Source organism: Mesorhizobium sp. P2_A12, from assembly GCF_056405075.1.
This window is the reverse complement of the sequence record NZ_JBFUCU010000012.1, coordinates 394846-450438: the sequence shown is the minus strand read 5'-3', so window position 1 is coordinate 450438 and position 55593 is coordinate 394846. Positions and strand designations below refer to the sequence as shown.

55 protein-coding genes and 2 tRNA genes (1 of these 57 only partly in view) are annotated in these 55593 nt (G+C 61.9%); 36 read left to right on the top strand and 21 right to left on the bottom strand.

Annotated elements, in window-relative coordinates:
* Positions 1-77 precede the first annotated feature (77 nt).
* Positions 78-1592, top strand: a complete 1515-nt coding sequence (locus AC1DZU_RS24690) for a peptidoglycan DD-metalloendopeptidase family protein (RefSeq protein ID WP_477289180.1) — start codon at positions 78-80, stop codon at positions 1590-1592.
* 117 nt (positions 1593-1709) lie between these two features.
* Here the strand turns inward: AC1DZU_RS24690 and AC1DZU_RS24685 are convergent, their stop codons facing one another.
* Positions 1710-2585 carry an ATP-binding protein gene (locus tag AC1DZU_RS24685; protein ID WP_477289178.1) on the bottom strand — a complete coding sequence of 292 codons (876 nt, stop codon included), beginning with the start codon at positions 2583-2585 and terminating at the stop codon, positions 1710-1712.
* A gap of 282 nt (positions 2586-2867) precedes the next feature.
* On the opposite strand from AC1DZU_RS24685, the gene yajC reads away from it, so the two are divergent.
* The 7 genes from yajC to AC1DZU_RS24650 all read left to right on the top strand — a co-directional run bounded on the left by yajC (position 2868) and on the right by AC1DZU_RS24650 (position 10786).
* Positions 2868-3206 carry a preprotein translocase subunit YajC gene (gene yajC / locus AC1DZU_RS24680; protein WP_477227411.1) on the top strand — a complete coding sequence of 113 codons (339 nt, stop codon included), beginning with the start codon at positions 2868-2870 and terminating at the stop codon, positions 3204-3206.
* Between the two features lie 51 nt (positions 3207-3257).
* Positions 3258-5807 (top strand): protein translocase subunit SecDF, encoded by a 2550-nt coding sequence (secDF, locus tag AC1DZU_RS24675; RefSeq protein ID WP_477289176.1) that lies wholly within the window; start codon positions 3258-3260, stop codon positions 5805-5807.
* 28 nt (positions 5808-5835) lie between these two features.
* Positions 5836-6228: an Mth938-like domain-containing protein gene (locus AC1DZU_RS24670; protein ID WP_477289174.1), complete on the top strand. Its 393-nt coding sequence runs from the start codon at positions 5836-5838 to the stop codon at positions 6226-6228.
* A gap of 1 nt (position 6229) precedes the next feature.
* Complete coding sequence (locus AC1DZU_RS24665; RefSeq protein WP_477289172.1) at positions 6230-7072, top strand: phytoene/squalene synthase family protein; 843 nt, start codon at positions 6230-6232, stop codon at positions 7070-7072.
* Positions 7073-7155: 83 nt separating this feature from the next.
* Entirely contained in the window at positions 7156-7590 is a 435-nt protein-coding gene (locus AC1DZU_RS24660; RefSeq protein WP_477289170.1) for a hypothetical protein, read from the top strand.
* Positions 7590-8540, top strand: coding sequence for a sterol desaturase family protein (locus AC1DZU_RS24655; RefSeq protein WP_477289168.1), 951 nt, complete (start codon positions 7590-7592; stop codon positions 8538-8540). The genes AC1DZU_RS24660 and AC1DZU_RS24655 overlap by 1 nt, the downstream gene beginning before the upstream one ends.
* A gap of 86 nt (positions 8541-8626) precedes the next feature.
* A complete protein-coding gene (locus AC1DZU_RS24650; protein ID WP_477289166.1) occupies positions 8627-10786 on the top strand; it encodes an SGNH/GDSL hydrolase family protein in 2160 nt (719 codons plus the stop codon).
* A 14-nt stretch (positions 10787-10800) separates the two neighbouring features.
* Here AC1DZU_RS24650 and trmFO read toward each other — a convergent pair whose 3' ends face one another.
* The 3 genes from trmFO to AC1DZU_RS24635 form a co-directional block, all read right to left on the bottom strand.
* Positions 10801-12210, bottom strand: coding sequence for a methylenetetrahydrofolate--tRNA-(uracil(54)-C(5))-methyltransferase (FADH(2)-oxidizing) TrmFO (trmFO, locus tag AC1DZU_RS24645; RefSeq protein ID WP_477289164.1), 1410 nt, complete (start codon positions 12208-12210; stop codon positions 10801-10803).
* A gap of 394 nt (positions 12211-12604) precedes the next feature.
* Positions 12605-12745 (bottom strand): DUF1127 domain-containing protein, encoded by a 141-nt coding sequence (locus AC1DZU_RS24640; protein ID WP_082525239.1) that lies wholly within the window; start codon positions 12743-12745, stop codon positions 12605-12607.
* Positions 12746-12793: 48 nt separating this feature from the next.
* On the bottom strand, positions 12794-12934 hold the full coding sequence (locus AC1DZU_RS24635) for a DUF1127 domain-containing protein (protein WP_013531315.1): 141 nt from the start codon (positions 12932-12934) through the stop codon (positions 12794-12796).
* A gap of 239 nt (positions 12935-13173) precedes the next feature.
* Between AC1DZU_RS24635 and AC1DZU_RS24630 the strand changes: the two genes are divergently transcribed.
* Genes AC1DZU_RS24630 through AC1DZU_RS24615 form a run of 4 tightly spaced genes read left to right on the top strand, consistent with a single transcriptional unit; the run spans position 13174 to position 17497 of the window.
* Complete coding sequence (locus AC1DZU_RS24630) at positions 13174-14292, top strand: DUF2157 domain-containing protein (protein ID WP_477289162.1); 1119 nt, start codon at positions 13174-13176, stop codon at positions 14290-14292.
* Positions 14289-14873, top strand: a complete 585-nt coding sequence (locus tag AC1DZU_RS24625) for a GDYXXLXY domain-containing protein (RefSeq protein ID WP_477289160.1) — start codon at positions 14289-14291, stop codon at positions 14871-14873. Before AC1DZU_RS24630 ends, AC1DZU_RS24625 begins: the two co-directional genes overlap by 4 nt.
* Positions 14874-14894: 21 nt before the next feature.
* Positions 14895-16004, top strand: a complete 1110-nt coding sequence (locus tag AC1DZU_RS24620) for an acyltransferase family protein (protein WP_477289158.1) — start codon at positions 14895-14897, stop codon at positions 16002-16004.
* Positions 16005-16048: 44 nt separating this feature from the next.
* Positions 16049-17497, top strand: a complete 1449-nt coding sequence (locus AC1DZU_RS24615) for an aromatic amino acid lyase (RefSeq protein WP_477289156.1) — start codon at positions 16049-16051, stop codon at positions 17495-17497.
* Between the two features lie 102 nt (positions 17498-17599).
* Here the strand turns inward: AC1DZU_RS24615 and AC1DZU_RS24610 are convergent.
* Positions 17600-17682, bottom strand: a tRNA-Leu gene (locus AC1DZU_RS24610).
* Between the two features lie 374 nt (positions 17683-18056).
* Between AC1DZU_RS24610 and tig the strand changes: the two genes are divergently transcribed.
* The 5 genes from tig to AC1DZU_RS24585 all read left to right on the top strand — a co-directional run bounded on the left by tig (position 18057) and on the right by AC1DZU_RS24585 (position 23005).
* Positions 18057-19532, top strand: a complete 1476-nt coding sequence (gene tig, locus AC1DZU_RS24605) for a trigger factor (protein WP_477289154.1) — start codon at positions 18057-18059, stop codon at positions 19530-19532.
* A gap of 163 nt (positions 19533-19695) precedes the next feature.
* Positions 19696-20220, top strand: coding sequence for a hypothetical protein (locus AC1DZU_RS24600; protein WP_477289152.1), 525 nt, complete (start codon positions 19696-19698; stop codon positions 20218-20220).
* 192 nt (positions 20221-20412) lie between these two features.
* A complete protein-coding gene (locus AC1DZU_RS24595; protein WP_477289150.1) occupies positions 20413-20793 on the top strand; it encodes a c-type cytochrome in 381 nt (126 codons plus the stop codon).
* 66 nt (positions 20794-20859) lie between these two features.
* Positions 20860-21795: a heme o synthase gene (locus AC1DZU_RS24590; RefSeq protein ID WP_477289148.1), complete on the top strand. Its 936-nt coding sequence runs from the start codon at positions 20860-20862 to the stop codon at positions 21793-21795.
* Between the two features lie 397 nt (positions 21796-22192).
* Positions 22193-23005 (top strand): DUF2189 domain-containing protein, encoded by an 813-nt coding sequence (locus AC1DZU_RS24585; RefSeq protein WP_477289146.1) that lies wholly within the window; start codon positions 22193-22195, stop codon positions 23003-23005.
* Positions 23006-23060: 55 nt separating this feature from the next.
* On the opposite strand, the gene AC1DZU_RS24580 is transcribed toward AC1DZU_RS24585, so the two are convergent.
* The 7 genes from AC1DZU_RS24580 to AC1DZU_RS24550 all read right to left on the bottom strand — a co-directional run bounded on the left by AC1DZU_RS24580 (position 23061) and on the right by AC1DZU_RS24550 (position 29315).
* On the bottom strand, positions 23061-23534 hold the full coding sequence (locus AC1DZU_RS24580) for an aminoacyl-tRNA deacylase (protein ID WP_477289144.1): 474 nt from the start codon (positions 23532-23534) through the stop codon (positions 23061-23063).
* Positions 23535-23577: 43 nt separating this feature from the next.
* On the bottom strand, positions 23578-23979 hold the full coding sequence (locus tag AC1DZU_RS24575) for a cytochrome C oxidase subunit IV family protein (RefSeq protein WP_095087730.1): 402 nt from the start codon (positions 23977-23979) through the stop codon (positions 23578-23580).
* A 9-nt stretch (positions 23980-23988) separates the two neighbouring features.
* Positions 23989-24708 (bottom strand): heme-copper oxidase subunit III family protein, encoded by a 720-nt coding sequence (locus tag AC1DZU_RS24570; protein WP_111547360.1) that lies wholly within the window; start codon positions 24706-24708, stop codon positions 23989-23991.
* A 13-nt stretch (positions 24709-24721) separates the two neighbouring features.
* A complete protein-coding gene (locus AC1DZU_RS24565) occupies positions 24722-25426 on the bottom strand; it encodes a cytochrome c oxidase subunit 3 (protein WP_477289141.1) in 705 nt (234 codons plus the stop codon).
* Positions 25423-27192, bottom strand: a complete 1770-nt coding sequence (ctaD, locus tag AC1DZU_RS24560; protein WP_477289139.1) for a cytochrome c oxidase subunit I — start codon at positions 27190-27192, stop codon at positions 25423-25425. Before ctaD ends, AC1DZU_RS24565 begins: the two co-directional genes overlap by 4 nt.
* Positions 27193-27213: 21 nt before the next feature.
* Positions 27214-28098, bottom strand: coding sequence for a cytochrome c oxidase subunit II (locus AC1DZU_RS24555; protein WP_477289137.1), 885 nt, complete (start codon positions 28096-28098; stop codon positions 27214-27216).
* A gap of 314 nt (positions 28099-28412) precedes the next feature.
* Positions 28413-29315, bottom strand: coding sequence for a LysR family transcriptional regulator (locus tag AC1DZU_RS24550; protein ID WP_477289135.1), 903 nt, complete (start codon positions 29313-29315; stop codon positions 28413-28415).
* A gap of 190 nt (positions 29316-29505) precedes the next feature.
* On the opposite strand from AC1DZU_RS24550, the gene AC1DZU_RS24545 reads away from it, so the two are divergent.
* Positions 29506-30792 (top strand): serine hydrolase domain-containing protein, encoded by a 1287-nt coding sequence (locus AC1DZU_RS24545; RefSeq protein ID WP_477289133.1) that lies wholly within the window; start codon positions 29506-29508, stop codon positions 30790-30792.
* 38 nt (positions 30793-30830) lie between these two features.
* On the top strand, positions 30831-31691 hold the full coding sequence (locus AC1DZU_RS24540; protein WP_477289131.1) for an NmrA family NAD(P)-binding protein: 861 nt from the start codon (positions 30831-30833) through the stop codon (positions 31689-31691).
* Between the two features lie 71 nt (positions 31692-31762).
* Here the strand turns inward: AC1DZU_RS24540 and AC1DZU_RS24535 are convergent, their stop codons facing one another.
* The 4 genes from AC1DZU_RS24535 to AC1DZU_RS24520 form a co-directional block, all read right to left on the bottom strand.
* Positions 31763-32524 (bottom strand): hypothetical protein, encoded by a 762-nt coding sequence (locus AC1DZU_RS24535; RefSeq protein WP_477289129.1) that lies wholly within the window; start codon positions 32522-32524, stop codon positions 31763-31765.
* Between the two features lie 379 nt (positions 32525-32903).
* Entirely contained in the window at positions 32904-33674 is a 771-nt protein-coding gene (gene radC / locus AC1DZU_RS24530; protein ID WP_477289127.1) for a RadC family protein, read from the bottom strand.
* 131 nt (positions 33675-33805) lie between these two features.
* Entirely contained in the window at positions 33806-34333 is a 528-nt protein-coding gene (locus AC1DZU_RS24525; protein WP_477289125.1) for a hypothetical protein, read from the bottom strand.
* Between the two features lie 50 nt (positions 34334-34383).
* Positions 34384-35250, bottom strand: a complete 867-nt coding sequence (locus AC1DZU_RS24520; protein ID WP_477289123.1) for an MBL fold metallo-hydrolase — start codon at positions 35248-35250, stop codon at positions 34384-34386.
* A gap of 154 nt (positions 35251-35404) precedes the next feature.
* Between AC1DZU_RS24520 and AC1DZU_RS24515 the strand changes: the two genes are divergently transcribed.
* Positions 35405-36019, top strand: a complete 615-nt coding sequence (locus AC1DZU_RS24515) for a TetR/AcrR family transcriptional regulator (protein WP_477289121.1) — start codon at positions 35405-35407, stop codon at positions 36017-36019.
* Positions 36020-36064: 45 nt separating this feature from the next.
* Here AC1DZU_RS24515 and map read toward each other — a convergent pair whose 3' ends face one another.
* Positions 36065-36892, bottom strand: a complete 828-nt coding sequence (gene map / locus AC1DZU_RS24510) for a type I methionyl aminopeptidase (protein ID WP_184873795.1) — start codon at positions 36890-36892, stop codon at positions 36065-36067.
* A gap of 223 nt (positions 36893-37115) precedes the next feature.
* Here map and AC1DZU_RS24505 point away from each other — a divergent pair, with 223 nt between their 5' ends.
* The 8 genes from AC1DZU_RS24505 (at position 37116) to AC1DZU_RS24470 (ending at position 41590) form a co-directional block, all read left to right on the top strand.
* The gene (locus AC1DZU_RS24505) at positions 37116-37514 is read left to right on the top strand and encodes a hypothetical protein (RefSeq protein WP_477289120.1); all 399 of its coding nucleotides are present in this window, start codon (positions 37116-37118) and stop codon (positions 37512-37514) included.
* 112 nt (positions 37515-37626) lie between these two features.
* A complete protein-coding gene (locus tag AC1DZU_RS24500) occupies positions 37627-37866 on the top strand; it encodes a hypothetical protein (RefSeq protein ID WP_477289118.1) in 240 nt (79 codons plus the stop codon).
* A 134-nt stretch (positions 37867-38000) separates the two neighbouring features.
* Positions 38001-38297, top strand: a complete 297-nt coding sequence (locus tag AC1DZU_RS24495) for a DUF982 domain-containing protein (protein ID WP_477289116.1) — start codon at positions 38001-38003, stop codon at positions 38295-38297.
* 71 nt (positions 38298-38368) lie between these two features.
* The gene (locus tag AC1DZU_RS24490) at positions 38369-38749 is read left to right on the top strand and encodes a DUF6074 family protein (RefSeq protein ID WP_477289114.1); all 381 of its coding nucleotides are present in this window, start codon (positions 38369-38371) and stop codon (positions 38747-38749) included.
* A 224-nt stretch (positions 38750-38973) separates the two neighbouring features.
* Entirely contained in the window at positions 38974-40203 is a 1230-nt protein-coding gene (locus AC1DZU_RS24485) for a pilus assembly protein TadG-related protein (protein WP_477289112.1), read from the top strand.
* Positions 40204-40208: 5 nt separating this feature from the next.
* Positions 40209-40649 (top strand): TadE/TadG family type IV pilus assembly protein, encoded by a 441-nt coding sequence (locus AC1DZU_RS24480; RefSeq protein WP_477289110.1) that lies wholly within the window; start codon positions 40209-40211, stop codon positions 40647-40649.
* Positions 40639-41043, top strand: a complete 405-nt coding sequence (locus AC1DZU_RS24475) for a TadE/TadG family type IV pilus assembly protein (protein ID WP_477289108.1) — start codon at positions 40639-40641, stop codon at positions 41041-41043. Before AC1DZU_RS24480 ends, AC1DZU_RS24475 begins: the two co-directional genes overlap by 11 nt.
* 262 nt (positions 41044-41305) lie before the next feature.
* Complete coding sequence (locus AC1DZU_RS24470; protein ID WP_477289106.1) at positions 41306-41590, top strand: hypothetical protein; 285 nt, start codon at positions 41306-41308, stop codon at positions 41588-41590.
* A gap of 383 nt (positions 41591-41973) precedes the next feature.
* Here the strand turns inward: AC1DZU_RS24470 and AC1DZU_RS24465 are convergent, their stop codons facing one another.
* From AC1DZU_RS24465 to phaC, 4 genes are all read right to left on the bottom strand, one after another.
* Positions 41974-46008 carry a restriction endonuclease gene (locus AC1DZU_RS24465; protein WP_477289104.1) on the bottom strand — a complete coding sequence of 1345 codons (4035 nt, stop codon included), beginning with the start codon at positions 46006-46008 and terminating at the stop codon, positions 41974-41976.
* Between the two features lie 277 nt (positions 46009-46285).
* A tRNA-Glu gene (locus AC1DZU_RS24460) sits at positions 46286-46360 on the bottom strand.
* A 299-nt stretch (positions 46361-46659) separates the two neighbouring features.
* Complete coding sequence (locus tag AC1DZU_RS24455) at positions 46660-47910, bottom strand: YcbK family protein (protein WP_477289102.1); 1251 nt, start codon at positions 47908-47910, stop codon at positions 46660-46662.
* A 213-nt stretch (positions 47911-48123) separates the two neighbouring features.
* Positions 48124-49959 (bottom strand): class I poly(R)-hydroxyalkanoic acid synthase, encoded by a 1836-nt coding sequence (gene phaC, locus AC1DZU_RS24450; protein ID WP_095087830.1) that lies wholly within the window; start codon positions 49957-49959, stop codon positions 48124-48126.
* A 98-nt stretch (positions 49960-50057) separates the two neighbouring features.
* On the opposite strand from phaC, the gene AC1DZU_RS24445 reads away from it, so the two are divergent.
* From AC1DZU_RS24445 to recJ, 8 genes are all read left to right on the top strand, one after another.
* Positions 50058-50435: a hypothetical protein gene (locus tag AC1DZU_RS24445; protein WP_477289100.1), complete on the top strand. Its 378-nt coding sequence runs from the start codon at positions 50058-50060 to the stop codon at positions 50433-50435.
* Between the two features lie 59 nt (positions 50436-50494).
* Entirely contained in the window at positions 50495-51712 is a 1218-nt protein-coding gene (locus tag AC1DZU_RS24440) for an LL-diaminopimelate aminotransferase (RefSeq protein WP_477289098.1), read from the top strand.
* A 46-nt stretch (positions 51713-51758) separates the two neighbouring features.
* The gene (locus AC1DZU_RS24435; protein WP_477289096.1) at positions 51759-53072 is read left to right on the top strand and encodes a homoserine dehydrogenase; all 1314 of its coding nucleotides are present in this window, start codon (positions 51759-51761) and stop codon (positions 53070-53072) included.
* 137 nt (positions 53073-53209) lie between these two features.
* On the top strand, positions 53210-53566 hold the full coding sequence (locus AC1DZU_RS24430; protein ID WP_477289094.1) for a hypothetical protein: 357 nt from the start codon (positions 53210-53212) through the stop codon (positions 53564-53566).
* A gap of 70 nt (positions 53567-53636) precedes the next feature.
* Entirely contained in the window at positions 53637-53804 is a 168-nt protein-coding gene (locus AC1DZU_RS24425) for a Thivi_2564 family membrane protein (protein ID WP_095087838.1), read from the top strand.
* A 203-nt stretch (positions 53805-54007) separates the two neighbouring features.
* Positions 54008-54991, top strand: coding sequence for a class II fructose-bisphosphatase (gene glpX / locus AC1DZU_RS24420; RefSeq protein ID WP_477289091.1), 984 nt, complete (start codon positions 54008-54010; stop codon positions 54989-54991).
* Positions 54992-55087: 96 nt separating this feature from the next.
* Positions 55088-55312, top strand: coding sequence for a DUF6434 domain-containing protein (locus AC1DZU_RS24415; RefSeq protein WP_477289089.1), 225 nt, complete (start codon positions 55088-55090; stop codon positions 55310-55312).
* A 153-nt stretch (positions 55313-55465) separates the two neighbouring features.
* Positions 55466-55593: the 5' end (the start) of a single-stranded-DNA-specific exonuclease RecJ gene (recJ, locus tag AC1DZU_RS24410; protein WP_477289087.1), read on the top strand. Its footprint extends 1657 nt past the window's final position; 128 of the gene's 1785 nt are visible here — the first part of the coding sequence; it begins with the start codon at positions 55466-55468; its stop codon lies off the right edge, out of view.

Below are 55593 nucleotides of genomic sequence, written 5' to 3'. Positions count from 1 at the left end.
TATGGGGTTAACCGACGAGTAACATTAACGCGCTTTAATCATGCCTAGTTTGTACCGGGTATGTGCGGGTCAGTGCGATGCAACTCAGTGTTTTGAAGACAAGCGGACGCAACCTGATGCGTGGTTGCGCCGTACTCATGGTCGCAGGCGCTGCGGCAGGGTGCAGCTCCCAGGCTTCACGCTTCAACAGCGTCGATGACGTCTTTACCTCGTCGACCAACAACCAGCGCGCCATCATCAACAAGCAGGACGCCGTGCAGCCCTATCCGGGCGATGTCGCGGCCGCTCCGGTCGACGGCAGCCATACGCAATCGGTCAGCCGCTCCAGTCTCGAACCGGTCTCGACGCGGCCGCTGCCTCCGCCCGTTGCCCAGGCGCAGCCGGCTCCGGCATTGGCGCCTGCCGCAAAGCCGGTCCGCACCGCATTGGCCCCGGCGCCGCATGTCGACCGGACCACGACCGGCACGGTCGCTCCGGCGGCATCGCCGTTCAAGGTCGCGCAGCCCGACGCGCCGCGCGTCGCCGCGGCCGGAACGCCGCATGCAACCGAGATCGTCGTCAGGGATGGCGAAACGATTTCCGCCCTGGCGCAGCACTACAAGGTGCCGGCCGACGTGATCATGAAGGTCAACGGGTTGAGCCCGACCAAGGGGCTGAAGACCGGCCAGAAGCTTGTCATCCCAGCCTATGCCTACTCCAGCAAATCGGAACCGAAAGTCGCCGACGCCAAGCCTGCAAAAAACGGCAAGCACGACCTGCCGGCCACCGCGCCTGACAAGGTCGCCGTTCTGCCGCAGCAGCCGAAGCTTAAGGAGGGCAAGTCCGCCGCCCAGGTCGATGCTTCGGCCGCCACAAGCCAGCCCAAGGAGCCCAAGCAGCAGGTGGCGGCCAAGGCGACAGGCGCTGCCGGCACCTACACGGTCCAGTCAGGCGACACGCTTTCTTCGATCGCCAGGAAGACCGGTGTCGGCACCGTTGCGCTGAAGCAGGCCAACGGCATGAAGGACGGCTTGCTCAAGATCGGCCAGACCTTGAAGGTGCCGGCCGGCGGAACCGCGACCGTCGCCAGCGCCAAGCCGGCGAAGATCGATCCGGTGACCACGGCGACCACGCAGCCCGCGGCAAAGACGACGCCGTCGGAAACGCTGGCGTCCTACACGCCGCCGAAGAAAGATTCGAAGGTCATTCAGCAGGCCGAGGACGACGAGGCGGTTGCACCGGATGCAACCGGTATCGGCAAGATGCGCTGGCCTGTGCGCGGCCGCGTGATATCCGGTTTCGGGTCCGGCAAGGACGGTGTCGACATCGCCGTGCCGACGGGAACGCCGGTCAAGGCGGCCGAGAACGGCGTCGTCATCTATGCCGGCGACGGCCTCAAGGAATTCGGCAACACGGTGCTGGTGCGCCACGAGAACGGCCTGGTCACTGTCTACGGCCATGCCAGCTCGATCGAGGTGCAGCGCGGCCAGAAGGTCAAGCGCGGCCAGGAAATCGCACTGTCGGGCATGAGCGGCACGACGGACTCGCCGAAGCTGCACTTCGAAGTGCGCAAGAACTCCGCCCCGGTCGACCCCTCTGGCTATCTCGAATAGTCGGGCTGTCTCGAATAGAACAAGAAAGCGATTTTGCGGGCCGTCTGACCTCCAGTCCGGCCCGCCGGCTCAGCCCGCCCCGCAAGGAGCGGGCTTTTTCAGTTGCTTCCGCGCATGTCAATCCTTGAGCGGCTTGCCGAGCCGCCCCGCCAGATCCTGGGTGAACTGCCAGGCGACGCGGCCCGAGCGGCTGCCGCGCGTCGTTGCCCATTCCAGTGCTTCGGCGCGCAACGTCTCGGGATCGACGGAAAGATCATGATGGCGGACATAGCCGTCGATCATGTCGAGATACTCGTCCTGCGAACATTTGTGGAAGCCGAGCCACAGGCCGAACCGGTCGGAGAGCGAGACCTTTTCCTCGACCGCTTCGGACGGGTTGATGGCGGTCGAGCGCTCATTGTCGATCATGTCGCGCGGCAAGAGATGACGCCGGTTCGAGGTGGCGTAGAAGATGACATTGGCCGGGCGGCCCTCGACGCCGCCTTCGAGCGCTGCCTTAAGCGACTTGTAGGAGGTGTCGTCGTGGTCGAAGGAGAGGTCGTCGCAAAACAGGATGAAGCGGAAGGGGGCTGACTTCAGCAGCCCCATCAGCTTCGGCAGCGTGTCGATGTCCTCGCGGTGGATTTCGATCAGCTTCAGCGGCAGGTCGGACTTGGCCCTGGCGTTGATCTCCGCATGCACCGCCTTGACCAGCGACGATTTGCCCATGCCGCGCGCGCCCCACAACAACACGTTGTTGGCCGCGTAGCCGGCAGCGAAGCGTTCGGTGTTGTCGACAAGGATATCGCGGACGCGGTCGACGCCACGGATCAGGCCGATGTCGACGCGGTTGACCTTGCGCACCGGCTCCAGATAGCCGGGATCGGCCTGCCAGACGAAGCAGTCGGCCTCGCCGATGTCCGTTTCAGGCACCGGCGGCGGGGCGAGGCGGCTAACCGCCTCGATCAGGCTGTCGAGCTTCTTGTTGAGGGCGTCAATGCTGCTGTCGGTCATGTCGGTCTTTTGTTTTTCGCGTTTTGAAGTGGGGAGCTTGCCGATTCCGTCGGGTTCGAAACCGGTTGCAACCTTTTGTTCGAGCGTGATCTTTTCCGAAAACCGGCTCGTGCTGTTCGCGATCATGCTCTAACACGGCTCAACAGGCCGGAAAAGCAGCCGATTTGGCCGGCCACGCAGTTGCATTGGCAACTTTACCGACTATATTCCGGCCAAATTTCAAGGGGCCGCCAAACTCCACAAGGACGGTGGCGGCTGTTTTCAAAATTCAGGAGTACCTCGATGTTCGTGACACCGGCATACGCCCAAGGCGTTGGGGCTTCTCCCGACATGTTCATCAGCATTTTGCCGTTTGTCCTGATTTTCGTGATCATGTATTTTCTGATCATCCGGCCGCAGCGCACGCAGCTGAAGAAGCGCGGCGAGATGCTGGCCGCGGTTCGTCGCGGCGACACGGTCGTCACTGGCGGCGGCTTCGTCGGCAAGGTGACCAAGGTGATCGACGAAAATGAACTCGAGATCGACCTTGGCGGTGGCACCAAGGTGACCGCGCTGCGTTCGACGATCGCCGATGTGCGCGTCAAGGGCGAGCCCGTGGCGAACCAGAACGCCAAGAAATAACCGAATTTCAGGCGGAGCGATCCGCGGACACGCTCTGACGGACGACGCCATATGCTTTATTTTTCGCGCTTCAAGATGATCCTGATCTGGGTGGCCGTGGCCATCACAGTGATCCTCGCCGCGCCCAATCTGTTCTCCGCCAGCACGCTGGCCCAGCTCCCCAGTTGGGTGCCGAAGCGCCAGATGACGCTCGGCCTCGATCTGCAGGGCGGCTCGCACATCCTGCTGGAGATGAATCAGAACGACCTGATCAAGGACCGGCTGGAGACGACGCGCGACGAAATCCGCACGTTGCTCCGCGACGCCAAGATCGGCTATACCGGGCTTGCCGGCACGGGGCGGACCTTGCAGGTCCGCATCACCGATCCCGCCCAGCTCGATGCCGCCAAGAAGGCGCTGAAGTCGCTGACCGATCCGGTCGCCGCCGGCCTGTTCACCGGCGGCTCCATCCAGGAAATGACGCTCGACGATTCCGAGCCCGGCCTGCTCAAGTTCAACGTCACCGATGCCGGCATCAAATACCGCACGTCGACCGCCTTGACGCAGTCGATCGAGGTGGTCGAGCGCCGCGTCAACGAACTCGGCACGACGGAACCCATCGTGCAGCGGCAGGGCGACGACCGCATCCTTGTCCAGGTGCCGGGCCTTCAGGACCCGCAAAGGCTGAAGGAAATCCTCGGCCAGACCGCCAAGCTGACGTTCCAGATGGTCGACCAGTCGATGCCGGTGCAGGACGCGCTCAATGGCCGCCCGCCTGCCGGCTCTTCGGTGCTGTATTCGCAGGACGATCCGCCGGTTCCCTATCTGATCGAAAACCGTGTCATCGTTTCGGGCGAAAATCTCGTCGATGCGCAGGCGACGTACAATTCGCAGAACAATGAGCCGGTGGTTTCGTTCCGTTTCGATTCGAAAGGTGCGGCGCGCTTCGGCCAGGCCACGGCACAGAATGTCGGCAAGCTGTTTGCCATCATCCTCGACAACCAGGTGATATCGGCGCCGCAGATCCGCGAGCCGATCCTTGGCGGCACCGGCCAGATTTCGGGCAATTTCACTGCCCAGAGCGCCAACGACCTCGCCGTGCTGCTGCGCGCCGGCGCCTTGCCGGCGACCCTGACGGTGATCGAAGAGCGCACCGTCGGTCCGGGCCTCGGCCAGGATTCCATCCATGCCGGCAAGGTCGCCGGCATCATCGGCTCGATCCTCGTCGTGGCCTTCATGTTCGTCGCCTACGGCTTCCTCGGCTTCCTCGCCAACATCGCACTGGCGGTGCACGTGGCGATGATCGTCGGGCTGTTGTCGCTGCTCGGCGCAACGCTGACCTTACCGGGTATCGCCGGTATCGTGCTGACCATCGGCATGGCGGTCGATTCCAACGTGCTGATCTACGAACGTATCCGCGAGGAGCGACGAAACGGCCGCTCCGTGATCCAGGCGATAGACACTGGGTTCTCGAAGGCGCTGGCGACCATCGTCGATTCCAACGTCACCTCGCTGATCGCCACGGTGGTGCTGTTCTATCTCGGCACGGGACCGGTCAAGGGCTTTGCCATCACCTACGCCATCGGCATCCTGACCACCGTCTTCACCGCCTTCACCTTCACCCGCCTGCTGGTCTCGATCTGGCTGCGCCGGGCGCGCCCGAAGGAGTTGCCGAGGGCGCCGGTGACCTTCATTCCGCCCGGCACCAAGATCCCCTTCATGGGCATCCGCCGCTGGACCTTTGCGCTGTCGAGCTTGCTGTCGGTCCTGTCGGTCGTGCTGTTCATGACCGTCGACATCAACTACGGCATCGATTTCAAAGGCGGTTCGCTGATCGAGGTGAAGGCCAAGAGCGGCAATGCCGACATCGCCGACATTAGAGGCAGGCTCTCGGAACTCAACATCGGCGAAGTGCAGGTGCAGCAGTTCGGCGACCCGAACGACGTGCTGATCCGTGTCGGTACGCAGGATGGCGGCGAGAATGCCGAGCAGACGGTCATCGACAAGGTTCGCGGCGAGTTGCAGGACAATTATGATTTCCGCCGCGTTGAAGTGGTTGGGCCGACAGTGTCCGGGGAATTGGCCAAGCAAGGCACCATTGCCATGCTGGTCGCGCTGCTTGGCATCCTGATCTACGTCTGGTTCCGTTTCGAATGGCAGTTCGCGGTCGGCGCCATCATCGCGACGGTGCACGATGTCGTCATGACCATCGGCTTTTTCGTCATCACCGGGCTCGAGTTCAACCAGTCCTCGCTGGCGGCGATCCTGACCATCATCGGCTATTCGCTGAACGACACGATCGTGGTCTATGACCGCGTTCGCGAGGATCTGCGAAAATACAAGCGCATGCCGCTGCCGCAACTCCTGAACAACGCCATCAACGAGACGCTGTCGAGAACGACGCTGACCTCGGTGACGACGATCCTGGCATTGCTGGCGCTGGTGCTGTTCGGCGGCGAGGTGATCCGGTCGTTCACCATGGCCATGCTGTTCGGCGTCGTGTTCGGCACCTATTCGTCGATCTTCATCGCGGCACCGCTGCTGATCCTGTTCAAGCTGCGGCCGCAGGCTGAAAGCGACGAGCAGAAGCCGGTCGGCGGCAGCAAGGCGGTCGCGACCTGACGCGCGGCCCCGAAGGGGTGACAGAACGGTGACCGGCAAAGGCATCGTCATCCGCGAGGCGCATTTCCCCGGCCGCGCGCCGATCGAGGCCTATGGCAATGGCGGGTTCCGCTTTGCCGACATGTCGCATCGCGGCTCGCTGCTCTGCCTGCCATCCGGCATCCATGGCTGGGAGCCGGCGGATCCCCTGGCACTGACGGTGGCGGATTTCGACAGGCTGCTGGCCGAAGCCGACAAGGTCGAGATCCTGCTGGTCGGCATGGGCAGGGAACTCAGGCCTTTGCCGGCAGCACTGCGGGCCGCGCTGAAGGCGGCAGGCATTGCGTCCGATCCGATGTCGACGGGTGCCGCGGTGCGGACCTACAATGTCCTGCTGGCGGAAGACCGCGCCGTGGCCGCCGCGCTGATCGCCGTCGATTGACATGTCTCAGAATGCCAAAATCGTCATGGACGCGGTGCGCGCCGCCGACCACGACCGCTATCTCACAGCTCTCTACGCGCCGGCCGACAAGCGCGATGCGCTGTTTTCGCTCTACGCGTTCAATGCCGAGATCGCCGGCATTCGCGATCGCATCCACGACGCGCTGCCGGGCGAGGTGCGGCTGCAATGGTGGCGCGATGTCATTGCCGCCGGCGGCGAGGCCGGCGCCGGCCATCCTGTCGCCGAAGCGTTGAATGCCACGACGGCAAGGTACAGTCTGCCGAAACTGGCGTTCGACAACATGCTCGAAGCGCGCATTTTCGACCTCTACGACGATCCGATGCCGTCGCGCACCGACCTGGAAGGCTATTGCGGCGAGACCGCAGCCGCGCTCATCCAGCTTGCGGCGATGGTGCTCGATCCCGTCGCGGCACCACGGTTTGCCGAGCTGGCGGGCCGGGCAGGCTGCGCGCAGGCGATGACCGGCCTGCTGCTTCTGCTGCCGCTGCACCACAAACGCGGACAGTGTTTTATCCCGGCCGATATCCTGGCCGCGGCTGGATCTTCGCCAGAAGAGTTTGTTGCCGGCGATGGTGGCGCTGGCGCCAAACGTGCAGTGGCAGCGATGATGGCGCTGGCGCGCGACCATCTTTCCGCTTTCGAACAGGGCGCATCGGCCCTGCCGGTCTCGTTGCGTCCGGCATTTCTGCCGCTGGCCCTGTCGCGTGCCTATCTTGCGAAAATGGAGAATGGCTCGCCGCTCCACGGCGTGGCGCGTCTGTCGGCCTTGCGCCGGCATTGGCTGCTGCTGCGTCGCGCGAGCAAGGGCTGGCCGGCACTTTGACGTAAACGTCAATCATGGTAAGGAGTCTCCCGGCCAAAAACTGTTGCCATAGACGACAGACTGGTCGGAGGAGATACCCATCCATGAGCTTGCCTTTGCTGGTCGCGATCGTCGCTCTTGGCATTGCGCTGTCGGTCGCCGCCGTACATTTCACCGGCGGCAGCAAGACGGCCACACTCGCTGGCACGGACCAGGCGCTGAGCCGTTTCGCCGAGGATTTTCCGGACGCGGTGGCCACGACAGTTCGCTTGACGACGGATGCCAGGACGGCGTTCCTCGATCTCGGGCGAGGGCGCATCGGCATCGTTCACAGCATTGGCGACTGTTTTTTGAGCCGCATCGTCGCGTCGCGGGACGTCACGGTTTTGACTGCCGCCGACGCAAATACGGTCTCGTTTCGGCTTGCCGATTTCACCTGGAAGGGCGGCCGCTTCCACTTTGCCAGCGCAACAGATGCGCAAGGCTTGCTGAAAGCGCTTGAGCCGCGACGTTCGAATTCCGCTGGGGAGGCGGCGTGATGGACGGCTACAGCTTTCCGCAGGTCACCCAGCTGGCCATTCCGTTCTTCGTTGCCGCGATCCTGATCGAGCTCTGGCTGGTGCGCAGCGGCCGCGCCAAGGGTTCGTTCGAGACGCGCGACACGCTGACCAGCCTGATGATGGGCACCGGCAATGTCGTCGCCGGGCTGCTGCTTGGCGTGGTGTCCTATTGGGCGATGCTGTGGCTGTGGCAGTTCCGCGTCTTCAACCTCGGCCTGTCGGTCTGGGTGTTCCTGGCCGCCTTCCTGCTCGATGACCTGCGCTACTATGTCTACCACCGCATCGCGCACAGGGTGCGCTGGGTGTGGGCCGAGCACGTCAACCACCACTCAAGCCAGCACTACAATCTGTCGACGGCGCTGAGACAAAGCTGGACCAGCCTGTTCACCTTCATGTTTGTGCTGCAAGCGCCACTGGTGCTGCTTGGCTTCCGTCCGGCGGTGATTGCCTTCACCTTCGGCTTCAACCTGGTCTGGCAGTTCTGGATCCACACCGAGACGATCGGCAGGATGTGGGGCTGGTTTGAATTCGTCTTCAACACGCCGTCGCACCACCGTGTCCACCACGCCACCAATCCGCGTTATCTCGACGCCAACTATGCCGGCACATTGATCATCTGGGATCGCCTGTTCGGCAGCTTCGTCGAAGAACTGGAGGAGGACCGGCCGCGCTACGGCATCGTCAAGAACCTGGGCACCTTCAATCCGCTGAAAGTGGCGTTCCACGAATGGATCGGCATGTTCAGGGATGCCTTTGCACCGGGGCTGAGCTTGAGCGATCGGCTGAACTACCTGATCAAGCCGCCGGGCTGGAGCCATGACGGCTCGCGCGAAACCTCGGAGAGCCTGAAAGCCGCCTATGTCCGGCGCAATCCGGGTGAAGCGGGCAAGCCCGGGTTGCCGGCCGCGAGTGCCGAGCCAGCCGAATAGTGAAGTAAATTACGACCTGGTGTCAATTTGACAGCATGATGGCTTGGTACTATTTTTGACATCTCAGTATTTGTGGGGTGGTGATCATGCTTCGTCTTGTATCCACTTTCTTTTTTCTGTTTGCCACAACATTGACTTACGCTGCGCCAGCCATCGACTGGCGGGTCAAGCATCCTTTCCGGTATTTCACCGAAACCACCGATTTTGATATGCAGCGGGAAGCCATGGCCGAAGTCATGACAACCCATGGCGGCGCCTTCACGGCTACGGCGGTTTCCGATCTCGAACGGCTGCTCAACGATCCGCGCTGGCTGCGTGAGTGGTACAAACAGGACGCCACGCTCTATCCGAATCCCAAGGGCGCGGGTCGGCCCGAACGCGGCTGGGCGAACCCTGTCAATCGCCGCCGCTCCACCTGCTGGGACGCCCGAGAACAGTGGCATTCGTCCTGCGCCAGCGACAGTTTCGGAACCGCGCTTCGTACCGACTACGTGCGCCCGCAAGGGCACACCGTCGTCTTCAGCTTGACGGATGCACCGGCCGGCATTTGCCGATGGCAAGCCGCGCGGCCGATTTTCATTGCCGGCCGTGGCCGGCTTTCGGCGACGGCGGAACAGCCCTGCGCGGCGCTCTTTGAAGCGCGCATTCCCTTTGAACCAGATATCCCCGAAGCAGCGCGCGGTGTCGATGTGTCTGTGACCTTGCCGAACGGCACGGTGGTTTCGCAACCTGCCATCTGGGTCCGCGACCGGCTCATCGCCGGTATCGGCGACAGTTTTTCGTCGGGCGAAGGCAATCCCGATACGCCGGTCGAAATCGATCCGCTGTCAAGACGAAGACTTCTCAACATCTCCTTCGTCTATGACGCCGACACTCAAGCGATCAAATCGGTACCAGCCTATTCGTTGCCGGTCCGCTATCAGAATGCGCCGGCTGGCTGGCTCGACCGCAAATGCCATCGTTCGGCCTATAGCTATCATCTGCGCACCGCCTTGCAGGTCGCTCTTGCCGATCCCAAGCACAGCGCGGTGACGTTTCTCGGCTTTGCCTGCTCCGGGGCCGAAGTGACGGAAGGGCTGCTTTTTCCCTATGCCGGAGTTGAGACAGTCAACAGTTCCTATTTTTCGTCGGGCGGTAAACTGCGTCGCGACTTGCCGCAGATCGATCGCCTGATGATCGAACTGTGCCGCGATGATCTGTTGCGCACCCATGCAACCCGAACGGTGACTTTCGACACGCCGCTCACCGACGAGCGAGGCCGCACATTGCTCAGCGCCAAACTGCTCGACTGCAAACCGGGGCGGTTCCTGCGGACGATCGACATGCTGATCGTGTCCATCGGTGGAAACGATGTCGGCTTCACACCGCTCATCGTGGAAGCGCTGACCAAGACAAGGCCTCCATACGCAAACGTCAACAGCAGGTTGCGCGCCGACGCCCTCGGCGCGTCAGTCATTCGAACTGTCGCGCGGATCGCCAAGGCGCATGATGTCGCCACGGCGCGAATCCGCGCAAAGGAGTTGCCGGCGCGCTTTGCCGCCTTGCGAAAGGCGCTGGCGCCGCTGCCCATCGCCAGCAACAATGGAATGCCCAACATTGTGCTGACCGCGTTTCCCAAGATCGAATTCAACCAGGATGGAAGGCTCTGTGGCGAGGCCACACCGCGTGAAAGGCTTGAAGGCTTCAACGTCGGCGGGGTGCTGTCGATCGACGTGCCGACGCTGCGTCCCATCAGCGATTTCGCCAACAATGTGCTTTACCCGGCGACGCGCGACGCCGCCCACGCGGGAAACTGGCATTTTGTCGATGCCCAACGTGCCGCGTTCGCCAAGCATGGGATCTGTGCGCAAAAGAGCTTGTCGAGCGGCGTCACGGCCGCCGAGAGCCTGATGCTGCCCTACTACCATGCGGACGGCCCGCGACCGGACAAATGGTCGGAATTCGAGCCTTTTTCCGCTAATCGCGGCGCCGATTTCAAGGCGTCTCGCGACACGCGTGCCTACGCGCCGCGCGAGCGCTGGTTCCGCACCATCAACGACATCTGCCTTTTCGTGCAGTCCAAGGCGAGCGGCACGCCACCGCCGCCGCAAGATTGGGCGTTGCTCGATCTGGTCGAGGTTTGCCTGGGCGGTCCGTTCCATCCGACCGCGGAAGGCCATGCCCACATCGCCGACGCGGTGTTCGCGGCAGCAACCACGATGCTCAACTTGCCACGGCCAACGGTCGCGGATGTGCGACCGCACTGAAGGGAAGAGCAGGGCTACTCGGCGGCTTCCGATTGGGATGCCAGCCCCAGCCATTGCCGGCAATCGGCGCGCGCACGTGCGGTTATCCCCTGCCGCTTGGCGACAGTCTTGTCCTTGCCGCGCAGGCGCTTGCCTTCTGACTTCGGTGCTTCCATTGGCGGGAACAGGCCGAAATTGACATTCATCGGCTGGAAGGAGCGTTTTCCCGGTTCGTCGTCGGACACGATGTGGCCGCCGGTGATGTGGTTGAGCAATGCGCCGAAGGCCGTGGTGAGCGGTGGCAGCGACGGTGCATGGCCGAGCCTCTCGGCGGCGGCGAAACGGCCGGCGAGCAGGCCGATCGCAGCACTTTCGACATAGCCCTCGCAGCCGGTGATCTGGCCGGCGAAGCGCAGGCCGGGGCGCGACTTCAGCTGCAGCGAAGCGTCGAGCAAGGTCGGCGAGTTGATGTAGGTGTTGCGGTGCAGGCCGCCGAGGCGGGCGAAATCGGCGTTTTCCAGGCCCGGTATGGTGCGGAACACGCGCACCTGCTCGGCATGCTTCAGCTTGGTCTGAAAACCGACCATGTTGTAGAGCGTGCCCAGCGCATTGTCCTGCCGCAGCTGGACGACGGCATAGGCCTTGACCGTCGGATTGTGCGCATTGGTCAGCCCCATTGGTTTCATCGGCCCATAGCGCAGCGTCTCGACGCCGCGTTCGGCCATGATCTCGATCGGCAGGCAGCCGTCGAAATAGGGCGTGCCTTCCCATTGCTTGAATTCAGTCTTTTGGCCGTCGACCAACGCCTGCACGAAGGCGAGATATTGCTCCTTGTCCATCGGGCAATTGATGTAGTCCTTGCCGGTGCCGCCCGGTCCGACCTTGTCGTAGCGCGACTGGAACCAGCAGACATCCATGTCGATCGTGTCGAAGTGGATGATCGGCGCGATGGCGTCGAAGAAAGCCAGCGCATCGGCGCCGGTCGCCTCCGCGATCGACTGGGCAAGCGAAGGCGCGGTCAACGGACCCGTGGCGATGATCGCCTGGTCCCAGTCCGCCGGCGGCAAGCCCGGCACTTCCTCGCGCTGGATAGTGATCAGCGGATGCGCTTCGAGTTTCTTCGTCACCGCGTCGGAGAAGCCGTCGCGGTCGACGGCAAGCGCACCGCCTGCCGGCACCTGGTTGGCGTCGCCGGCGCTCATGATCAATGAGCCGGCCAGCCGCATTTCGGCATGCAACAGGCCGACGGCGTTGTTTTCGGCGTCGTCGGAGCGGAATGAATTGGAGCAGACCAGCTCGGCCAGGCCGTCGGTCTTATGCGCATCAGTGCCGCGAACGGGCCGCATTTCGTGCAGGATGACCGGCACGCCCGCCTCGGCTGCCTGCCAGGCGGCTTCCGAACCGGCGAGGCCGCCGCCGATGATGTGGATGGGATTTTTGCTCATGAGCGCCGGAATAATCGCTTGGAGCCGTGATTGCAATTGCCGTGCGTGGAGTAGGGCAAACGGCTGCGGGCGCGACCAAACCCTGAAAACAACAACACCCGCCGGGGGAGGAGGTCCGGCGGGTGTCGTTTTTGGGGTCGACCCTCGGGAGGAGGTGAAGGCCGACCGTATTCGTCATCGCCGGGGAGGAGGTCGGCTTTGACGAAATCTCTTTCGCCATTTTTGAAAGGGGCGAAACCTCTGGGGCAAAATTCGTTTGCCCCGGGGGAACAACGCCCGCCGCGGGAGGAGGTGCGGCGGGCGCCGTTTTTGTGGTCAACCCTCGGGAGGAGGTGAAGGTCGACCGGATCCGTCAGGGTCGGGGAGGAGGTCGACCCTGGCGAAATTCTGGTAGTTAGATCGCCCGGCGGGCGACGATCTTGATTTCGTCGCGGACGATACCGAGATCATGGAGCTGACGGTTCGAAAGGCGACCCAGCTCGCTAACCGTCTCGCGATAAACGCGCCAGTTACGATAGTTGCGGATCAGGTTCATTGTCGTTCTCTTTTTCAAACTTGTTCGGACCATTCGCGGTCCGAAGAATTAGACCGCCTTGCGAGCGACGTAAGGAATGTCGCTGCGGCTGATGCCGAGGTCGGTCAGTTCACGGTTGCTCAGGCGGCTCAGCTCGGACACGGTGTCCCTGTAGCGGCGCCAGTTGCGGTAGTTGCGGATCAGGTTCATGGTATTTCTCGTTTCGTCTTTCTTCCGGATCATTCCGTCTTTGTGTACGAACCATAGATAGGCGGGCCTATATCGATTTAAAAGCGCTATGGCTGCATGGCAGCAATGCAAATTGTGCAATGCAGCATTAACGCGCGTTCACGGACCTGACACAAAGAAACCCGAATCGGAAAATGCCGTTGCGTCAACGGTTTGACCGGGTCGGCTGAAAAAAAGACCAAACGGGGGGGAGAAGCGGCATGGCGGGCTATTCGACACGAGTAAGGTCGGATATTGCGCGCTGGCGGCAGGCCGGCCTGATCGACGCCGCGACCGCCGATTCCCTGACCCGCGACGTCGAGGCAAGCGAGCGCAAATCGCTCAGCTTCGGCTCGATTCTGGCAATGATGGCCGCCTTGCTGTTCGGCGCCGCCATCCTGATTTTCGTCGCCGCCAACTGGGATGCTATCCCAAGGCTGGCGCGGGTCGCGGCACTTTTTGCCATCATCCTTGGCGGCTATGTCGGCGGCGCGCTGTTGAAGACGCGCGACCATGCGGCGATCGGCGAGGCATTGTGGATCGTGGCGGCGGCGGCATTCGGCGGCTCGATCGCGCTGATCGGCCAGATGTATCATCTCTCCGGCGACGAGACGTCGGCCTTGGTCACCTGGGGCGCGGGCACGGCGTTGGCGGCGGTCGCGCTGCGGTCGAACCCGCTGACCGTGGCTGCGGTCGGCATCGCCGATGCCTGGCTGTTCCTGAAAGGCTTCGATTATTACAGCCGCAGCGACTTTCCGCATCTCTTCGTGGTCATGGCGATGGTGCTGTTTGCCGTCTCGTTCTGGACCCGCAGCCAGCCGGCGCGGCACCTGATCATCCTGTCGCTGCTCTTCTATCTGGTACTGCTGGTGACAAGCCACAACACACTGCAGGTGGCGATCCCGCTCGTCGCCGCATCGGCACTGCTGTTCGCGGCTTCCGTCTTCGCGCCAGAGCCGGTCGACCGGATCGTCCAACTCGGCGGCCGCTTGCCCCTGCACGCTTTGCTCGGCTTTCTCACCGGCCTGGCAATGGTCCAGTTCGAACTGGCCGATGAAAGCACCTACGACAGCGGGTTCGCCATCGCTTCGGTGATTGCGTTGGCCGGCATCGTCGCGGCAATCGTGCTGGCAGGAAGGGAGAGCCGCGGGTTGCGCTGGCTTGCCTATGCCGGTTTCGCCTTTGAAATCGCCATCATCTATGTGGTGATGTTGCAATCGATGCTCGACACCGCCGGCTTCTTCCTTGCCGCCGCGGTGCTGCTCGGCATCCTTGCGCTCGTCATCATCCGCATCGAAAAACGCATGAAGGGCCCAGCCGCCAAGGGAGCCACGGCATGATGACCGGAAAGAGGCTGATCATCTCGGCGCTGGTGCTGGCGCTCGTCCAGATAGGTTTCCTGAGCTGGATCATCGCCGGCAGGGCGGCGATCCTGCGCAACGGCAAGGAAGTGCTGCTGAAGATCGAACCCGTCGATCCGCGCGATCTCCTGCGTGGCGACTACATTATCCTAGGCTATGCGATTTCGCGGATACCGGTGAAGATGATCGCCAACATCCCGGCCGACAAATTTTCGAGCGACGACACGCCGATCGTCGTCCGGTTGAAGAGGGGTGCCGACGGCTACTGGACGCCCACCACCGCCTGGTTCGGCAAGGCGCCGATGCCGGCCGCTGCCGATGAGGCCGACATATCAGGCCATGTCGCCGAGGGCTGGGATCTTCGCAGCGAAGGCATGACCATCGCCCCGGATTACGGCATCGAGCGCTTCTATCTGCCCGAAGGAGAGGGGACGGCGATCCAGAACGACATGCGGGTACGCCCGTTCGGCATCCGCCTCGCGCTGGCTGGCGACGGCACCGCGCAGATCAAGGCGCTGGTCGACGGCGACAAGGCGCTTTTCGAGGAGCCGCTCTATTAGAGGATTAGAGGGACAGCCAGAATGGGCGCTCATCGAAACGAAATTCACTTCATCCACCTGTTAAGAGGCGTCGCTCCGCTGCCTGTGATGTGGGTGCATCTCTCGGGCTTGACCGTCTGGCATTACCACGCCGACTGGACGCCCTTGAGGTATTTCGAACGCCTGTTGGGGACACCGCTTGGGCTGTACCAAAGTGGCGCCCACCTGGGCGTTGTGATCTTCTTCCTGATCAGCGGCTTCATCATCAGCTATGTGGTCGAGGAAGAGACCCGGATGTCTTTCGCCATCAAGCGCGTGTTTCGCTTGTGGCCGCCTATCTTGTTCGCCCTTATCGCGACGGCGATCGGGACCTACGTCGGGACGGTCGTGCCCATTCCGTTCTCATTCGCCGACTATGCGAGGACGTTCTTTCTGGTGGATCAGTTCGCAGGGATCGGGAGGCACGTCTTGCCCGTGACCTGGACGCTTTTCCCCGAGGTTGTATTCTATATTATGGTCTGGTGCATTGCGCCCATGATAAGGCGCAAACCACTCAAGTCCACGCTCATACTGACCGCTGCATCTTATGCGATCATGGCTGGCGCGAACATCAATGGAACCCCTGCCGTGCAATTCTCGCCGCTTGGGTATCTGCCTCTGTTCTTGATCGGCCGCCTCTTCTTCCTGTTTCGTGAGCAGCGTATTAGCGGCCAGATGGCGATGGCTCTGGGGACTGCTGAAGTCTTTTTGTTCTATGCGGTGCGGGTGGGCATCTGGTGGGGCATCTGGCGGCCCCAGGTTCTGCTCGATGATTCGTTGTTCCCGATTTTGGCAACATATCCGTTGGCCATCATCGTGTTCTGGCTGTGCATGCAATGGACACCAAAGACCGTTCCTCAACCCTTTGGCTTCTTTGGCGACATCAGCTATTCGCTCTATCTGCTGCACATGCCGGTTGGGTTCGCCGTCATCTACAACCTCTACCCGGCCTTGAACTTCTCACTGGCCTTCGCCGCCGCAGTCGTTGCAACGCTTCTGGTCTCGTGGCTGAGTTTCAGATTTGTTGAAGAGCCCAGCCGGCGCTTCTGCCGGCGGCTCATCGCAAGACGAAATGTTACACGAGAGACTGCTTTGGCGGGAGCGCAGGTATAGTCGACGGACGCCCTCGGCGGTCTCCCACTTGGACGGTAAGAAGCATGCCAATCACCCTGTCGGCGCGTGAAGACATCAATCTCGATACGGTTTTTCGCGTCGCCTGGAAGAAGGAGACGGTGCAGATCGGCGAGAGGGCCTTGCAGCGCATCGTCGAATGCCGAGCCGCGTTCCTCAAGCTCATCGAATCCGACCCTCCGCCGGTCATTTATGGCGTAACCACCGCGATGGGGGAGTTGGCGAGCCGCAAGCTCGAACTTGACGAGCGGGATCGCCATGCGCGCATCAAGGCGTTCGCCGCCGCCACCTCGTTCGGCGATCCCTTGCCCGATCGGGTGGTCCGGGCGATCGTGCTTGCTCGGCTGACGAACTTCATCGAGGGCAACGCAGCCACCACGCCGCGCATCGCGCTCGCCGTTGCCGCGATGCTCGACGGCGGCCCGATGCCAACCGTACCGGCCTCCGGCCAGGGCGGCGCCGGCGAGATCCTGGCGCTCTATCCGCTGTTTGCCGGGCTCTCGGCGCGCTGCGACCTCGAGGTCAAGGAGCGGGGCTCGCTGATCAACGGCTCGCCTTGCGCTGCCGCGCTGGTGGCCGACGCAGCGCTCGCGGCACGCCGCCGCATCCGCATGGCGCACAAGGTGTTCGCACTGTCGATCGAAGCGTTTCGCGCCCCGCTCGAGCACTACGACGCGGCGCTCGATACGCTCTGGGGTGACGACCATGAAGCCGCGGCCCTCCAGGGGTTGCGGGAATTCCTGGTCGGCGCCGGAGACGGCCGGCGCAATTATCAGGCGCCGGTCAGCTATCGGATCGTGCCGCGCGTCCTCGGCCAGGCGCATCGTGCGCTGTCGTCCGCCGAGCGGGCGGCCACCGTCTCGCTGGTGTCGATATCCGACAATCCGGTCTATATCCCGCCGGACGACGCACATCCGCTCGGCCGCTGCATCAGCACCGGCGGCTATCACAATGCCATGGCGACACCGGCGCTGGACGATCTGGCGGCGATATGGGCCGACATCTGCCTGCTCTGCGACCGTCATGCCTCCAAGCTTTTGAACGGCAAGGTGTCGCTGCTGCCCGATCTTTTGATGACCGGGCGGCATTGGGCCGACAGCGATGGCCACGGCAGTGTTGGCTATGTGCCGATGGCGATCACCGGCTATCTCGAGCAGGCCAAGCTCGCCGCGCAGCGCACCTTCATTCCGGGAACGGAATCGGCCGGTGCCGGGCAGGACGATGTCGCCACCACGGCGTTCTTCGCATGGACCAAGGAGGCGACCGCCGGCCGCTGCGTTGATGCCGCAATGGCGATGCTGGCGATGATGGCCTCGCAGGCGCTGCACGTTACCGAACGCGCGCCACCGCCGGCGCTGCAGCCATTTGTCGATGACATCAGGGGTATCGTGCCGCCTGTCGGCGACGATCGCGTGCTTGGGCCTGAACTGGCGAACCTGGCCGCATGGTTCACAGGGAGAGCGTTCGAGGCGTAGGCACCGATGCCGGGAAGGAGTCGTGGCCGGTGAATTGGTGCGGATGACTCGACCCCCCACGCCTTTCGGCACTGGAACCTAATCCACTACCGGGTGGGACGGTGGTGCGGGTAGAGGGACTCGAACCCCCACGATCTCTCGCCAGAACCTAAATCTGGTGCGTCTACCAGTTCCGCCATACCCGCATGGACCGGCAATCCCATGTAGCCATCATTCTGTCAATGTCAGGAACAAGGTTGGGGTCAGGAACAAGTCCGGGTCAGGGCCAAATGTTGGTTGTTCGCCGAAATGCGAAGAATGGTTGAAAAATAGCCCCGCCTGTGACAAAAGGCGTGTCGAATGTGACGGGACGCGACGATCCGCTTCTGCAAAATGTGATAAGAAGTAGGAAAAACAAGAACTTATTCACATTTTGGAACGCAGTTTGGGAGAGTTTGAGCCGTATTTTCGGTCAAATCGCCAGGTTCCGTACCAAAAGCCATTCCCGGCAAGATTATACCGGCAGGCTGTGAGCGGCAGAGGCCGTGGCAGTCTCATTGGTGAAAACAAAGGTTTTACGATGCAGGTCACCGAAACACTCAACTCCGGTCTCAAGCGCGAGATCAAGGTCACCGTGCCGGCCGGTGACATGGAAGCCAAGCTGATGGCGCGGCTTTCGGACGCCAGGAACAAGGTCCGCATCAACGGCTTCCGCCCCGGCAAGGTGCCGGTGCAGCACCTGCGCAAGGTCTACGGCAAGTCGTTCATGGCCGAGGTGGTCAACGAAATCCTCAATGATTCGACCCGCACGATCATTACCGGGCGCGGCGAAAAGGCTGCCATGCAGCCCGAAGTCATCATGACCGAGGACGAGAAGGAGGCCGAGAAGATCCTGGCCGGCGGCGCCGACTTCGAGTTCCGCCTCAACTACGAGATCATTCCGGCGATCGAGATCAAGGATTTCTCCGACATCAAGGTGACGCGCCAGGTGTTCGACGTGCCGGACACCGAGATCGACGAGCAGGTCCAGCGCGTTGCCGAATCGGCACGCAGCTACGAGCTGAAGAGCGGCAAGGCCGCCAATGGCGACCGCGTCACCATCGACTATGTCGGCAAGATCGACGGCGAGGCCTTCAATGGCGGCGCCGGCACCGATCAGCCGCTGGTGCTGGGTTCGAAGGAGTTTATCCCGGGCTTCGAGGATCAGCTGGTCGGCGCCAAGGCCGGCGACGAAAAGCAGATCACCGTAACCTTCCCGGACAACTACCAGGCGGCGCATCTTGCCGGCAAGGAAGCGACCTTCGACGTCACCGTCAAGGAAGTGTCCCAGCCCGGTGAACTGGAAATCAACGACGAGACGGCCAAGAACCTTGGCCTGGAGTCGCTGGAGCGCCTGCGCGACGTCGTGCGTGGCCAGATCGAAAACCAGTTCGGCGCCATGACGCGCCAGAAGGTCAAGCGCCAGTTGCTCGACCAGCTCGACGCGTCCTACTCGTTCGAGGCGCCGTCGAAGCTCGTCGACGCCGAGTTCAACAACATCTGGGCCCAGGTCAATCGCGACCTGGAAGCGGCCGGCCGCACCTTCGCCGACGAAGAGACGACGGAAGAAGAGGCACGTGCCGAATATCTGCGTCTTGCCGAGCGCCGCGTGCGTCTTGGCCTGGTGCTGGCTGAAATCGGCGAGAAGGCCGGCGTGACGGTATCGGACGAGGAGTTGCAGCGCGGGCTGTTCGAGCAGGTGCGCCGGTATCCTGGCAACCAGCAGCAGGAAGTCTTCGAGTTCTACCGCAACAACCCGGAAGCGTTGAACACGCTGCGGGCGCCGATGTTCGAGGAGAAGGTGGTCGACCATCTGCTCGGCCAGATCTCGGTCACCGACGTCAAGGTCAGCAAGGAAGAGCTGATGGCCGACGACGAGGAGGCCGATACCGCCGTCAAGGCGAAGCCGGCGAAGAAAGCCGCCGCCAAGAAGGCTGACGACAAGAAGGCCGACGACGCGGAAGAGCCCAAGAAGAAGGCCGCGCCGAAGAAGAAGGCCGCCAAGGACGCCGAATAAGCCCGGCGCTTTCCGTGGAATTGACGAAGGCCGCCCTTTGAGGCGGCCTTTTTCGTTGCTAAACTGCAACAGCCGGAAGACTTCGCGGGTGGTGGCCAGTGGCGATACGAAGCTTTGATGATTATCCTCTATCGCAAGCCGCTTGGTTCGTCGGAGACGCGCGTTGAGACTGTTCGTCGAAGTGGGACACGCCTCGGCAATGGCGCTGGTCCTCGTTTCGGTCTGCGGCATTGCCCGCGCCGATACGGTGCTTGAGAATTGGCGGTTCGAAACGGCCGAAGACGGCCTCGTCACGGCGTCGCTCTATGCCACCAACAAGCTGATCACCGGAGGCGGTGCGTTGAGCTACAGTCCGATCCTGACCATTGGTTGCCGGGCCAACAGCGAACCGCGTTGGACCGAATGGCTGCAACTGAACGACACCGTCTCGGCCAGCCGCAAGATCACCGTGTCGGTCACGCTCGACCAGGGCGGCAAGTTCGATGAAAGCTGGTCCGTCGGGCCGCGCGGCCGCAGGCTGATGCGCGACGGCGCCGACGGCATCAAACGGCTCGGCGCCGCGAACCGGCTCCAGCTTTCCTGGCGGTTCGGCTTGCTGTCGGGGCGAGGGGAGGCCGATTTCGACCTCGCGGGGTTCGATGAAGCCGTCAGCCAGGTTGCCGGCAGCTGCAACACGAATGTACCCTGAGCCGCTGCAGACGACCTAAACCTTTGCGCGGCTGACCTCTTCTACCCGCCGGCCAGAATCCGTGGTACATAGGTGCCGCAATTCCATTTGGGGGAGATTCCGATAATCTGTTCTGCCGTGCAAGGCGCGTTGCTGGTGGCACCGGTGTGCGCAGATTATTTCAGGCACATTTGACGATCAGGGAGAAAAGTCATGCGTTTGGTCGCGTTTTTCGCCGTCGTTTCTGTTGCAACCTTCGTTGCCAATCCATCGAAGGCTCAGGATGCTGCGGCTGGCGAGAAGGTCTTCACAAAATGCAAGGTCTGCCACGTCGCGGATGAGGACAAGAACAAGATCGGTCCGTCGCTGCATGGCGTCATCGGCCGCGTTGCCGGTACGCATCCGGATTTCAAATATTCCGATGCCATGATCGCGGCCGGCAAATCCGGCGTCAAATGGGACGAACCAACACTGACGACCTATCTTCACGATCCCAAGGCCATGGTCAAAGGGACCAAGATGGCATTTCCTGGCCTCAAGAACGATGCGGACGTGGCCAACGTCATTGCCTATCTGAAGACGTTCTCCAAGTGACCTGGCTCGCTCGCGAGCCTTCAGTTCAGGATCATCGCGTGGGTTGCCTGCTTCCATCGGTCTGGGATGTCGACTAGGGACAACCGCCTCAAGGATACCGGCATCCGTCTCTCGGAAGCGACGGCGGGTGATTTCTTCGCGCTTTTGAAGCCGCGGGTCATGGCGCTTGCCGTATTCACTGCCTTCGTTGGCCTGATGGCGGCGCCTGGCGCGATGAACCCGGTCATCGCCGTGATTGCAATCGGTGCGATTGCGATCGGAGCAGGAGCGGCCGGGGCCCTTAACATGTGGTACGACGCGGACATCGACGCGCTGATGTCGCGCACATCAAAGCGGCCGGTGCCGTCGGGCCGCGTCACGCCGGGCGAAGCTCTCGGCTTCGGCCTGGTGCTCTCCGCGCTTTCGGTGATGACCCTCGGCGTGCTGGTGGACTGGCTTGCCGCATCGCTGCTGGCCTTCACCATCTTCTTCTACGTCGTCATCTATACGATGTGGCTGAAGCGCTCGACGCCGCAGAACATCGTCATCGGCGGCGCGGCGGGTGCCCTTCCTCCTGTCATTGGCTGGGCGGCCGCAACCGGCGCCGTCAGCGCTGAAAGCGTCATCCTGTTTCTGATCATCTTTCTGTGGACCCCGCCGCATTTCTGGGCGCTCGCGCTGTTCAAGGTCGGCGACTACGCCGCTGCCGGCATCCCGATGATGCCGAACGTTGCCGGTCAGGCCTCGACCAGAAAACAGATGTTCGCCTATTCACTGCTGCTGGCGCCAATCGGCGTGCTGCCCTGGGCGTTCGGATTCGCGAGCGGGATTTATGGAGTTGCCTCAGCCGCATTGGGCGCGGGATTCATCTGGCACGCCTGGAAGGTCCTAGTCGTTCCAGACAAGGAGATGAAGCCTGCAAAGGCTTTGTTTGCCTTCTCGATTTTTTATCTTTTCGCGATCTTTGCCATACTGCTTGCCGACACCATCGCAACGCGAGCGTTCATGTCAGCCGGAGGTTGACGGCATAAAGGAAACCCGCCGGATCGATATGGCCGAACTGTAATGGGTGCATTGAAGACGTTGCAGACCAGGCCTGCTCGAACATCACGATGGTATTGCGCAGAATCCCAGGATCAGCAGGGCGACTATGCCAAGGCCGAGTATGAGAAGCGTCCTTCCGTCCATGACCTTCAACCTCTGCGCGGCCAAAAAAGGGCGCGCGGTGCTGTACGAGAATAGCGAAAAAAGACCACCAGAGCTAGCCGGACAGCCGGAGGTCTTCTGACAAAGGGCGACAAGTCCCTGGCAAGAGAGTATGTTGATTCCGGTGCAGGTCGCGGTTTTGCGTGGCCAGTCTCGCAGAACGACAGCACCGCTAAACCGCGACCTTACCGGACCTGGTCTGGAGGGAATGGTCATGGCAAGCTTTCATGTGATCGCAGGCGCCAGCGAGACGCTGGAGCATACCAAAATTCGAAAAATCAGTGTTTCCGACCTTTTCGACGCGCTCAAACGGGGCGTCGACGATTTCATGGTCAAACCATCGCACATCGTTTTTCTCTGCCTGATCTATCCGCTCGTGGGCGTCGTGCTGGCCGCCTGGACTTCTGGCGCCAATGCGTTGCCGTTGTTGTTTCCACTGGTCTCCGGTTTTGCGCTGATTGGCCCCTTCGCGGCGATCGGCCTCTATGAAATCAGCCGCAGACGGGAAGCCGGACTGGACACTTCCTGGAGACACGCTTTCGAGGTCAGGAATTCTCCGGCGCTGCCGGCCATCGCAGCGGTCGGAATCATGCTGTTTGCGATCTTCATCGCCTGGCTTTTGACGGCGCAGATGTTCTACCAATATCTTTTCGGTCCGGCGCCGCCGGAATCGATATCCGGCTTCATCAATGAGATATTTGCCACCGGCCGCGGCTGGACGCTGATTATCCTTGGGCACGTCATCGGCTTCGTCTTCGCCGTGGTGGTGTTGTGCACGACGGTCGTCGCCTTCCCATTGTTGCTCGACCGCGACGTCGGCGCCTACGAAGCCATCCACACCTCGGTGCGTGCGGTGCTGGCGAACCCGATCACCATGGCTGTCTGGGGACTGATCGTAGCCGTTGCCCTGATCATCGGCTCGCTGCCGGTGTTCGCCGGGCTGGCCGTCGTTTTGCCGATCCTCGGTCACGCCACCTGGCATGTCTACCGCAAGGTCGTGGAGTCGCCCGCCAGACCGGCGAGTTGAGGAAGGTTCTGCCTGACTGCACCGGCTGGGTGCCGGTGCAGTTCGATCGAAGCCGTCAGTAAGCCGGGTGACTGAAGCGGGCTTGGTATGCGCCCATGGTCAGGTTGCGGAAATCCTTGCCGCTGACATGCACCAGCGTTCTATGGTCGCCGCCTTCGAAGTAGATATCCGCGGCATCGCCAAGGCTTTCATCGACAATCACCGGCACGTCATAGGCTGCGCCGATCGGCGGGATGGCACCGGTGTCGCAATCATCAAAGAGCGAAATCACCTCGTCTTCGGAGGCGAGTCCGAGACGCTTGTCCATGACGTCTTGCAGCCTGCCAAGTTCGATCCTGTGGGTGCTCGGAACCACGGCCAGCGTATAGCCAAGCTCGTGGTGAACGACCACGGATTTCGCCATGATGCTGCCGGGCACATGCGCGGCTATGGCCGACTGCCGGCTTGTCGACGTGCGATGATGAGCGACGGTGTCGTAGGAAATTCCCTTGCCGTCGATGAAGTCCTTCAGTCTGTTTGCGATCGTCATCTTGGCCTCCCTTGCCGGAGTGAGCGACGCACGGGTTTGCGCGTCAGTGCCCGGATCCGAAAAACGCCAGCCTGGTGAAAAGGGTGTAGTCGGCTTCGAAGACCATCATTGTCGTGAACACCAGCACCAGTATCGGCGGCAGGATGATCGCATAGGCCAGCGCCAGCCGCTCCCAGGCCATGTGCATGAAGACAGCCACGATCAGCCCTGCCTTGAGGATCATGAAGATCAGGATCAGCGACCATCTAAGATAGCCCTGCAGGCCGAAATAGTCGACCAGGTAGGAGCAGGTGCTGAGGATGAACAGCCATGCCCAGACCACCAGATAGAGCTTGATGGGATGTTCCTGATGCTGGTCGGCGTGGGCGACGGCCGCCGGCGCCTCATGTGCATGACCAGCATGAAGTGCGTGTTGTCCAAGGCCGTTTGCGGTTGCTTCTGCCATGTCTGCCTCTCACCAAAGATAGAAGAATGCGAAGATGAACACCCAGACCAGGTCGACGAAGTGCCAGTACAGCCCCATGATCTCGACGTTCTCGTAGCGGCCCGTGCGGCTGGTGAAGAAACCGCGCCGTCCGGTGTCGAAATCGCCCCGCCAGACCTTTCGGGCCACGATGATCAGGAAGATCACCCCGATCGTCACATGGGTGCCGTGGAAACCGGTGATCATGAAGAAAGACGAACCGAATTGTGCCGCACCCCAGGGATTGCCCCAAGGCCGCACCCCTTCAGTGATCAGCTTGGTCCATTCGAAGGCCTGCATGCCGACAAAGGTCGCGCCGAGTGCCGCAGTCAGAAGCATGAGGATTGCCGTCTTGCGGCGGTCGCGGCGATAGCCGAAATTCACCGCCATGGCCATCGTTCCGCTGCTTGAGATCAGCACGAAGGTCATGATGGCGATCAGGATCAGCGGGATATCCGAGCCGCCGATGCGAAGCGCAAAGACTTCGCTCGGATTGGGCCACGGCACGCGTGTCGACATACGCGCGGTCATGTAGGAGAGCAGGAAGCAGCCGAAGATGAAGGTGTCGCTGAGCAGGAAGATCCACATCATGGCCTTGCCCCAGGACACGTTCTTGAACGCACGCTGATCCGAGGACCAGTCGGCGGCAATGCCTTGCCAGCCTGAGGGCCGCGGCTCGGTCTTGCCAATATGCGTCAGTGTCTCTGCCATCCACTTGATCCCTTCAGGTCAGCAACTGTCGGCAAATGTCGATGAACGTAGCCGCCCAACCGGCCAGCAGCGCAAAGATGGCGAGCCAGACGAAGAGCAGGAAATGCCAGTACATGGCGCACAGTTCGACGCCGAGCCGAAGCCGCTCGGGTCGTGCTCCGTTCCATGCACCGACGGTTGTTCTCCCGAGCCCCACCAGCCCGCCCAGTATGTGCAGGCCATGCATACCGGTGATCAGGTAGAAAAAGCTGTTGGCCGGATTGGAGCTCAGCAGATAGCCATCGTCGGTCATCTGCCGCCATGCCATGAGTTGTCCGACCAGGAAGGCAAGCGCCGTGAGCCCGGCCGTCGCAAGGCCAAGCCTAACCATGTCGATCTGACCGTTGCGTGCCGCCACCACGGCGCATTGCAGCGCGATGCTGCTCAGGACCAGCACGCCCGTGTTCAGCCAGAGCAGGCGCGGCAGCGGCAGAGGCCGCCAGTCCGACAGGCCCATGCGCATGAAGTAGGCGCTGGTGAACAGCGAAAACAGGCAGCCGACGACGGCGAGGAAGACGCCGAGGCCGATCTTGGCAGTGGGCAACGCCGACCGGTCGAGGCCGACAAAATCGCCGGCCAGACCTTGTTCGAGCCATGGCTTGGTCGTCAGCCTCTGGTGCGAAAGCCACCATCCGGCAAAACCGGCAATGACGAGCAGGAAGACCAGGATGACGCTCATGCCGGCTCCCTCGAGGGGCCGAAGGTGCCCGGCATGTTCTGCGGGATGAAATCCTCCTTGGCGCCCGGTACGCTGTAGTCATAGGCCCAGCGATAGACGATAGGCAGGTCCTTGCCGAAATTGCCGTGGGTCGGCGGTGTATGCGGCGTCTGCCATTCGAGGGTCGTGGCCCGCCACGGATTGCCGCCGGCCTCGCGGCCATGGCGGATGCTCCAGATCAGATTGAACAGGAACACCATTTGGGCAAAGCCGACGATGAAGGCCATGATGCTGATGAACGAGTTCAGGTGGTGGGCCGACTCCGTCATGATGGTCATGTCGGTCAGTTCAGCGTAGCGCCGCGGCACGCCCATCAGGCCGAGGTAGTGCATGGGGAAGAAAATCAGATAGGCGCCGAGGAAGGTGACCCAGAAATGGAACCGGCCCAACATCTCGTCGAGCATCCGGCCGGTGACCTTCGGGTACCAATGGTAGATCGCGCCAAAAACCACGAGGATCGGGGCGACACCCATGACCATATGGAAATGGGCGACGACGAACATCGTGTCGGACAGCGGAACATCGACGACGACATTGCCGAGAAACAACCCAGTCAGCCCGCCGTTCACAAAGGTGACGATGAACGCCAGGGCAAAGAGCATGGGTATGGTGAGATGGATGTCGCCCCTCCATAGGGTCAGCACCCAATTGTAGACCTTGATGGCGGTCGGAACGGCGATGATCAGCGTCGTGGTGGCGAAGAAGAAGCCAAAATAGGGGTCCATGCCGCTGACATACATGTGGTGCGCCCAGACCACGAAGCTCAGCGCACCAATGCCGACGATGGCCCAGACCATCATCCGGTAGCCGAAGATGTTCTTGCGTGCATGGGTGCTGATCAGGTCGGATACGATGCCGAACGCCGGCAGCGCCACGATGTAGACCTCGGGATGGCCGAAGAACCAGAACAGGTGCTGGAACAGGATCGGACTGCCGCCATTGTGCTGCAGTTGCTCGCCCATCTCGGAGATCGCTGGCATGAAGAAGCTGGTGCCGAGGGCGCGGTCGAGCAGCATCATCACGCAGGCGACGAACAGCGCCGGAAAGGCGAGCAGGGCCATGACGGTCGCGGTGAAGATGCCCCAGACGGTCAGCGGCAGGCGCATCATTGTCATGCCGCGCGTACGGCCCTGCAACACAGTCACCACATAGTTCAGGCCGCCCATCGTGAAACCGATGATGAACAGGATCAGCGAGGACAGCATCAGGATGATGCCCCAGTCCTGGCCGCCTGGTGTGCCGCTCATGATGGCCTGCGGCGGGTAGAGCGTCCAGCCCGCCCCGGTCGGTCCGCCGGGCGCAAAGAAGCTCGACACCAGAACCAGCACGGCGAGCAGGTAGATCCAGTAGCTCAGCATGTTGACATAGGGAAAGACCATGTCACGCGCGCCGACCATCAATGGGATCAGATAGTTGCCAAAGCCGCCGAGGAAGAGGGCGGTGAGCAGGTAGATCACCATGATCATGCCGTGCATGGTGATGAACTGGTAATAAGCTTCCGGGGTGATGAAGTCGAACGTGCCGGGGAAGCCGAGCTGCAGCCGCATCAGCCAGGACAGCACCAGGGCGACCAGGCCTATTCCCGTCGCCGTCGCCGAATACTGGATGGCGATGACCTTGGCGTCCTGCGAGAAGACGTATTTCGTCCACCAACTGTGCGGATGGTAAAGTTCCACCTCCGCGACTTCGGCCGGCGGGATGCCATCTGCAGGCGTGATGTCGACCATAGGAACACCTCCGTGTCCTTTTCAGCGAGACCCGACCGTTTCGAGCTTTGCTGCAATTTTCAAACCTGACGCCGTCGTTTTGCCCGGCGCCTGGTTTGCCGAGCCCGTTTGCTGGGGTGCCGACAACTGGGCGAAAGTCTGCTGCTGGCCAAGCCAGGCCAGATAGTCTTGCTGGGTGTCGACCATGACCACACCATGCATCAAAGGATGGCCTTGGCCGCAAAGTTCGGCGCACAGGACCTGAAAGGTTCCGGTCTTGGTCGGGGTGAACCAGAAATAGGTGACCGAACCCGGGATCATGTCCATCTTGGCGCGGAATTCCGGCACATAGAAATCGTGCAGCACATCGATTGAGCGGAGCAGCATCTTGACCGGCTTGCCGACCGGCAGATGCAGATCAGCCGCCTCGACCACGACATCGTCCTGACCATTGGGATCGCTGGCGATCACGCCCAGCGGATTGTCAGCGGTGACGTCGCGGGTGTCGGATGTGCCAAGCTTGCCGTCCTTGCCGGGCAGTCGGAAACTCCACTGCCACTGCTGGCCGACGACTTCGACGTTGGTTGCGTCGCTCGGGACGTTGACAAACCGGCTCCAGACGAACAGGCCGGGAACCAGCAACGCCGTGACCCCAACCGCGGTGACGATCGTCAGCCACGATTCGAGCCGTTTGTTCTCCGGTTCGTAGGCAGCCCGGTTTCCTTCCCGATGACGGAAGCGGAAGACGCAATAGGCCATGAATAGAACCACCGCGGCGAAGACGACGCCGGTGATCCAGAAGGTGATGATGATGGTGTTGTCGATATAGCTCCAGTTGGAGGCAATCGGCGTCCACCACCATGGGCTCAGGAGGTGAAACAACACCGAGCCCACGACGACCAAAACGAGTACAAGCGCTACGGCCATGTCCCGTCCTCCCGGCATTCGAGGGCGCGCGAAGCTGTCCCGGCGAATGCCAAGGTCATCATGCTTGATTTGCGATCGAAATTCCAGAGCCGACTATCTTGACGGGAAAAATGCGCCCTTTTTGCCGCCGCGACCTTTCGAAAAAGCCGTTTCCTGGCCCTCATGCTGGATTGGCCTTTCCGCCTGATGGTTGCCGGCAGTTGCAACACCGATTCGCCTGGATCCGCTGCGCTCGCGTGAATGACGCTCAAATCAGTTGCAGCGCTGTAGGCTCAAAGTTCTGCGAAACCGCGGGGATACAAGCCGAGTATCGATTACGCGCCGACAGCAATCTCCTGGATGAAATCCAGAAGCGCCCGGACCTTCGCCGGCGGGAGGTGGCGCGAGGGATGATAGGCATAGAGCGGATAGAGTTCCTCCGACCATTCCGGCAGGATCTGAACAAGCTCACCTCGCGACAGTAGTGGCGCCAACCCGATCGCGAGGCTCTGGAAAATGCCTTGACCGGCCAGGCAAGCGGCGATCGCGACCGAAGGGTCATCCATCACCAGACGACTGGAGACCTTGACCTCCTTGACCTCCCCGCCGCGCCGGAACTCCCAGGGAAAGGGCAGGCCGGTCTGGGGATCGCGGAACAGAAGCGCTTCGTGATTGACGAGATCATCGGGTGATCGCGGCTCGCCGTGCTTTTCCAGATAGGCCGGAGCGGCGACCGTCAGGATGCGGGTCTCCAGCAGCTTGCGCACGATGAGGGATGACTCGTCGGGAGGCCCGAACCGTACCGCCACGTCGACGCCGGCCATCATCTCCTGGCGATAGTTGCTGGTCAGGAAATCGACCGACAGCAGAGGATAGCGGACCAGAAACGCCTGCAGCTTCGATGCCAGCACCATACGCGCGAACCACGGGTCGACGGAGATGCGCAGCCGACCGCGCACGACCGCCGCCGCGCCCGCGGCCTCGGCGGCCGCCTCATCCAGCCCAGCCAGAAGCGGCATCACCTGCGCGTGGAAGCGGCGGCCTTCCTCGGTGAGGCTGACCTCGCGTGGATTGCGATCGAAAAGCCGAACACCGACCCGCGCTTCCAGGCGCGCGACGGCCCGGCTCACCGCTGACGGCGTCAGGCCGAGCATCTCCGCGGCGCGGGCGAAATTCCCTGCCTCCGTTACTGCTGCCAGGACACCGACACCGGTCAGAAGCCGTGTATCGAAAACCATTCGATCTCCCTTCGCCCTGCAGGTCTCCGCCGGAGCCTAACGCGATGAGCAGTGAATCTGAGTCACTTTAACACTGATCGTTATGCGCGTGAATCACGTCATGGCACGACTTACAAGGGTGACGTCCTGGCAACGCCGGGGCGAACGGCCGAGCAAATCGGATTTCCTTCGATCCGAAAAGGAGTTAGCCATGGACCACCTCACACGCAGGACGATGCTTCAGCGCGGCGGAATGCTGGGAGCCATTCTGGCTCTCGATACGGTCAGCCCCGCTTTGGCCAGAACATCGGCTGCCGGTTCGTCTATGCGGTTCAAGGCGATCGACGCCGCCTTGCGGGAAGGCGTCTCAAAGAACGACGTGGCCGGTGTCATCGCCGTCGCGGCGACGCCGAAAGGCATTGTCTACGAGGGTGCCTTCGGCAAGGCGAACGTCGCAACGGGCGCACCGATGACGCTCGACACGGTGTTCTGGCTGCTGTCGATGACCAAGGCCTTCACCGCGGCCGCCTGCATGCAACTGATCGAGCAGGGCCGCCTGCATCTGGATGACGACGCGGCGAAATACCTGCCTGAACTGGCCGCGCCGCAGGTTCTCGACGGCTTTGCCGAGGACGGAACGCCGCGACTGCGGCCGGCCAGGCGTGCGATCAAGGTGCGCCATCTGCTGACGCATACCTCCGGCTACACCTACTCGATCTGGAGCGAGGCTCTGACCCGCTACGAGAAGGTGACGGGCATGCCCGACATCGCGACCTGCAAAAATGCTGCCTTCGCGGCTCCGCTCGAATTCGAGCCTGGCGAGCGGTGGGAATACGGCATCAGCATGGACTGGGTCGGCAAGCTGGTCGAGGCGGTGTCGGATCAGTCGCTCGAGATCTACTTTCGCGAGAATATCTTCGCGCCGCTCGGCATGAAGGATTCAGGCTTTCTGATCGGGGCCGGGCAGAAGTGGCGCGTCGCTACCTTCCACAATCGCCGCGCGGACGGCGGACTGGAGCCGGCGCCCTTCGAGATGCCGCAGCGGCCGGAGTTCTTCATGGGCGGTGGCGGTGCTTTCTCGACGCCGCGAGACTATTTGGCGTTCCTGCAGGCGCTGCTGAACGGAGGCGCGCTGCATGGGGTCCGGATCCTGCGTCAGGAGACGGTCGCCATGATGATGCAGAACCAGATCGGCGAGTTGAACGTCCAGCAGATGCGCTCGGCGCAGCCGGCCTATTCCCGCAGCTTCGACCAGTTCCCGGAACAGCCGCATAAATGGGGCCTGTCTTTCGACATCAACACGCAGCTGGGGCCGAACGGGCGCTCCGCCGGCAGCATCTCCTGGGCAGGCCTGCTCAACTGCTACTTCTGGCTCGACCCGGTGAAGCACGTCACCGGCGCGCTGTTCACCCAGGTCCTGCCCTTTTTCGACGAGCGGGTCGTCGCGCTCTATGGCGCGTTCGAGCGCGGTCTTTACCGCGGGCTCGATCGCACCTGATCCGCTGCCCCACACAAACGAGAGATTGGAAAACGAAGATGTATGCCATCACCGGAATTACTGGAAAAGTCGGCGGCGCGCTCGGCCGCGCCTTGCTGGAAGAGGGCCGGCCTGTCCGCGCCGTGGTCAGGGACGCCAACAAAGGCGAAGAATGGGCGGCGCGCGGCTGCGAGGTCGCGCTTGCCGGACTTGAGGACGCCGCGGCGCTGACGGCTGCGTTCGCCGGCACTGACGGGGTCTTCATCCTGCCGCCATCGGAGTTCGACCCTGAGCCCGGCTATCCCGAGGCGCGCAAGGTCATCGACGCCATCGTCGAAGGGCTTAAGGCCGCGAAGCCGGGCAGAGTGCTTTGCCTGTCGACGATCGGAGCCGATGCAGCGCAGGACAATCTCTTGTCGCAGCGCACGATGCTGGAAGAGGCGCTCTCGGCATTGCCGCTGCCGGTGACCTTCCTGAGACCGGGCTGGTTCCTCGAAAACGCAATGTGGGATGTCGCCTCCGCACGCGACACAGGTGTTATCTCGAGTTTCCTCATGCCTGCCGACAAGACGTTCGCGATGGTCGCGACGAGTGATGTGGGGCGGGTTGCGTCGGAACTGATCCAGGAGCATTGGACGGGCAGGCGCGTGGTCGAACTCGAAGGCCCGCGCCGTGTCTCGCCCAACGACCTGGCGACAGCCTTCGCCAAGGCGTTGGGACGGCCGGTACGGGTCGAAACAGTACCCCGAAACACTTGGGAGGGCCTGTTCCGCTCCCAAGGCATGAAAAATCCGGGGCCGCGCATGCGGATGCTGGATGGCTTCAACGAGGGTTGGATCGACTTCGCCGATGAAGGCGCAAGTGCTGTCAAGGGACGCATTGGCCCCGAAGAAATTATCGCGACGCTTTGTTCAACGTGAGAGTCGAGAGCAACGCCGCCAGGCCACGCCCGGCGGCATCTTCCTAGACTGCTGTTTTTGGGTCGCGTTCCCTACGGTGTCCCCGCCTTTTGGAGCGCGTCGGCCATTTGGTCGATCTTGCCGGCAAGGACGCCCTCGGCCCAATCCGTGACATCGGCGTCGACCGGCTTGTTGGCCATGTCCGTCAGCGCCGCGTCGAGCGATGCCTGATCGGTGCCGACCGTTGCCGCGTCAGCAGCCGCCTGGGCCTGAGCGGCCGTCGTGTTGTCGGCGGCGACAACGGCCTGCTGAGCAGTGATCTGATCGTTCAGGTCCTGGATTTGTTCAGGCGTGGCGGACGGGTCCGCCTGCAGCGTGGTCATTTGCGCATTCAGGGCATTCAGCTTATCCTGGGCGTCGGCCGCTACGGCGGCCGCCTCGTCAGCCGCGATCTGGGCGTTCTTGGCTATCGCGGACTGCGTCACGAAGGCCTGAATGCCGGCGAACTTCTTGCTCTTGGAGTTCATGTAGGCGTTGATGTTGCGCTGCAGCGAGTTCAGCCGGCCAAGCTTGGCATGGATGTTCTTGTCCTTGTGCACGGACTTCGTATTGACCGTGGTGTCGGTCGTTGTGTCCGTTACCGCCTTGGCCGCCCGCCCCGGAGCCGACGCAGACTTGCCATGCGAAGCCCCGCTCTTGCCGTTGCCGCCGGCGTGGCCGTGCCCGTTGCCGTTGCCTCCACCATTGCCGCCAGCGTTGCCACCGCCGTTGCCGTGCCCGTTTCCGGCGAGCGCCGGAGACGCCAGAAGCGCCAATGCGGCGAGCGCCGCGAACAGAGTTTTTCGGTTTGTCATGATATCTCCTCCTTGAGGAACCTCCGCCCAACCGCTAGAGCAGCGTCATATGAGGATTCACTAATCGTGCGCAATAAACTTTAGACAAATGCGGTTTCAATGCGCGAGCCTGACAACCAACGAACTCAATAACCATTTGATATTACAATATTAATCAACGCTGTGAGACCGTCGCGGCACTGAAGTCCCATACCGGCCAGACCATGGTCCTAGTCTGCCCACCAGCGGCACGGTAACAGTCGTTGAGCGGTTGTCGGAAAGGCGTTGAAACAAGGGAAGTCGGTGGGTGCGATCCAGTGCGGCGCCACCCGACGCGTCACGCGCGAACGCCTGGCTTTCTCGCTGCGTACACGACTTCGCCAGCGTACAGGTCATCGCATTAGATCAGCAGCAGGCCCTTCATGCTGGAATAGCCTTTGCGCCCGATGATGATGTGGTCATGCACGGCGATGCCCAGCCGCTTGGCCGCGTCGACGATCTCCTTCGTCATCTCGATGTCGGCGCGCGATGGCGTCGGATCGCCTGACGGATGGTTGTGCACCAGAATGATCGCGGTCGCCGAGAGGTCGAGCGCGCGCTTGATCACCTCGCGTGGGTAGACAGGCGTGTGGTCGACGGTGCCGACCTGTTGCACCTCGTCGGCGATCAGCGCGTTCTTCTTGTCGAGGAACAGGATGCGGAACTGCTCGCGCTCCTCGAACGCCATTGCCGAGCGGCAATAGTCGAGAAGCTGCGTCCATGAGGAGAGGACCTCGCGGCCATGGACCTCGCCGCGTGCCATGCGCTGCGCGGTCGCCGCGACGACCTTTAGGTCGAGCGCCACCGCGGGGCCGATGCCCTTGACCTCCTGCAGCAACGCAATCGGCGCGCCAAGCACTTCGGCCAGCGTGCCGAAGCGCGCCAGCAGCGCCTTGGCGACCGGTTTGGTGTCGGCGCGAGGGATCAGGCGAAAGAGCAGAAGTTCCAGCAGTTCGTAGTCGGGCAGGGCGTCCGGACCGGCCGCGGCAAAGCGCTCGCGCAAGCGGTCGCGATGGCCGAGATAGTGGGGCTTTTCCTCGCTCGGCTCTTCCTTGCTCGACTTGGCCTTCGCAAGAGGCTGGATCGGCCTTTGCGGAAAGAACCCTCGCTCGTCGTCACTTGCGTTCCCCATATGCCGCCCACACTCCTTTGGCGCGGACATTAAAACGGTTCTGGCTTGGATTGAAACCGTTCTGTTCCGCAAGTGTGGAACGACCCACGGCGACATTCCGCGACACGGTACCCCGTAGGCCTCAGGTGTTGCTACCCTTTGGTAGCGGGTGCTGGAGGCACTGGCAAAATGATCTCGGAGGCGACCTTCCAATCCTTCCCGACTCTTATCCAATTCATAGTCATTAGGAATGGCTTGGGTGTTCCGTCCTGCCCCGCATAGGAGACCGTGATATTCATGGGGACATAGGACTCCGCAATATCTCGCGTCAGACCGACGACTTTCAGCTTCGAATAGTCTGGCTGGAGCACGACGGGGCCGGAGGTGCCGATGTCGTGCAGCTTCTGATCGATCGCCTCGTTGCCCCAGAAGCCAGCCCAGTTTCCCTCAGAGGGGATAGCGCTTTTGGCGACAAGGAGGGCCGAGGGAGATTGCCAGAACATCTCGTGCAGAGCCTTGAAGTCGTGCCGGTTGGCCAGATCCATGAGCTTGCCGAACTCTGATTTGATCGTGTTCAAGGTCTGAGCGTTGAGCGGCTCCCTTTCGGCGTTGGGAGCAGCCGCGAGAGATCCGCCGGAAACGGTCAAGGCGATGGCCGCGGCGAACAATGTCTTGCGCATCTTGGCATTCCTTTGTGCGTTCGATGTCGGTGTCGTCGGGTGCAGTGATCTTACGGGTGCTTTTTGGCAGTGTTGGCCGCACCCCACAGCGAGCCCGGGTTGACGTGATTGGGATAGAGTTCGAGCATCGCGTCGTAGAGCTGCCGCGCGGTCGTCGTGGCAGCGTTCAGCCGATCGAAATCGCGCAGATATTGTCGCGTCTCGGCGATGATGCGAGGATTATCGTCGTTCTCCGGCACCTTGTGCCCGGCGATCACTGCGCTCGGCTTCAGCGCTTCCAGCTTGTCAAGGGTTTCGATCCACTCGATCCGGCTCTGTGCATCGGTCTCGCCAAGATATGGATGGATGCCGTTGTATACGGCATCCCCGCCGACGATGAGGCCGATTGAAGGGACGTGTAGGCAGGTTGAGTGGGCGGTGTCGGTCCGCCCAGCATTCACCACGACGAGTTTGTGTCCCTCCAGTTGCAGTTCGTTGTTTTCGAGCGGCTCGGCGACGAGCAGGCGCTCGGGAATCTCGCCTGGGAAAAGCCGCCTCCAGAAGTCATCCAGCCAGGCCGGCGAGAGATTGTCGTGCATGGCCGTGACCACCTCGGGCACCGCGAGAGCGCTTGCCTGAGGGAAGCGCTCCAGAAGCGGCGCGAGGCCGAAGAAATGGTCGCCGTGCCCATGCGTCACATAAATGGCAGTGAGGTTCTTGCCGCTCGCGACCACCCAGTCCACCAAGGTCTGTGACTGCTCGGTCGTGAGAAAGGTATCCACCAGGACGGCGTCTCGTTCGCCGTAGATGAGCGTCGACGAATTCGCGACCCACATCAGGTTTTCCTTGCCGGGCGGCAGACCGCGACCGAGGCCACGACGCTTTATGGTAAGGGTTTTCCATTGAAGCTTGGAGGGGGTGCCTGTTGCATTCATCATTGGAGCTTTCTCATGGTTGTGAGGTTGCGACAAAGGCCTGCGCAAAACGTTCGATCCCAAGCGAGCAATCCAAACAGTTCGCTTGACATAATGCCCTCGCCCAATCACAATTAACAGTGACCGGTCATAATTAATTAGTCAATAGGGTTTGCATATGGAATCTCGCCTAGCCGCCAAAAGGGGCCCGAAGCCGAACCCGGCCACTCGCCGCAATCTCGTCGAGGCGGGCCTGCGAATGATTCATGCCGAGGGATATGCCGCTACAGGCGTCCAGGGGATCGTCGAGAGCGCCAATGTTCCCAAGGGCTCGTTCTACAATCATTTTCCCAGCAAGGAGGCGTTCGGCGCGGAGGTGATCGACGCCTACTTCGATCGCAACGAGAACAAGTTGCTCGCCACCTTCGGCAACGCGGGCGCTGCGCCGCTGGCGCGCTTAGAAGCCTATTTCGACGACCGGATCGAAGCGTTTAGAACTCTCGGTTACGCGAAGGGATGCCTGCTCGGAAATCTCAGCGCCGAGGTGGCCGACCATAGCCCGCTCGTGCGGGAGCGCCTTGCCGGCTATTTCGATGCCTGGAGCCGATTCCTAGAGAATTGCATTGCCGAGGCACAGGAACAGGGAGCGGTCGCCAGCGCGATTCCGGCGGCCGTGCTGGGGCGCTTCGTTCTAAACAGCTGGGAGGGCGCACTGCTGCGTATGCGCGCCGAAAAGAGCGACGCTCCCTTGATCGAGTTCAAGCAGGTCGTCTTTGGCAGACTTCTCAGCTGATGCGGCCGTGATTAACACACTCGACCGGACCGATGGACGCGGCTCCTAGGCCGGCAGGCCGGGGCGGTCGAGCTTGTTGGGCGACAGCGTGAAGATCTCGCAGCCGGTGTCGGTAACGCCGATCGTGTGCTCGTATTGCGCCGACAGCGAGCGGTCGCGTGTCACCGCCGTCCAGCCATCCGACAGCACCTTCACATGCGGCCGGCCGAGATTGATCATCGGCTCGACGGTGAAGATCATGCCGGGACGCATCTCGACGCCCTCATTGGCGCTGCCATAGTGCAGGATGTTCGGCGCGTCGTGGAAGAGCTGGCCGACGCCGTGGCCGCAGAAGTCGCGCACCACCGAGCAGCGCTCGGCCTCGGCATAAGTCTGGATGGCGGCGCCGATGGCGCCGGTGCGGGCGCCGGGCCTGATCGCCGCAATGCCGCGCATCAGGCATTCATGGGTGACCTCGAGCAAACGCTCGGCGGCCCGCTTGATCGTGCCGACCGGGTACATGCGCGAGGAATCACCGTGCCAGCCGTCGAGGATGTAGGTGACGTCGATGTTGACGATGTCGCCATCCTTGAGCGGCTTGTTGTCGGGAATGCCATGGCAGACGACATGGTTTATCGAGGTGCAGGACGACTTCGTGTAGCCGCGATAATTGAGCGTTGCCGGCAGCGCGCCGTGATCCATGCCGAATTCGAAGACGAAGCGGTCGATGGTTTCGGTGGTGACGCCGGGCTCGACCATCGGCACCAGCTCGTCGAGGCAGCGCGCCGTGAGATCGCATGCCTTGCGCATGCCGGCAAAGCCTTCCTCGCCATAGAGGCGGATCTGGCCGGTGTTTCTGAGTGGTGCCGTGGCGGCGTCGAGATAGGTGACCATTTTGTCCGTGTAGCCAGGTAGGCCCTGCGAGAGGCCGACGTGAAAATCTCCCCAGATTTGGCACTTGGTGGCAAAAGGTTCAAGGACGAACTGCTTGATGCAGCCGCGCACCTCGGGATATTCGCCCTGTATCAGGTGATGTCTTGTCGGTTTTCGCGGGCTTGCTTTCCTTTCCGCCCATCGTGCGTTAGGGCGGGTGATGTTTTCGAGACCGGGTCCCTTCATGGCGGCCAAGCGCACCAGATTGCTCGAAGCGCCGCTGACGACAGCCTGCTCATGCCTGATGGGCATGGTGCTGCTGGCGATGCTGTGCCTCAGCCGCCCGGACGTGCCAACCTTCGCGGGTGCTGCATCGGGCGGCGCCAGCATCGGCCTGGAGCGGTCTGGAGAAGCAGCGGCGCTGCTGCGTGTCACCGGCAAGGCGCATGCGCTGGAGGTTCGCGCCGGGCGGCCGGCTGTGGTCAAGTTCGCCAGCGGCCATTCCGCTTTGCCGGTTGTCGACGCCGTCTTTGCTTGGCTTGAGCAGACTTCGCCGAAAGCGGCTGTTTCGGAATACGAGGCGCCCCCGAGCCCCAGGGCAAATGCCCATCAGCCGCGCGCACCGCCGGCCATTGCGGCCTGAGCGGTCTAGGACCGCAGCTTCACCCCAGACCTTTCCCTGTTCGCGTCGTGACCGTGCGGCGGCTGTCGGCCGCGCACCGGTCGCGCGGCGCGTCGTTTCCGGAACCATTTCAATGCAACAACGCATCAAGACCTTCAAAACCCTGTCGCGCGCTGCCTCGGCTGCCGCGTTTCTCTCCGTCCAGGCGCTCATCTGCATCGGAACCGTCTATTGGGCGGTTGCCGAGACGCTCGGCCTGTCGGCAATGGCGGCACTTGGTCTGGGCGGCATCTTCGCCGTGCCGACCGTATTTGTGCTGATCACCGCCACCCGCATGGCTTTCGACGCTGAGACGGATCCGGCGAACCAGTAAGCCTGGCGGCCCTTGGCGCGGTCGCGATCACAAAGGGGTCGCGACCGCAGTGACGACACATTTCTGCGCCAAAGGCGGTCGAAGCAACTTTTGACGACGAACAGCGTTGGGACGCCGGTTCGGGAGATAGGGACATGGACAGACTGCAATTCGAGGTTCCGGTGCGCATAGCACCCGCGCCCGGCCTGCCAGTCGAGGAGATCTACAGCGTCGAACAGGCGCTCGATATTCTTCAGGGCTGGCCTGTGCGCCGTCAGGGCCCGATCTATCAGAAGGCGTTCAACGCCTGCTTTGGCGCCACGGTGGACGTGGTCAAGACCGAAGACGCCTGCCGGGCGTTCATGGCGTTTTGTCGTGCAAGCGGACTGATGGCCAAGGACATGATGATGCCGCGCAAGCGTGGCGGCGAGCCGAGAACGCTGCAGGCTTGAGGCCCGTCCACCGTTTTCACCTGTCCCGATTGAAATGCCGACGATCGCGTTTGAACGGGCACGGCGATGCCGTGGATCTGGACGCCTCAATGCCAGCGCCGTTAAGCTTCCGTTTCCACATTCGCGGCTACGCCATTGCTTGTTCAGCAATGGTTGATTCGTTGCGTCAGTTCATGGTTCGGAAGATGTCTCCAGAAAAAGTCCGCGCATTCCCGATCGATCGTCAAATGTTCTTGGTGAGAGAAGTCGCCGCCAAACTCGACCATCTGCATGGCGATACCGCCACTTCGTTCTGGAGGGCCAAGGCGTCGGAGTTGCTCGATCTCGTTGTCGGATCCGGCAGAGACAATATAGCGGCCAGCGATGAAGTGCGCAGATTCTTCCTTGCGGTACAGCGGGAGATGTCGGCCAGAGCGGCCGCCGCCGGGTCGACACCAATTCTTTCCGCTTGAAGTCCGGCCTTCCGGCAAGCAGGGGCACAGGTAACTCGCTGCGCAGTTGCCCTGTTAGCAAATGGTAAACTATCTCCGGGCGCGAGCTCTTTGCTCACCTAGCTATCCTGTGCGCATTGATTAGCCAACAAACAGCTTGTTTTGGAAGCGAATAGATCACTGCTCAAAAATGAACCGAACTTTTTAGCCCTTCGTTCATATATGCATGTTTTCTAATCTATTTCATGACCCTCAGTTGCTTTACCCGAATTCGGCTTAGAGCGAACGGCTTTTGCCGGGGTACGAACGCAAATGTCGCCACCATCTTCGCCCTGACCTTGCCGATCGTCGTCGGTGCTGCAGGCTTCGGGGTGGAGACCTCCTACTGGTACTACAACAGCCTGAGATTGCAGGCGACCGCCGACGCCGCTGCCTATGCCGGCGCGCTCGAACAGATCTCAGGTTCCGACAAGCCGACGATCGTCGCGGCCGCCACCCAGTCGGCGGCATCAAACGGGCTGGGCTCCGGCACGATCGTCGTCAATACGCCACCAGCCTCTGGGCCGAACACGGCGAAGAAGGCGGTCGAGGTCATCGTCGGCCAGAACCTCGACCGGATGTTCACCTCGCTCTTCACGCAGGGCCAGGTACCCGAACAGGCGAGGGCGGTGGCGCTTATCACCAACGCCTCGAAGGCCTGCGTGCTCGCGCTCGATCCATCCGCTTCGCAGGCAGCGCTGTTTTCCGGCAACACCAGCGTCAAGCTCATCGGCTGCTCGGTGATGGCCAATTCGATCGCGTCTGACGCCATCAAGGTTCAGGGCTCGGCTGCGCTCCAGGCCGATTGCCTGATAACAGCGGGTGGCGTGTCTCTCAACAATCCCGTCACGTCCGTCTGCGCGGCCCCGATCACCCAGGCGTTGCCCGCCGCCGATCCATTTGCCGACCTGCCGGCGCCGGCAACCTCGAACCCGTGCCAGAACGCCAACAAGTCGACACTGAAACCCGGCACCTACTGCAACGGGCTCAGCCTCAGCGGCACAGTGACGTTACAGCCCGGCGTCTATGTCATCCAGAGTGGCGATTTCAAAGTGAATGCGAACGCCAACGTCACCGGTGATGGCGTCACCATTTACCTCGCCGGCTCCTCGCGCGTGTCGATGAACGGCAACGCCAACGTTTCCCTGAGCGCGCCGACGTCAGGCACTTATTCCGGCGTGCTGATGTATGGTGACAGAACGAGCATAGGCGGACAGAGCACCTTCAATGGCACGGCGACTTCGCTGCTGACGGGCGCGCTTTATTTCCCCAAGCAGCAGGTCAACTATCTCGGCAACTTCTCCGGCCAGAACGGGTGCACCCAGGTCGTTGCGGACATGATCCAATGGTCCGGCAACTCAACCATCAATCAGGATTGCACGAGCCTCGGAATGCGCGACATTCCGGCCACGCAGTCCGTGGCACTGGTCGAGTAGCCGCCATGGAACGCCGATCCATGCCGATGCTGCGCGATGATGCGGGGGTTGCCGCCGTCGAGTTCGCGATGGTCCTGCCCTTCCTGTGTGTGGCGCTGCTCGGCATCGCCGATGGCTGGTCCTATATGACGAACTCGATGTCGATGCGCGCCGGCGTGAAGACTGCCGCAAACCTGATCCTGGGAGGATCGACCAATGATACGGCGACCCAGGCTGTTGCCATTTCGAGCTGGGAGGGGCGGCCGGCGGATGGCCAGGTCACGCTAAGCCGGATTTACATGTGCGGGACGACCGTGGTCGATGCTTCCGCCTTGTGCAGTGGGCCGAAGGTGCCATCCGTCTATGTTCAGATCCAGGCATCGGCCACCTGGGTGCCGCCCTTCACCTTCGGCGTCTTTTCCGGCTCCAGCGTCATCGGCCACTCGGAGGTGATCCGTGTCCGCTAGGGCAGGCGCATTCAGTCGGGATCGATCGGGTGGCACCGGGTTGGAATTCGCGCTGATCGCGCCCTTTCTCATCATGCTGCTGTTTGGCATCTTCGCCTTCGGCTGGGCGATGAACTCGGTGTCCAGCGTTCGCTATACGTTGGAGACATCATCGCGCTCGCTGCAGCTTCAGAACACATTGACCCAGGCCGACATCCAATCCATCGCCACACAGAAATTGCAGGCCCTGGGTTTGAAGGATGTGAACGTCACGATCGCCATCGATCCGGTGAGCGGCGGCTTCCGCATGGCGCATCTGACCGCCACCTATGCCTTCGTCATCAACTTCCCCTACTTCAGCGATTTCCCGATCAACTACGCGACCACGGTTACAGTGCCGCTGGTCGGCAGTTAGGCGAGTAGTCTGCCTGGCTATGGGCTTTTGGCGTGACGCAAGACGGGTACGATTCTCAGGGCTATTGCGCACGCGATTGATTGGTGTCACAGCGGCGAGCAGCACGATACCGACTTCAACGAGCAGCAGACGACAAACATACGCCTTGCGCAGCAGATCGTTCAAACACTGCGGGTGATCTGATGAAAATTCCCGATGAGAATAGTGAAGCCCGCTGCCTCTCTGGTGGCGGGCCTTCCGCATGGTAAGTCTCGCAACAGCCATGGCAGATACCATCATGTCCTCACCAAAGGAGGGAGCTATGGTTTCGGCTATTGCAAGTCAGCATCGGCAGGTACCTGACGTTCAACTGAAAGCGACAAAGCCAGAAACAGGCGAAGGATTCGCGCCAGGCAAGAGCGCCGACAGCGTAGGACATCGCGCCAAGGCAATGGTTGCCGAAACAGGCGACAGAGATCCTAACTCGCAGGGTGGCGCTGCATCGAGAATCGCCAGAATGGACATCACTGTGTTGACACCGCCGCCCGAAGAAACGCTTGCAGAGTAAAACTAGGCTGGGGGCGGCCACCATCATGACTGGGGCCGGATCATTCCCCAAACCTACAAGTCGCCGCCGGTAAGCTCAAACACGATTGGTTCGCCCCGGAAATCAGAGTAGCGGATCCAGCGGGGCAGAATTGTGAATAGTTGTGCCCCTTGCTTCAGAAACTCTGCTTCAAGCGGACAGTTCGCTATGTGAACATCCCTTAACCGCTGTTCTTCGTCAGCCTTGGCAGGCCGGGCCCGGCCCTCAATTTGAACGGTGACGTTTTCGTCTAATCCCCGCATATCCCATCGCCAGGCGCAGCGTGAACCAACGCCCATTGTGCACTTTCGCTTGATTGAAAGTCTCACTCTCCTGGCGGAGTTGCTCGCGGGCGCGCGCGTAGGTCATTCATCCGCGTCCAGTGCCTCGCCTTCGGCAATCGAGCGAGCAATGTTCCGTTTCGTACCCTCCAATATCGCCTTGTACAGCGGATAGGCGGGCGACAGGCGCGACAGCATCGTGAGTATGGCGGCCGCTTCGTCGAGCGTCCGGACATCGCGTGGCATCGGCTCCCCCGGCGTTCCGGACCAGCCTCCCGACATGGCCGCCGCGCTGAGCTGTCCGACCGCATCTTTGACCAATTGTGCTTCTACTGCCTTGCAACGTCCAAGATAGAGCTCGATGAAGCCGCGATACTTGAAGACGAAGGAGTGGTGGCTGTGGCGCAGGATATAGCCGATCCAGCGCAAATCCCAGGTCGCCGCCCGATCGAGCATCGTGCCGAAGAACTCGACCACCTGCGCACTGTCGAGCTTGAACATCGCCGCGAAGGCAATGCCGATCTGATATCGTCCCCAAGCGTCAGTGTCGTCGTGCTGGCGTAGCCACAACCAGGAACGTTCAAGAATGTCGCTGACGGCGGGCGACTCCTGAAGCGCCAAGTGGCCGTGACGATGCGAATAGCTGATCGCGCGGAAATCCTTTGGCGCCTTCTCACTGGAACCTAGATCAACGCGGGCGAGGAGGAACTCAGTCACCAGCACCCCATAGCGCTTCGCAAGGCCGGCTAGCAGCTCACCGGCCCAATAGTCGTCCAACCGAGGCAGTGCCCTCATCCGATCGAGTAGAAGGCGAGCATCCTCCTCGCGCAAATGATCGAGGAGAACCGACCGCCTACTGCAAAGCAGCGTGCAGACGGTTTCGAACAGGTGCGGCATGCGATCGAATGCAACTGCCAGCGAAAGAGCGATCGTCTCGCGCTCGTCCAGATCGCGCCAGGAGCGCAGCGCCGTGACTGCGATAGAGACAATCAAGGGATCCTGAGCGCCGAGTGCTTTGCGCAGTAGTCCGACATCGGCCGCGGTCGGCTTGCGTCTGAGGCCGATGAAGGCGCGCGCGCCCCCTGATCGGATCATTGGCTCGGGAGACGCTAGCATCTGCGCGATCAAGGCGCGCCCCTCTTCGGGACTGGTGTCGAGCTGTGCGCCGACGGCGTAGCCCAGAAAGTCACGGAGGCGGAAATCTGGTTCGGCGAGCGAGCGGTCGATAATCTGGCGGCCGATGGCGGGATCGGCGTCAATCAACTTGTCGACCAGTTGGTTGCTGGGAAAGGTGGAAATGCCCGCCGCCTCAACCGCGTCACGATACGCGAGGAACACCGCGCATAGCGCGCGCCGATCTGGATAGGCAGTGAGCAGTTCCGTGACGAAGCCGCCCAGCCATTCGCGGTCCTCATCCCAGTCGGCATAGCACATCTGACCAACGAAGCTGTAATCGGCGCCTTCCGCAAGCGCGGCGTGAAAGCGGAAATCGAGATCGCTAGGGATCGTAGCGAAGATGCGGCGGACTTGGTCGCCAAGGGCACCCTCATCATACTGAGCGTGCCAAGCGAGGGACTTCACCAAACCGATTACCGTCGTTGGGGCGAGCGTGCCGCCGGCGATCAGTTCTCCGACTTTGCCGATCGTCTGGCTGAACTCGACCTCGTATTGGGGCAGCAGGTCCTCGGGTGCGGGGGTATTGAGCAAGCCGCGGGGCGAGCGCACTGCATCGCTCAGAAAAGCCGCGGCCCGATAAGCGATCCGTGGGTCTCTGGCGTTGAGCAGCGTGATGATCTTCTCAACTAGGCGCGCACGTAAATGGGCCACCACCTTATAATCGACGAAGAAAGGCGACATCGAGATGCCGCGGCCTGTCGACGTAGTGGTGAAGCCCTCGCCACTCAGAAGCGGCGCCAGCACATCGAAAGGCGTGTAGCGGCCGGTCCAAGCCTCGGGATCGTGGAGAAGCTCGAAGCCAAATTCGCCGACCTCCTCGACGAAGGTGAGCGGCTTTTGGGTATCATAGCCGACAAGCTCGGCGAGCGTTCGGATCGGATGGCTCGGATGCGGATTTAGTTCGCGACTGTCATTCTGGCCCAACTCCCAGAGCAACCGCAATGCATCGCGAAGATGATCTGGACTGAACGCAACGCGTCGGAGAATTGTGCTGAACCCGTCCAGCACGCGGCCTTGCTCAATCTGAGCCTGTACGAATTCTAGCGCTTGGCCAGGCTGGTAGTAAGCCACCTCCTGGACCGCTTGGATTCGCGAATCGTGCTTGTTCTCGATCGTGCGCAGCTTGCGCCAGATCGGCTCGAGAAGATCGCTCTCGGATGGGTCACCTTCCATCCGTCGCCAGTCCATGCGGCCGAGGTTGACCAATACCTGGGTCAGGCGATTTCCTTCTACGGAATCAGCGACAGCTAAGGCGAAGGGGGTTAGACGCTTGTCCGCACCGATGCAGCTTTCCTCGATCAGGAAATCGCCGAGCAGGTCTGGCATCAGGCGATAGAGCTGCCCACGTTTGTATATCACGCCGCCTTCTATAAGCATCTTGAGCGCACGGCTGACGTCGGCGGCAACAAAGCCTGGCCGCGTCGCCTCGACCAGTTCGGCCACGCGGCGGTCATCGATATGGAAGGGCTGGATAATTGCCAGTAGTTCAAGCACGGCCCGCAGCAATGCCGCATCGGCGGGCGCGCCAAGTTGGCCGGTGATAACGTGAGTGAAGCGCGAAAGAATGACCCGCCGCAATTCCCGCTCGCCGCGCGCAAGCTCGGGCACAACGCCCTCGCGAACAACGACACGAGCCGCCATCGTTGCCACTAGCGGGCTATCCGCGGCCATCACGAGAATCTCGTCGGCCCATTCTGGATCGCCCTCGAACTCTTTCAACACCTCGACGACAAGGGCGCGGAGTGCAGCCTTCTCAAGGCGCTCAAGCCTCACGGTCGAAGGATCAACGATGCGATAAAGCGCAAGTTCGTTGCGAATACGCTGCTCGGCATAAGGGCGTGTCACGATCAGCAGCCGCGTCTTGTGGCGCGGATTGACTGCATGTTCGATCAGCAGCTTCAGGCCTTCGCGATCATGGGCATCGTCAACAACTAGGAGTTTGCGACCCGTACCTAACGCCTCAAGGCTCGCGGCGTCGGGCTCCTGCGACGTGGATAGGAGGCGGATCGCTACCCCCTTATTCGTGGCCCCGAAGCGCTGAATCGCCTCTTTGAGGAGGCGGGTCTTGCCCATGCCGCCAGGTCCGATGAGAAGCGCAAACGGCATGTCGTCTTGCTGGAGCGCCTTGACCAGTGTGGCGATTTCTTCCTCCCGGCCAACCAGCGACCAGTCATGGCTGAAGACTGCGCCGCGCCCCTTGAATGGTGCGAAATAGTCCTCCGCCGTGAGCCAAGGCCCGGGTTCGCTTCGACCGAGAAGTGCCATTCTCTGGCCGCGAAAATAGATGTCAACTAAGCGCTCTTGAATTTCGACGGGGAGCGACCGAATTTTGCGTGTCAGGTCCTGCTTATCCCACAACGTCCACCCGCTGTGTGCCTGCACCGCCTCGGCCGCCGCGGGACTTGCGATCTTGCTGAGTACGAGAAACGCGCGCTCCGCATCGACGCTATGATAGGCAATTGCCTTGTCGATCTCTGCCTTTCCGAATCGCTCGACACGCTTGCACTGAAAGCTCCATTTACGCCCGTCCGGAAAACGCGCGATAATGTCGGTCCCCTGCTGCGTATGCCCGCGCGCGCCCTGAACCCTAACGTCTGCGCTTGGCTGCAGCGACTGGACGACATCGGCGACGAACTGTTCAAAGGTTGCCGGATCGAGAGCATCAACTGGAAACTGCGTTGAAAGGCTGGCACTGACTGGGCTGCCATAGCCAGCAAGCTGCATAAGCGATCCCACATCATCATGGATTAATAAGGCAAGTGCAGGAATCTGCGTTACAGTTGGGCGATGTGTCCCCGCTTCCCAGCGGCTAACCGCCTGCTGCCTGAAGCCGAGTTCGGCTGCGAACTCCGCTTGGGTTAAGCCGAGCGCCGAGCGTCCCTCGACTATTTTTCCGGCGAGCGCTACGTACGGCTGGGAGAGAATTGGCGCGGATTTGATCATTCTCACACACTAAATGAGTGTCCCGCTGATAGCAACTCATTAAATGTGTGCGATTGTACGGCTTCCCGCCCCAGGGAGTTTCGGTACAGCCGAGAACCAAGACGACAGCAGACCATTCGTAGTTAGTGATCGGTCGGGGTTTCGCCCCAGAGAGGGAACGGTCGGAAACCGAAGCCTTTAGGACCCGTGACCGGTGAGCATATTACCCTAGAGTTACCCGGCAGGCTGCTTTTGCCATGTCGCTCGCCGGTAAATAGCTATTATTGTTTGGTAATATTGGTACGCCCAAGGGGAATCGAACCCCTGTTACCGCCGTGAAAGGGCGGTGTCCTAACCGCTAGACGATGGGCGCGCTCAGACGAAGCGGCTTATACTGGCGTTGTGCCCAACCGGCAACCCGTCAGGTGCCGCCTTGGACAACTTTTTTCCAGCCTGCCAAAACAGGGATGTTGTCGCGTCAGGCAAGGCGCCGGTGTGCTGCCAATCATGCGGAGTGGCGGCCCTGCCAAAGTGGGCAAGGGTAAGGGAGGGAAGACTTTGGTCTGGGCAGGGCGCATGCCTTGGCGATCAGCGGATACGCCTATCGCTTCGTTATCCACGGGCGGAGCAAGGAGTGAAGCGATGCGACGCAGACACCGCCGCGCGGCGAAATTAGCCGTCGCCGCCGCCGCTGCGCCTACGGCAGCGCCAGTTCCAGTCGCGCTCGGGGCCGACGTCGACGTGGACGGATTCGGTGTGGCAGTAGGTGCCGACGCCGCCGCGGCCGGGCATGCTTCTGATGTAGTTCGCCAGCTCCCATTTGGAAACGCCGGGGACCTGGATGTCGGCGGCGGCGCAATACATGTGCAGCGAGTTCTTGGCGCCGTTGGCGCGGCGGTTGCGGGCCGGGTCGCGATAGCCTGAGGTCACCGTCATCTTGCGGCCGTAGTGGCCTTCGATCGTCTTCAGCACGCGAACCAGCGATGGCTTCAGGCAAGCCACATCGACGCTCTCGTTCTGCTTGAGCAAGCCGTTGGGCGCCAACCGGGCCATGCCGGCGGCGGACGCAACCTGATAGGAGCCGCCGATTGGACCCTCGTCCTCGTTGAGGTCGACGTCGCTCTCGTCGTCGAGGCCGGATTTGCGCTTTATTTCGAACAGGGCTGTCTGGCGCACGCCTGGCAGCGCATCGCTACCGGTGATGTGGCCGCTCTCGCCGCCGGTCGAGGCCAGCTGCAGCGGCTTTGCCGTGGAATCAGCCGAGGCCAGCGTGATAATCGGTTTTACCGCTGCCGGCGCCGGCTTGGCCTGCGCCGCGGGCTGGTCGCCCGACCTCGTGTTGATGAGCGGCGAAGGCGCGGCCGAGGCGGGCGTGGCGCCAAACATCGAAGCCAGAAAGCCTTTTTTCTTCGGCGCGTCGGCCTGCGGCATCTCGCCTGCCGTCACGTAGACCGCATTGTCCGTCACTGGCGCGGCAGCTGGCTTCGGCGCGTTCACGCCGGCATCGGCGGCGGCAATCTGCTGGGCAACCGCGTCGTTCTGCTGCGCCGTCTGCGCCGGCTGCTGCAGGGACTGCGGGGTTTGTCCCGCGATCGTCTCGGTGCCAGCCGGCGTGGTCAGCGGAAAGGCGGCCTGCGGCTTGGCCACGGGCACATAGGCGACCTTTTCAGGGAGTGCCGTATCGCTTGCCGTCATCACGGTCGTTTGCTCGGTCGTGGTCTGCGTCGAATCGACGACGGTGGTCGACTTGCCATTCGAGGCAGCGCTTATGTCCGATGCGGTGGCATTGTAGCCGGGCATTCCAACCGACATCGTCGGGTCGCCGGCCGAGGTGCAGGAGGCCAGAAGCAGGGAGCAGAGCGCTGCCACGACGGCGCGGCGTTCTCCCTTTGCGAGGCTCCATCCTGCTGATTTCAAAGTCAAATTCCCCCTCGATGTCCGGTCGGTATATCCTTGGCGCGGCCCTGATATCGGTGCCAAGTGACCGTTGTCTCCGATCCGGAAACGAGACCTGTGTCAAATCCGCAAGCCTGGAAGTATTTTTGCAGTTATTGCCGAATTACGGCCGCGCGGTGGTTGACGACACCATTTCGCCCGCTTTTGACGGTCCGTCAACTCACCAGACATTACAGTCCGTTACACACGCACTTTCACATAGGTGCCGGGGGCATCGCCCAAGGTTTTCATATGCTTGCCAGGTTTGCGGGCCGGCACGCGGGTGTTGTCCTTGGCCTCTATCCAGCTTTGCCAGTGCGGCCACCACGATCCGGGATGGTCGGTGGCCTTGGCGATCCACTCGCCGAAATCGCCCGTCGGCGTCCCTCCGGTCCAGTACTGGTATTTGTTGGATGCCGGCGGATTGACGACCCCGGCGATATGGCCCGACCCCGCCATGACGTATTCGACCTTGCCGCCGAAATATTTCGAGCCGAGGAACACCGAAAGCGCCGGCGCGATGTGATCTTCCTTGGAAGCGAGGTTGTAGATCGGGATGGTGATATCGCCGAGCGAGACCGTGTGGCCCGCCAGTTCCATCATGCCTTGCGAGAGGTTGTTCTCGAGGTAGCAGTTGCGCAGGTAGAACGAATGATTGGCCGCGCCCATGCGAGTCGAATCGGCATTCCAGTAAAGCAGGTCGAAGGGCAGGGGATCCTTGCCGCGCATGTAGTTGTTGACGACATAGGGCCAGATCAGGTCGCCCGAACGCAGCATGTTGAAGGCGGTCGCCATCTTGGTGCCGTCGAGGTAGCCCTTTTCGCTCATCGACTTTTCCACCGCCGCGACCTGCTCTTCGTCGACGAACACTTTCAGGTCGCCGGCATAGGTGAAGTCGACCTGCGTGGTGAAGAAGGTGGCGGACTTGATGCGGTCGTCGCCTTCCCGCGCCATCAGCGCCAGTGCCGCCGCCAAAAGCGTGCCGCCGACGCAATAGCCGATCGCGTTGACGTCCCGTTCGCCGGTGGCTTTCTCGACCATGTCGAGGCCGTATTGCAGGCCCTCGCGGATATAGGCTTCCCAGCCCTTGGCGCCGTGGCGCTCGTCCGGGTTGATCCAGGAGATGACGAACACGGTGTGGCCTTGTTCGATCGCCCAGCGGATGAAGGATTTCTGCGGGTTGAGGTCGAGGATGTAGAACTTGTTGATCCATGGCGGGCAGATCAGCAGCGGCCGCTTGAGCACCGTCTCGGTCGCCGGATCGTACTGGATGATCTCCGCGACATCGCTGCGGCCAACCACCTTGCCGGGGGTGGTGGCGATGTTCCTGCCGATCTCGAAGGGCGAGTAGTCGGCCTGGCGCAGCTTCAGGTCGCCCTTGCCGGCGGCGATGTCCTCGGCCAGCATCTTCATGCCGCGCACCAGGTTCTCGCCGTTCGAGGCCACGGTTTCGCGAAACAGTTCCGGATTGGTCAGGATGAAATTCGACGGCGAGATGGCGTTGGCCACCTGCTTGACGTAGAAGCCGGCCTTGTGGCGGGTGTGCTCGTCCAGACCGTCGGCGTGCTCGACCAGATCGGCCGCCCAGCGCGAGGTGACGAGATAGGCCTGCTTTAGAAAATCGAAGAAGGCGTTGCGGCCCCATTCGGGATCGAGGAAGCGCTTGTCGCCACGTTCGGGCTTCACGGCATCTTCGGTGGCTTCCGCGGCATTGCTGGTGCGCTGAATGGCGTTGGCCCAGACAGTCATGTAGCCGGAGAACAGCCGCGTCTGCGCCTCCAGCGCGCGCTGCGGATCGGACAGCCAGTATTCGCTGAGCTTGGAAAAGGTCTTCACCATGTCGACCACAGGCTCGGCGACGTGATCGCGCACATCGCCTTTTTCGCGCGGCTCGGCCCATGCGGAGGCCGCTTTGCCGGCTTGCTCGATCATGCGCGCCATGTTCAGGGCGAAGCGTTCCGGGTCCTTCACCAGATATTGCTCGACGGTCGAAGGCTCGTCATCTTCCGCTTTGCCCGAATCGGGTGTCTTGGACATGGTTCGCGGGGTTCCTCCCGAAGCGTTTTCTTGACATATTAACATGGGACATCCGACGGGGTCCAATCTCGCTCTACCGCGGCTGCCAAGGAAACAATATGACGATTAACATTGGCGAGACTGTTTTTTTCTGTGCTGGACGTTTTTGCCGCATCGGGGCGGCAATCGTCCTCATTGGGATTGCCGGCTGCTCCAGCACCAGCGGCCCGGCGCCTGTGACGGGGGCGAAAGATACCGGCACGTTTCCGAACCTGAACATCAAGCCGCAGGTGGCAGCGCCGCAGTTCACCGATGCCGAGAAGAACGCCAAGCTTGCGCAATTAAAGGCGGATGAGAGCGCGCAGGCGGCAAAAAACGGCAAGCCCGACGTGGCCGACCAGGCGGCGCTGACGGAGCTTGCCAAAAAGCATGGCGACGAAACGCTGAAGCAGATCGAAGGCAAATGCGATCCCGCCCTCGACCCTACCTGCAAATAAGTATATAGCGCGCGCCCAAAGCCCTTAGATATCTGGCCCCTTTGCTGTCTGGAACTGCCATGGAAGAATTTCACAAGGTTCGCCGGCTTCCGCCCTACGTCTTCGAGCAGGTCAACCGGCTCAAGGCCAGCGCCCGTTCGCGCGGCGCCGACATCATCGACCTCGGCATGGGCAATCCGGATTTGCCGACACCCAAGGCCATTGTCGACAAATTGTGCGAGGTCGTGCGCGATCCGCGTACGCACCGTTATTCCTCGTCGCGCGGCATTCCGGGCCTGCGCCGCGCCCAGGCCGCGTACTATAGCAGGCGCTTCGGCGTGAAGCTGAACCCCGACACGCAGGTGGTGGCGACGCTCGGCTCGAAAGAGGGCTTCGCCAACATGGCGCAGGCGATCACCGCGCCTGGCGACGTGATCCTGTGCCCCAATCCGACCTATCCGATCCACGCCTTCGGCTTCATCATGTCGGGCGGCGTCATCCGCTCGCTGCAGGTCGAGCCTGACGACGGCTTCATCCCGGCGCTCGAGCGCGGGGTGCGTCACTCGATCCCGAAGCCGCTGGCGCTGATCCTCAACTATCCGTCGAACCCGACGGCACTGGTCGCTTCGCTCGATTTCTACAAGGACGTCGTCGCCTTCGCCAAGAAGAACGACATCATCATCCTGTCCGACCTTGCCTATTCGGAGATCTATTTCGACGGCAATCCGCCGCCGTCAGTGCTGCAGGTGCCGGGCGCGATCGAGGTCTGTGTCGAATTCACCTCGATGTCCAAGACCTTCTCCATGCCCGGCTGGCGCATGGGCTTTGCGGTCGGCAACGAACGGCTGATCTCGGCGCTGACCAGGGTGAAATCCTATCTCGACTACGGCGCCTTCACGCCGATCCAGGTGGCGGCGGCGCACGCGCTCAACGGCGACGGCGCCGACATTGCCGAGGTGCGCGACATCTACCACAAGCGCCGCGACGTGATGGTCGATGCCTTCGGCCGCGCCGGCTGGACCATTCCGGCCCCCGCGGCATCGATGTTTGCCTGGGCCCCGATCCCGGAGCCGTTCCGTCATCTCGGCTCGCTCGAATTCTCCAAGCTGCTCATCGAACACGCCGACGTGGCGGTGGCGCCCGGTGTCGGCTTCGGCGAACATGGCGACGATTTCGTGCGCGTGGCGCTGGTCGAGAATGAGCACCGGATCCGGCAGGCGGCGCGCAACATCAAGCGCTTCCTGTCGGCCAGCGCCAAGCAACCCAACAATGTGGTGCCGCTTTCCGCTCACCGGTAAGTTTGCCGCAGACAATTTCGATCTGACTTGAGGGACGTCGCCGGCCATGGCTGAAGCATTGCGTGTTGGAATTGCCGGTCTTGGCACGGTTGGCGCGTCTGTGGCGCGCGTGCTGCGCGACAAGGCGGCGGAACTGACCCGGCAATGCGGGCGCGACATCGTCGTCACCGCGGTTTCCGCGCGCGACCAGAAACGCGACCGCGGCGTCGATGTCAGCTCGGCAAAGTGGTTCGACGATCCGGTCAAGATGGCGCAGACAGCCGATATCGACGTGTTCGTCGAACTGATCGGCGGCGACGAGGGGCCGGCGCGGTCGTCGGTGAAGGCGGCACTCGAAGCCAGCCGTCATGTCGTCACCGCCAACAAGGCGCTGCTGGCCAAGCATGGCGTGGCGTTGGCCGAGATCGCCGAGAAGCGCGGCGTACTGCTCAACTACGAGGCGGCGGTAGCGGGCGGCATTCCCGTCATCAAGACCATGCGCGAGGCGATGGCCGGCAATTCGGTCAACCGCGTGTTCGGCATCCTCAATGGCACCTGCAACTACATCCTGACCCGCATGGAGGCCGAGGGCATCTCGTTCGACGCCTGCCTGAAGGACGCGCAGCGGCTCGGCTATGCCGAGGCCGATCCGACTTTCGACATCGAGGGCCACGACACCGCGCACAAGCTGTCGATCCTGACCAGTCTTGCCTTCGGCACAAAAATCGCAGCCAACGACATCTACATGGAAGGTATTTCCAACATCACCCAGGCCGACATCCGTGCGGCCGGCGATCTCGGCTACCGGATCAAGCTGCTGGGCGTTGCCCAGCGCACTGACAGCGGCATCGAGCAGCGCGTGCACCCGACCATGGTACCGACCGCCTCGGTCATCGCGCAGGTGCACGGCGTCACCAATGCAGTGGCGATCGAGACCGACATATTGGGCGAACTGCTGCTCTCCGGCCCCGGCGCCGGAGGCAACGCCACGGCCTCGGCCGTCATCGGCGACATCGCCGACATCGCCAAGAGCCGGCCCGGCTTCCAGCACGGTCCGGTCTTCGGCCGGCCGGCGAAGGAGCTGAAACCCTACAAGAAGGCGCAGATGCGCAGCCATGCCGGCGGCTACTTCATCAGGCTGACCGTGCATGACCGCATCGGCGTCTTTGCCGCGATCGCCAAGCGCATGGCCGACAACGACATTTCGCTGGAATCGATCGTCCAGCACGCGGTCAACGGCGAGGCGGCGGCGCAGAAGACAGTGATCCTGGTGACGCACGAGACCACCGAGGCCGCCGTGCGCAAGGCCGTGGATGGCATCACCAAGGATGGCCATCTGACCGACAAGCCGCAGGTCATCCGCATCGAGCGGGCAGGGTAGCTTCCCTCTTCAGGTCGCCGCGCGGGACAGAAATCCCGCCGGTATTGCGCGTCGATCTGGTGGCAAGCTGCCACGATCGACCGGAACGAATTCACGTGGGCGCCGTTCTCTTGGTCAGCAACCAAAGGAACCGCTTCATGGCCGACACCACCAAGTCCGACAACCCGCACATCGACGACATCCAGAAGACGCTGGAAAAGCAGATCGCCGAACTGCGCAAGGAGATCACCAAGATCAACAAGAGCATTTCGGCGCGGAGCGCGGAAATGCTCGATGACGCCAGCGAGCAGGCTTCGGATTTGTACGATACAGCCGCGGCTCGCGCGTCGCGAACAGCACAGCAGTTGCGCAGCCAGGCGCAGGCGGTGTCGGATGTCGCGCGCGAAAATCCCGGTACGACGACGGCCGTGATCGGCGTGATCGGCCTGCTGGGCTTTCTGGCCGGCCTCGCCATTGGCCAGTCGATGAACGACAACTCGCGCCGCTGGTATTGATCGCGTCGCACCGAAGCCGGCCTTGCCGGCTCATTTCATCTTTTCAGCACATCATTGCCAGGAGGGCACCATGGCTTCATCGATGTTGATCAGCATCCTGATCACGTTCCTCGTCATCATCCTCGTTCTCTATCTGGTTCAGCGCCTGCCGCTGGACGCCCGGATGAGACAGATCGCCCAGATCATCGTCATCATCATCGGCATCATTTCACTGCTCAAATACCTTGCGGTTTTCTAGGCCGCAGCGGCGCGATTTTCCACTTTACAAGCCGGCCCGGTTCTTTACGACCGGGCCGGCTTCGTTTCAAGAATGCGGTTTAATCGATTGATATTGCTGGCTATTCGATAAAACTCCCTAGAGGTCTTGCCGTTGTCATGCTCGTTTGACAAAAGAGACGCGCCTCCGGCGGGAGGCCGCATATCAACGAGGAAAATTGCCAGATGAATGTGGCCCACAACATTGTCGCCGGCCTTGACCGGATACTCACCATGGAGCTGGTGCGCGTCACCGAACGGGCCGCTGTCGCGGCCGCCAGGCTGCGCGGGCGCGGCGACGAAAAGGCGGCCGACCAGGTCGCCGTCGATGCGATGCGCCAGGAGCTCAACCGGCTTGCCATCAAAGGCACGGTGGTGATCGGCGAGGGCGAGCGGGACGAGGCACCGATGCTCTATATCGGCGAGGAAGTCGGCTCGGGCAAAGGCCCGGCGGTCGATATCGCACTCGATCCGCTCGAAGGTACGACGATCTGCGCCAAGAACCTGCCCAATGCGCTCGCCGTCATCGCGATCGCCGAGAAGGGCAGCCTGCTGTTCGCGCCCGACGTCTACATGGAAAAGATCGCCATCGGCCCGGGTTATGCCGACGGCGTCATCGACATCGATGCCTCACCGGCCGACAACATCGCCAGCCTTGCCCGCGCCAAGGGCGTCGCGGTGTCGGACATCACCGCCTGTATCCTCGACCGGCCACGCCACACCAACCTGATCGACGCCGTGCGGGCCACCGGTGCCGCGATCCGGCTGATCGGCGACGGCGATGTCGCCGGCGTCATCCACACCACCGATCCCGAGGAAACCGGCATCGACATCTATCTCGGCACTGGCGGCGCTCCGGAGGGCGTGCTGGCAGCGGCGGCGTTGCGCTGCACCGGCGGCCAGATGCAGGGCCGACTGATCCTCGACACGCCGGAAAAGGTCGCACGCGCCGCCAAGATGGGCATTTCCGATCCGAAACGGGTCTATCGGACGGAAGACATGGCGCGCGGCGATGTGCTGTTCGCGGCCACCGGTGTCACCGACGGCAACTTGCTGGCCGGCGTCAAGTTCGGCCGCAACACCATCACCACCCACACGATCGTGCTTCGCTCGTCGTCGCGGACGGTGCGCGAGATCAAGGCCAGGCACCAGGATCTGGATAAGTTCTAGGTTTCTTTCCGTTGTCGGCCTGGGTGCTTGCGGACCAGCATCGCAGTTGTTAGCCCTGTGGCTGCATTGGATGATGTTGGCCGCAAGGATTTGACGATGAAACCGTTCGACTGGCACGCGGATGCGATTTCGCGTGCCACCGCCGTCACAAAGTCCTATCGCAACACACAGAACGTGCGCCGCTTTTTCACTCGCGAGTGCGGCGATGCGTTCCGGTTCGACCGGCCTTTCATGGCCTGGCTCAAGGACGGTACGGACAAGACCATGGGCGATGCGGCCGACGAATGGCTTCGGCGCCAGGCTGAAAAGCGGAAAGCGTAGTTTTCTTGATATCTCCCGCGACGGTGCATCACCGCGAACCGATTGGCTTTGCCTGCCTTAGGGCTGTTGCTTGTGGACGTCGTGTCCCAAAACCGCTGCACACTTTTGGGCGACATACATTATCCTGCGGCCAACCATGAGTTGGCAAACCGCATGACCGGCGACAAACGCCTCTTCCTCGATGTCAGGCAGTCGGCTACCGGGGTTTCCTGGGAGCATCGGCTGACTGAGCGGCAGGACATGGTTGCGCTCGCCATCGCCCAAGGCCACGGCGTACCCGA

Bases quoted from the DNA above. Each gene is read 5' to 3' on its own strand.
- radC (WP_477289127.1), bottom strand. From the start codon at position 33,674: ATGGGGAACGCAAGTGACGACGAGCGAGGGTTCTTTCCGCAAAGGCCG.
- AC1DZU_RS24465 (WP_477289104.1), bottom strand. From the start codon at position 46,008: ATGATCAAATCCGCGCCAATTCTCTCCCAGCCGTACGTAGCGCTCGCC.
- AC1DZU_RS24430 (WP_477289094.1), top strand. From the start codon at position 53,210: ATGGCCGACACCACCAAGTCCGACAACCCGCACATCGACGACATCCAG.
- AC1DZU_RS24620 (WP_477289158.1), top strand. From the start codon at position 14,895: ATGGGCGCTCATCGAAACGAAATTCACTTCATCCACCTGTTAAGAGGC.
- AC1DZU_RS24590 (WP_477289148.1), top strand. From the start codon at position 20,860: ATGTCGACTAGGGACAACCGCCTCAAGGATACCGGCATCCGTCTCTCG.
- AC1DZU_RS24615 (WP_477289156.1), top strand. From the start codon at position 16,049: ATGCCAATCACCCTGTCGGCGCGTGAAGACATCAATCTCGATACGGTT.
- AC1DZU_RS24515 (WP_477289121.1), top strand. From the start codon at position 35,405: ATGGAATCTCGCCTAGCCGCCAAAAGGGGCCCGAAGCCGAACCCGGCC.
- AC1DZU_RS24665 (WP_477289172.1), top strand. From the start codon at position 6,230: ATGTCTCAGAATGCCAAAATCGTCATGGACGCGGTGCGCGCCGCCGAC.
- AC1DZU_RS24470 (WP_477289106.1), top strand. From the start codon at position 41,306: ATGGCAGATACCATCATGTCCTCACCAAAGGAGGGAGCTATGGTTTCG.
- AC1DZU_RS24690 (WP_477289180.1), top strand. From the start codon at position 78: ATGCAACTCAGTGTTTTGAAGACAAGCGGACGCAACCTGATGCGTGGT.
- AC1DZU_RS24580 (WP_477289144.1), bottom strand. From the start codon at position 23,534: ATGACGATCGCAAACAGACTGAAGGACTTCATCGACGGCAAGGGAATT.
- AC1DZU_RS24595 (WP_477289150.1), top strand. From the start codon at position 20,413: ATGCGTTTGGTCGCGTTTTTCGCCGTCGTTTCTGTTGCAACCTTCGTT.
- AC1DZU_RS24485 (WP_477289112.1), top strand. From the start codon at position 38,974: ATGACCCTCAGTTGCTTTACCCGAATTCGGCTTAGAGCGAACGGCTTT.
- AC1DZU_RS24540 (WP_477289131.1), top strand. From the start codon at position 30,831: ATGTATGCCATCACCGGAATTACTGGAAAAGTCGGCGGCGCGCTCGGC.
- AC1DZU_RS24525 (WP_477289125.1), bottom strand. From the start codon at position 34,333: ATGCGCAAGACATTGTTCGCCGCGGCCATCGCCTTGACCGTTTCCGGC.
- trmFO (WP_477289164.1), bottom strand. From the start codon at position 12,210: ATGAGCAAAAATCCCATCCACATCATCGGCGGCGGCCTCGCCGGTTCG.
- map (WP_184873795.1), bottom strand. From the start codon at position 36,892: ATGGTCACCTATCTCGACGCCGCCACGGCACCACTCAGAAACACCGGC.
- AC1DZU_RS24650 (WP_477289166.1), top strand. From the start codon at position 8,627: ATGCTTCGTCTTGTATCCACTTTCTTTTTTCTGTTTGCCACAACATTG.
- secDF (WP_477289176.1), top strand. From the start codon at position 3,258: ATGCTTTATTTTTCGCGCTTCAAGATGATCCTGATCTGGGTGGCCGTG.
- AC1DZU_RS24555 (WP_477289137.1), bottom strand. From the start codon at position 28,098: ATGGCCGTAGCGCTTGTACTCGTTTTGGTCGTCGTGGGCTCGGTGTTG.
- AC1DZU_RS24640 (WP_082525239.1), bottom strand. From the start codon at position 12,745: ATGAACCTGATCCGCAACTATCGTAACTGGCGCGTTTATCGCGAGACG.
- AC1DZU_RS24630 (WP_477289162.1), top strand. From the start codon at position 13,174: ATGGCGGGCTATTCGACACGAGTAAGGTCGGATATTGCGCGCTGGCGG.
- AC1DZU_RS24495 (WP_477289116.1), top strand. From the start codon at position 38,001: ATGGACAGACTGCAATTCGAGGTTCCGGTGCGCATAGCACCCGCGCCC.
- AC1DZU_RS24550 (WP_477289135.1), bottom strand. From the start codon at position 29,315: ATGGTTTTCGATACACGGCTTCTGACCGGTGTCGGTGTCCTGGCAGCA.
- AC1DZU_RS24440 (WP_477289098.1), top strand. From the start codon at position 50,495: ATGGAAGAATTTCACAAGGTTCGCCGGCTTCCGCCCTACGTCTTCGAG.
- AC1DZU_RS24635 (WP_013531315.1), bottom strand. From the start codon at position 12,934: ATGAACCTGATCCGCAACTACCGCAACTGGCGCCGCTACAGGGACACC.
- AC1DZU_RS24535 (WP_477289129.1), bottom strand. From the start codon at position 32,524: ATGACAAACCGAAAAACTCTGTTCGCGGCGCTCGCCGCATTGGCGCTT.
- phaC (WP_095087830.1), bottom strand. From the start codon at position 49,959: ATGTCCAAGACACCCGATTCGGGCAAAGCGGAAGATGACGAGCCTTCG.
- glpX (WP_477289091.1), top strand. From the start codon at position 54,008: ATGAATGTGGCCCACAACATTGTCGCCGGCCTTGACCGGATACTCACC.
- AC1DZU_RS24585 (WP_477289146.1), top strand. From the start codon at position 22,193: ATGGCAAGCTTTCATGTGATCGCAGGCGCCAGCGAGACGCTGGAGCAT.
- AC1DZU_RS24565 (WP_477289141.1), bottom strand. From the start codon at position 25,426: ATGAGCGTCATCCTGGTCTTCCTGCTCGTCATTGCCGGTTTTGCCGGA.
- AC1DZU_RS24625 (WP_477289160.1), top strand. From the start codon at position 14,289: ATGATGACCGGAAAGAGGCTGATCATCTCGGCGCTGGTGCTGGCGCTC.
- AC1DZU_RS24660 (WP_477289170.1), top strand. From the start codon at position 7,156: ATGAGCTTGCCTTTGCTGGTCGCGATCGTCGCTCTTGGCATTGCGCTG.
- ctaD (WP_477289139.1), bottom strand. From the start codon at position 27,192: ATGGTCGACATCACGCCTGCAGATGGCATCCCGCCGGCCGAAGTCGCG.
- AC1DZU_RS24520 (WP_477289123.1), bottom strand. From the start codon at position 35,250: ATGATGAATGCAACAGGCACCCCCTCCAAGCTTCAATGGAAAACCCTT.
- AC1DZU_RS24655 (WP_477289168.1), top strand. From the start codon at position 7,590: ATGGACGGCTACAGCTTTCCGCAGGTCACCCAGCTGGCCATTCCGTTC.
- AC1DZU_RS24480 (WP_477289110.1), top strand. From the start codon at position 40,209: ATGGAACGCCGATCCATGCCGATGCTGCGCGATGATGCGGGGGTTGCC.
- AC1DZU_RS24570 (WP_111547360.1), bottom strand. From the start codon at position 24,708: ATGGCAGAGACACTGACGCATATTGGCAAGACCGAGCCGCGGCCCTCA.
- AC1DZU_RS24505 (WP_477289120.1), top strand. From the start codon at position 37,116: ATGGCGGCCAAGCGCACCAGATTGCTCGAAGCGCCGCTGACGACAGCC.
- AC1DZU_RS24545 (WP_477289133.1), top strand. From the start codon at position 29,506: ATGGACCACCTCACACGCAGGACGATGCTTCAGCGCGGCGGAATGCTG.
- AC1DZU_RS24435 (WP_477289096.1), top strand. From the start codon at position 51,759: ATGGCTGAAGCATTGCGTGTTGGAATTGCCGGTCTTGGCACGGTTGGC.
- tig (WP_477289154.1), top strand. From the start codon at position 18,057: ATGCAGGTCACCGAAACACTCAACTCCGGTCTCAAGCGCGAGATCAAG.
- AC1DZU_RS24500 (WP_477289118.1), top strand. From the start codon at position 37,627: ATGCAACAACGCATCAAGACCTTCAAAACCCTGTCGCGCGCTGCCTCG.
- AC1DZU_RS24685 (WP_477289178.1), bottom strand. From the start codon at position 2,585: ATGACCGACAGCAGCATTGACGCCCTCAACAAGAAGCTCGACAGCCTG.
- yajC (WP_477227411.1), top strand. From the start codon at position 2,868: ATGTTCGTGACACCGGCATACGCCCAAGGCGTTGGGGCTTCTCCCGAC.
- AC1DZU_RS24575 (WP_095087730.1), bottom strand. From the start codon at position 23,979: ATGGCAGAAGCAACCGCAAACGGCCTTGGACAACACGCACTTCATGCT.
- AC1DZU_RS24415 (WP_477289089.1), top strand. From the start codon at position 55,088: ATGAAACCGTTCGACTGGCACGCGGATGCGATTTCGCGTGCCACCGCC.
- AC1DZU_RS24445 (WP_477289100.1), top strand. From the start codon at position 50,058: ATGACGATTAACATTGGCGAGACTGTTTTTTTCTGTGCTGGACGTTTT.
- AC1DZU_RS24425 (WP_095087838.1), top strand. From the start codon at position 53,637: ATGGCTTCATCGATGTTGATCAGCATCCTGATCACGTTCCTCGTCATC.